The sequence below is a fragment of the Cellulomonas sp. EB106-03-03-XG116 genome, assembly GCF_058792015.1.
This window is the reverse complement of the sequence record NZ_JBYTEP010000003.1, coordinates 1-57,113: the sequence shown is the minus strand read 5'-3', so window position 1 is coordinate 57,113 and position 57,113 is coordinate 1. Positions and strand designations below refer to the sequence as shown.

The window sequence follows — 57,113 nt, the reverse complement described above, 5'->3', positions numbered from 1 at the left end:
CCGCCCCACGCGACGGCGAACATGAGCGCCGCGACGCGGAGCCACGCGCGCGGGTCCGGCTCGGCCGCGGCGACCGGGTCGCGGCGTGCGGCGGTGGCGGTCGTGCCGGTGGCGGTCGTGCCGGTCGCGGGCGTGCCGGTGGTGGTCATCGCGCGCCGCCGTCCCGCTCCGGGCCCGCCGGGTCGCCTGCGCCCGGCGCGCCGGGGTCCCGGCCGACCGCGCCGCCGGTGCGCGGGTGCGCGGAGGCCAGGTGCGCGCCGTGCAGGTGCGCGCGCAGCCGCTCGCGGAACGCCGGCGCGTCGCCCGCCTCGATCGCCGCGACCAGCGCCTCGTGCCCCTCGACGAACCCCGGTGCGCGCTCCCCCGCGGCGCCGACCGACAGCGCGACCATCCGCCGCTGCCGCTCGCCCAGCGTCACCGAGAACCCGGTGAGCAGGTCGTTCCCGCCGGCCGCCACGACCGCGAGGTGGAATGCGGCGTCGTGCTCGGCGTAGGCCTCCAGGTCGCCCGCGGTGACGGCGTCCCGCTGCCGGGCGACCAGACCACGCAGCTCGGCGGCGAGCGCGTCGCGGGACGCGGCGGACCGGACCACGACGGCCACGGCGTGCGTCTCCAGCAGCAGCCGCGCCTCGACGACCGCCTCGGCCTCGCCGGGCGCGACCGGCACCACCAGCGCGCCGCGCTTCGGGAACAGCCGGAGCCAGCCCTCGGTCGAGAGCCGGAGGAACGCCTCGCGGACGGGCGTGCGGCTCATCGCGAGGTCGGCGGCGACGTCCCCCTCGCTGACCATCTCCCCCGCGGGCAGCCGCCCGGAGATCAGCGCGTCCTTGACGTGCCGGTAGGCGACCTCGGCCGCGGGCGGTGCTGGAGCGGGGACCCGAGGGTTCATGGCTACTACATGTATCCCAGCTGCATCCCAGGACCAAATCGAGCCTGCCCGCGGTCGCGCCTCGCCTCGCCTACGGCTTGCGGCGCGACCCACCACGATCGCCGCGGGGCCGGCCGGAAGCCGTAGGCCGCGGGGCCGGGTCGGCAGCGGGTCCGGCCGGAAGCCGTCGGTGGCGAGGCTGGGTCGGCCGCGAGGACCCGGCGGGGCGGCCGCCGGGCGTCAGCGCGCCGTGGCCGTGTCCGCCGCGGCGTCCGCCGCGACGTCGGGCTCGCCCGACCGGCCGCGCAGCACGTCGAGCTCCGCCGCGACGACGCCGAGCAGCAGCAGGTCCACCACCAGCCCGGTGACGGCGCTCCACTGGTCGATGCGGAACAGGAAGATCTGGCTCAGCAGCAGGTTGACGAGCACTGCGCGCCGGAACCACTCGTACCCGCGCGCCCGGTCGTCGCCGACCAGCCGCAGACCCACCGCGGAGCACACGAGGGAGGCCGCCCCGCTCGCGAGCAGCCCGACCATCGCCCACCAGGGCAGGTCCGCCCCGGTCGCGACCAGCACGGTCCCCCGCACCACGGTGTACAGCGTGACGAGCGCGAGCACGCCGACGGTCACCCGTGGCAGCCAGCGGACGCGCACTACGCGCCGGGACGCCGTGACGACGGCGCGGGCCACGGCGCTGATCGGGTCGGGGAGCTCCCGCGCGTCGTCCTCGACGACGTCGAGCAGCGCCCGGACCTCGGCGGCCCCGCGGACGTCGCCGGCGCCGGCCACGAGCTCCCGCGCCTGCCGCCGCGCGCGCGGCGAGAACCCGCCGGCCAGCCCCGCGACCGCGAGGTCCGCCGCGGCCGCGAGGGTCTCGTGCGGGTCGCGCCGCCGGCCGTGGATGACCTCGCCGACCAGGACGAGCACGACCACGACGACGTAGATGAGCGACGCGGTCGGCTCGTAGAAGTAGTCGTTGTCCGACGTGACGAACTTGCCGATCTCGTCGATGAACAGCCCGAACCCGATGCCGCCGACCAGCGCGGCCAGCGGCCGCACCACCGGCCCGGCCCAGGACAGCACGGCCACGACGGCGACCGCCATCAGCAGCCCGCCCCACAGGACGTGCGCGATGTGCAGGCCGTCGCCGCCGAGCTGCGGGAACCCGGTCAGCGCGAGCAGCCCTCGCGTCACCAGCACGGTCAGCACCGTGACGGCGAGGAACCCGGCCACGTGCCGCGGCCCCGCGGGGTCGCGCGGCAGCCCGAGGATCAGCACCGGGGAGCGGCGCCGCACGTGGTGCCGGTCCGCCTCGGCCGTCCGGTCCCCCGTCCGGCCACCGGTCCGCTCGACCTCCGCGCCGCGGGTCACCGCTTGCGCTTCTCCCGGACGCGGACGGAGATCGAGATCGGCGAGCCCTCGAAGCCGAACGTCTCGCGCAGCCGGCGCTCGATGAACCGGCGGTAGCCCGCCTCGAGGAAGCCGGTCGCGAAGACGACGAACCGCGGCGGGCGGGTCGACGCCTGGGTCGCGAACAGGATGCGGGGCTGCTTGCCGCCGCGCAGCGGGTGCGGGTGCGCGGCGACGAGCTCGCCGAGGAACGCGTTGAGCTTGCCCGTCGGGATGCGGGTGTCCCAGGACTCGAGCGACCGTGTGAGCGCGGGCACCAGGCGGTCGGTGTGCCAGCCGGTCCGTGCGGAGATGTTCACCCGCGGGGCCCACTGGATCTGCACGAGCTCCTTCTCGATCTCGCGCTCGAGGTAGGGCCGGCGGTCCTCGTCCATGAGGTCCCACTTGTTGTACGCGATGACCAGCGCGCGCCCGGCGTCGATGACCTGCTGGATGACGCGGGTGTCCTGCTCGGTGAGCGGCTGCGACGCGTCGAGCAGCACGACGGCGACCTCGGCCTTCTCGATCGCGGCCTGCGTGCGCAGGGAGGCGTAGAAGTCGGCACCGGAGGTCTGGTGCACCCGGCGGCGGATGCCGGCGGTGTCGACGAACCACCACGGCACGCCCTTGAGCTCGACGAGCTCGTCGACCGGGTCGCGGGTGGTGCCGGCGGTGTCGTCGACGACCACGCGGTCCGTGCCCAGCACCTTGTTGAGCAGCGACGACTTGCCGACGTTCGGGCGGCCGACCAGCGCGACGCGGCGCGGGCCGCCAGGGCGGGCGGTGGCGTGCTGCGAGACGGTCGGCAGCGCGGCCATCGCCGCGTCGAGCAGGTCGCCGGTGCCGCGGCCGTGCAGGGCCGAGACCGGGTGCGGCTCGCCCAGGCCGAGGCTCCACAGCTCGGCGGCGTCCGCCTCGACGCGGGGGCCGTCGACCTTGTTGGCGCACAGCACGACCGGCTTGCCGGACTTGCGGAGCAGGCGCACGACGCGCTCGTCGGTGGCCGTCGGGCCGACCGTGGCGTCGACGACGAACAGCACCGCGTCGGCCAGCGAGATCGCGACCTCGGCCTGCTCGGCGACGCGCGCCTCGATGCCGGCGACGTCGACCTCCCAGCCGCCGGTGTCCACCAGCGTGAACCGGCGCCCGGCCCACTCGGCGGGGTAGGACACGCGGTCGCGGGTGACGCCCGGCTTGTCCTCGACGACGGCCTCGCGGCGGCCGAGGATGCGGTTGACCAGCGTCGACTTGCCGACGTTGGGGCGGCCGACGACCGCGAGCACGGGGAGCGCGAGGTGCGAGCCGTCCTCGTCGTCCTCGCCCTCGTCGCCGGAGAGCAGCGCGACGTCCTCGTCCTCGAGCTCGTAGTCGTCCAGCCCGGCCCGCAGGGCGCGCTCGCGCGCCTCGTCGTCCTCCGCCTCCGCGGTCACGTCGGTGCCGTCGAAGGGCTCGGCCTCGGCGGGGCCGTTCTCGAGGTCGTCGAACTCCACGCCGTCGGGCCCCTCGAGGGCCTCGGAGGTGGTCGGCTGGGCCGGCTCGCTGTCATGCATGGGCACCATTCTCCCTGACCGAGCGCCCCCGGACGAACCGCGCCCTGAGCGGGCCCGGCGTCAGTCCGTCGGGAGCGCCGCGCCGGTGCGCGCCGCGGCGTCCGCCACGAGCGCCGACAGGGCCGCGCGCACCCGCTCCGTACCCGCGCCGACGGCCTCGCGCCGGGACTGACCCGCGGCCGGCGTCAGGTCGAGCGGCGCGCCGAGCTCCACGTGCAGCCGGCGTCGCGGGAAGGGGATGTGCCCGACCGACTCCCCCGTGCGCCGGGTGCCGAGGATGGCCACCGGGACCACCGGGGCGCCGCCGTGCACGGCCAGCCACGCCACCCCGGCGCGCGCCGAGGACGCGTCGCCGCGCCCGCGGTTGCCCTCGGGGAACACGCCGACGGCGTCGCCGCGCTGCAGCACGGCCAGGGCCGCGACGAGCGCCGCGCGCCCGCCGGACCGGTCGACAGGGATCTGCTGCGCGCCGAGCAGGACCGCCCCGAGCGGGCCGCGGAACATCTCGTGCTTGACCAGGATGTGCACCGGCCGCGGCGTGATGCCCTGGAGCAGCGGACCGTCCACCACGCTGGTGTGGTTCGCGGCGAACACCACCGGACCGGTGGCGGGCACGTGCTCGGCGCCGAGCACCCGGGCGTCCCAGACGCCGTGCGCCAGGAACCGGCCGATGGCGCGCGCCCAGCCCGGCACCGGCTTCGAGCCGGGCGGCATGTCCCCGGCACGCACCTCCGGCGCCGACGGGTCAACGGCGCGGGTCACGCGTGCAGGTCCGCGGTGCGCGCCACCACGTCGAGCACCGCCTGCACGGTCTGGTCGAGGTCGAGCTCCGAGGAGTCCACCGTCACCACGCCGTCGGCCGCGACCAGGAACTGCGACACCGTCGAGTCGTCCGCGTCCCGGCGGACCACCTGGTCCCGGGTCGCCGCGACCGCGTCGGCGTCGTCGGAGCCGTGCACCTCGCGGGCGCGCCGGGCGAGGCGGGCCTCCTCGCTGGCGGTGAGCAGCAGCCGCACGTCCGCGTCGGGCGCGATGACCGTGGTGATGTCCCGGCCCTCCGCGACGATGCCGCGGCCCCCCGAGAACGCCGAGGACGCCGCCTGCGCCGCGATCTCCGCGCGCTGCCGGCGGCCGAGCTCGGCGCGCACCTCCAGGTTGGTCGCCACGGCGCTCACCGCGGCGGAGATGGCCGTCTCGCGGATCGCCTCGCCGACGTCGTGCCCGTCCACGTGCACGCCCGGGTGGCGGGGGTCGACGCCCATCACCAGCGGCATCTCGCGCACCAGCTGCGCGACGGCGTCCGCGTCGGTCAGGGACACCCCGCGGTGCAGCGCCCACCAGGTCGCGGCGCGGTACATCGCGCCGGTGTCCAGGTACGCCAGGCCGAGCCGCTCGGCGACCCGCCGGGACACCGTCGACTTCCCCGAGCCGGACGGCCCGTCGATCGCCACCACCACCGGCCGTCGCACGTCGTGCGCAGTCACCGAACCAACCTCCAACCGCGGGCCGTCAGCTCCGCCTCCAGGTGCGCCGAGCGCGCGGGGTCGACCGACACCGACGCCATGCCGACGGGTCGTCCCGCCGCGTGCTCGAGCTGCAGGTCCTCCAGGTTCACGCCGGCCTCGCCGACGTCCGTCAGCAGTCGCGCGAGCTCGCCGGGCCGGTCGGGCACCAGGGCCGTCACCACCGCGTACGAGCGCGGCGCGCCGCCGTGCTTGCCGGGCACGAGCGCCACGCCGGCGTTGCCGTCGGCGATCAGCCGCGCCACGCGGGCCAGCGCGCCGAGCTCGACGTCCTCCAGCCCGCTCGCCCGGGCGGCGCTGTCCAGCGCGCCCAGGACCTCGTCGAGGTCGTCCCGCAGCCCGGTGAGGACCGCGCGCACCGCCGCGGCGTTGGCCGCCAGGATCGACGTCCACAGCGCGGGGTCCGACGACGCGATCCGGGTCACGTCGCGCAGCCCCTGCCCGGCGAGCCCGAGCGCGTCCGGCTCGGCCCCCCGCAGCCGCGCGGCGACCAGGCTGGCCGCCACCTGCGGCACGTGCGAGACGACGGCCACCGCGGCGTCGTGCTCCGCGGCGTCCATCGTCACCGGCAGGCTGCCCAGGTCGGTCGCCAGCGCCCGCACCGCGAGCAGCGCGTCCGGCCGGGACTCCCCCGAGTCGACGACGACCCACGGCCGCCCGACGAACAGGTCCGGCACCGCCGCGGCCGGCCCCGAGCGCTCCCGCCCGGCCATCGGGTGCGACCCGACGTACCGGGACAGGTCCGCGCCCGCGGCCCGGAGCTCGTTGAGCACGTAGCCCTTGACGCTCGCCACGTCGGTGACGACCGCGTCCGGGTGCGCGGCGAGCTCCGCCCGCACCACGTCCGCCGTCACGTCCGGCGGCGCGGCGACGACGACGAGCGCCGGCTCCGGGTCGCCGTCCGCCGCCGGCCGCCCCGCGCCCACGTCGCGGGCCAGGGCGAGCGCGGTGCGGGACGGGTCGTGCAGCGTCACGTCGACGCCGCGCGCGGTCAGCGCGAGGCCGACCGACGCGCCCAGCAGCCCCGTGCCGACCACGCGGACCGGGCCGCGGGTCACGACCGCGGGCGTGCCGTTCGTGCTCACATGCCCACCGACGTCATCAGCGAGCCGACCTCCGCCTTCCCGAGCACGCGGGTGCGCCCCGGGCGCAGGTCGCCGAGCTTGATCGGGCCGATCTGCGTGCGCAGCAGGCGGGTCACCGGGTGGCCCACCTCCTCCAGCAGCCGGCGGACGACGCGGTTGCGGCCCTCGTGGATCACGATCTCGACCATGCTCGCCTGCGGCGTGGCGTCCACGACGCGGAACGCATCCACCGCCACGATGCCGTCCTCGAGCTCGACGCCCTTCTTCAGCCGCGCGCCGACGCCGGCCGGGACCCGGCCCTCGACGGTCGCCAGGTACGTCTTGGAGACGCCGTGCGACGGGTGCGACAGCCGGTTGGCGAGCTCCCCGTCGTTCGTCAGCAGGATCAGGCCCTCCGAGTCGGCGTCCAGCCGGCCGACGTGGAACAGCCGCTCTTCGCGGTTCTGCACGAACTGCTCGAGCGACGGGCGGCCCTCGGGGTCGTGCATGGTCGACACCACGCCCAGCGGCTTGTTCAGCGCCAGGGTGATGACGTCCTTGTCGAGCTGCAGCCGCAGGCCGTCGACGTGGATCACCGCGGTGCGCGGGTCGACGCGCACGCCGAGCTCCAGCACCACCTGCTCGTCGACCGTCACCCGGCCCGCAGCGATCAGCTCCTCGCACGCGCGGCGCGAGCCGAGGCCGGCCTGCGCCAGCACCTTCTGCAGCCGCACGCCCTCGGGGTCGTGCACGTCGATGTCCGTCGGGCGCGGGCCGCGCGGGGGCGTCCGGCGCTGCTGCGGCGGCCGGGAGGGCCAGGCCGAGCCCGGGCGCCCGGTGTCCGCGCCGCGAGGGGCGCCGGAGCGCGTGCCGCCGCCGGGACGGCCCGCGCCCGCGACCCGGCCGGACGAGGAGCCGCCGGGGCGACCCGCGGACGACGCGCCGGGGCGACCCGCACCGGGACGCCCGGAGCCGCCGCCCGAGGACGGACGGCCCGCGCCGCCGCCGCCGTAGCCGCCGCCCGAGGACGGCCGACCCGAGCCTGCGCCGTACCCGCCGCCGGAGGACGGCCGGCCGGAGCCGCCGCCCTGGCCGCCGGACCGCCCGCCGCCCTGGCCGCCGCCGTAGCCGCCGCCCTGGCCGCCCGAGCCGGACCGCCCGCCGCCGTACCCGGCGCCGCCGCCGGAGCGACCGCCGCCCTGGCCCGCGCCGCCGCCTGAGCGGCCCGCGCCGCCGGCGCCACCGCGCCCGGCTCCCCCGGACCGACCGCCGGACCCACCGGCCCCGCGGGCACCGCCGCCCGTGCTGCCGCGGCCGCGACCGCCCTGTCCTGCTGCACTCATCACACGTCTCCTGTCGTCACTGCGGCCCCGTCCAGCCCGTCGAACGCGTCGATCTCGGGTAGGTACGGGGCGAGCGGGGGCAGCTCGTCGAGGCTCGTGAGGCCCATCCGCTCGAGGAAGTATCCCGTGGTCCGGTACAGCAGCGCACCCGAGCCCGGGTCGGTGCCGGCCTCGGTGACCAGCCCGCGGGCCGTCAGCGTGCGCACCACGCCGTCCACGTTGACCCCGCGCACCCCCGAGACCTGCCCGCGCGTCACCGGCTGCCGGTACGCGATCACGGCCAGGGTCTCGAGCGCGGCCTGGGTCAGCCGGGCCGTCTGCCCGTCCAGCACGAACTGGCCGACGACCTGGTGGAACGCCGGCGCCGAGTAGATCCGCCAGCCCTCGCCGGCCTGCCGCAGCTCGAACCCGCGCGGGCGCTCGCCGTGCTCGCCGCGGTACTCCTCGGCGAGGGTGCGCAGCAGGTCGACGACCTCACCGGTCGGCAGTCCGAGCACCGTGGCGAGACGCACAGCCGGGATCGGCTCGTCGGCGACCATCAGCACGGCCTCGAGGGCCGCCAGGGCGCCGCCGGGCAGGTCGTGCACGTCGGGCGCGGGCGCCGCGGGCTCCGGGGGCAGCTCGCCCTCGCCGAGCCCGTCCGCGGGCACGCCTCCGGGCGCCGCGGCCGTCAGGTCCTCGGTCATGCGTCCTCCCCCTGCGCCTCGGGCGCGGCCACGTCCGTCGGCACCACGTCGTCCCCCTCGTCGAAGTCCGACGCCACCGCGACGTCGCCGTCCTCGGCCCCGGTCCACCGCACGGTCAGCTCCCCCAGCGGGGTCACCTGGTCGAACGCCACGGCGCCCTCCCGGAACAGCTCCAGCAGCGCGAGGAACCGCGCCACCACCAGCAGCGTCGAGTCGGCGTCGGCGGTCAGCGTGCGGAACGAGGCGGCCCCGCCGTGCCGCAGCCGGTCCGCGAGCACGGCCGCCTGCTCCCGGACGCTCACGGCCGGCGCGTGCAGGTGGCTGAGGTCCACGCCGGGCGGCGGGGCGGGCGGCGCGAGCGCCTTCGCGGCCAGCGCGGCGAGCTCCTCCGGCCCGATCTGCCAGATCAGCTCCGGCAGCATCGCCGCGAGGTGCGGCTCCAGCTGCACCGTGCGCGGCAGCCGCCGGCCCTGCTCCGTGAGCCGGGTGCCGATGTCGGCGGCCACCACCTTGTAGGCCCGGTACTGCAGCAGCCGGGCGAACAGCAGGTCCCGCGCCTCCAGCAGCTCCAGGTCCTCGGCGTCCTCGACCTCGCCCGCGGGCAGCAGCCGCGCGGCCTTGAGGTCGAGCAGCGTGGCCGCGACCAGCAGGAACTCGGACGCCTGCCCGAGGTCCCAGGGGCGACCGCCCTCGGCCTCGGCCCGCTCGGCCGCGCGGATGTACGCGATGAACTCGTCCGTGACCGCGGCGAGCGCGACCTCGGTGATGTCGAGCTTGTGCTTGGAGATCAGCCCCAGCAGCAGGTCGAACGGCCCGGAGAAGTTCTCCAGGTGCACCTCGAAGGCGCCGGACCCGGGCCGCGGCGCGTCGTCGGGCGCGCCGGTCCCGCCGGGGGCGGCGGCAACGGCCTCGGCGGTCGGCGCCGTCTCAGGCGGCGTCGCCACGGGCGACGAGCTCCCGCGCGAGCTGCCGGTACGCGTGCGCCCCGGCGTGCGTCGGCGCGTACGTCGTGATCGGCTCCGCCGCCACCGACGCGTCCGGGAACTTCACCGTCCGGCCGATGACCGTGTGGAGCAGCGTGTCGCCGAACGCCTCGTACACCCGGGCCACGACCTCGCGGGCGTGCAGGGTGCGCGGGTCGTACATGGTGGCGAGGATGCCGTCGACCTCGAGGCGCGGGTTCAGCCGGTCGCGCACCTTCTCGATGGTCTCGACCAGCAGCGCCACGCCGCGCAGCGCGAAGAACTCGCACTCCAGCGGGATCAGCACGCCGTGCGCGGCGGTGAGCGCGTTGACGGTGAGCAGGCCGAGCGACGGCTGGCAGTCGACCAGCACCACGTCGTAGTCGTCGAGCACGGGCCGCAGCACCCGGGACAGGATCGACTCGCGGGCCACCTCGCTGACCAGCTGCACCTCGGCGGCGGACAGGTCGATGTTGGCCGGCAGCAGGTCCAGGTTGGGGATCTCGGTGGGGCGGATCAGCTCCTCGACCCGGGCGTGCCGGTCGACCAGCAGGTCGTAGACCGTGCGGTCGAGCTCGTGGGGGTTGGCGCCCAGGCCGACCGACGCCGCGCCCTGCGGGTCGAAGTCGACGATGAGCACGCGGCGGCCGTACTCGGCCAGCGCCGCGGCGAGGTTGATCGTGGTGGTCGTCTTGCCGACGCCGCCCTTCTGGTTGCACATCGCGATGACGCGGGCGGGACCGTGGGCGGCGAGCGGCGCGGGGACGGGGAAGTCGGGCAGGGGCCTGCCCACCGGGTCGGTTGCGATCTCGGTCGTCTCCTCGCGTGCCACCCGCACAACCTACCGGAGCACCCGGCCGGTCAGCCGTCTCCCGCGCCGGTGCGCGCGGCGCCCGCGGCGGCCCGGACGGCGCTGTCCCGCCTGGCGCGCGGGTGGCTGGTCGCGTACACCTCGCGCAGCGTGTCCGGCGTCACCTTCGTGTAGATCTGCGTGGTGGTCACCGAGGCGTGGCCGAGCAGCTCCTGCACCACGCGGACGTCGGCGCCGCCGGCCAGGAGGTGGGTCGCGAACGAGTGCCGCAGCGTGTGCGGGGACACGTGGTCGGCGCCCGGCAGCCCGGCGCGCTCGGCGGCCGTGCGCAGCACCGCCCACGCGCTCTGCCGGGACAGCCGGGCCCCGCGGGTGTTGAGGAACACCGCCGCTCCCCCGCGCCCCGCCGCGGCCAGCGCCGGGCGGGCGCGCACCAGGTACGCCTCCAGCGCCTCGACGGCGTACGCCCCCACCGGGACGACGCGCTCCTTGCTGCCCTTGCCGAACAGCCGGACCGCCGCGCGGCCCTCGGTGAGGTCCAGGTCGTCGACGTCGAGCCCCACGGCCTCGGAGATGCGCGCACCGGTCGAGTACACGAGCTCCAGCAGCGCCCGGTCCCGCAGCGGCACCGGCCCGTCGCCCAGGGACGCCGCCTCCAGCAGCCGCAGGACCTCGTCGGTGCCGATCGCCTTGGGCAGCACCTGCGCCTGCTTGGGCGGTCGCACGGCCCGCGCGGGGTCGGCGGCGGTCAGCCCCTCCAGGACCGAGAACCGGTGCCAGCCCCGCACGGCCACCACGGCGCGCTTCGCGGACGACGCCGACAGCACGGCCCGGCCGTCGGAGCCGGTCCGCACGGCGGTGAGGAAGTCCTCGACGTCGGACTCCGCCACCTCCGCGACGGACGCGCGGCCGGCGGCGGCGAGGTGGTCGACGTACCGGGTGAGGTCCCGCCGGTAGGCGGCCAGCGTGTTGGCCGACAGCCCGCGCTCGACGGTGAGGTGCGCGAGGTACCCGTCGAGCGCGGCGCGCAGCGCGGGGGCTGACGGCTGGTCGTCCGTCATGCCGGTGCCTCCCCGCGGTCCCTCCGGTGGGTCAGAGCGGGAGGAACACGTCGACCGCCACCGCGACCGACAGCAGCGACAGGTACGTGATCGACCCGTGGAACACCGACATCGCGCGGAGCTTCCCGCGGCTCGGGTCCTGGGCGCGACGGTACAGCGCGATGTTCGACCAGAGGAACCACACGCCGAGGACGGTCGCGACGACCGCGTACACCCAGGTCATCCCGGCGACCGGGACCAGCAGCAGCGAGCAGGCGATCATCGCGACGGTGTACGCGATCATCTCCTTCGCGACCTTCGACTCCGCCGCGACCACCGGCAGCATCGGGACGCCCGCGGCCGCGTAGTCCTTGCGGAACTTCATCGACAGCGGCCAGTAGTGCGGCGGGGTCCAGAAGAAGATCACCCCGAACAGCAGCACCGCGGCCCAGGACAGCCCGCCGGTCACCGACGACCAGCCGATCAGCACCGGCATGCAGCCGGCGGCGCCGCCCCACACGATGTTCTGCGGCGTCCGCCGCTTGAGGATCATCGTGTAGCCGACGACGTAGATGAGGATCGCGCCGCCGGTGAGCAGCGCGGACGGCACGTTGACCAGCAGCGCCAGCCACAGCAGCGAGCCGACGCCCAGCGCCAGGCCGAACAGCAGCGCGGCACGCGGGGTGATCTCCCCCGTGACCAGCGGCCGCCGCTTGGTGCGGTTCATCACCTGGTCGATGTCGCGGTCGATGTAGCAGTTGAGCACGTTCGCCGCGCCGGCCGCGGCCGCGCCGCCGACCAGCGTCGCCAGCACCAGGCCGATCGGCGGGAACCCGCCCTGCGCCAGGATCATCGTCGGCAGCGTGGTGACGAGCAGCAGCTCGATGACCCGCGGCTTGGTGAGCGCCACGTAGGCGGCCAGCCGGCGGCGCAGCGCGCTCCGGCCGTCCTGGGCCGGGACGCCCGGGGCCCGCGACGAGGCCCCGGCGGGAGCGGCTGGGCTCATCGTGCGCACGCTCCGGTCCTCCGCCCGTCGCCCGACCGCGCCGGCCGGACGGCCCCGCGGATGATCCCGACCATCGTACGGCCCCCCGGGCAGCAGATGCGGCCGTGAACCGCCTGGGACCAGGGTCCCGGTCGTGTGACGTCCGTCGCCCCGGGCCCCCGCGGTGGCGGACCGGACGGCGGACCCCCGCCCGGCGGGTCTAGGCTCGAAACGCACGCCCGGCCCCGGGGGAATCAGGACCGGGCGTGAGCGGCGCCCGGCCTGGTCAGGACGGGCCCGACCGTCGACGCCCCGGCCCGGAGTCCGGGGCGAGAAGTGAGGTGGCACGACGATGACAGAGGGCATCACGCCGCTCGACCAGGTGGCCGACGCAGGCGTCGCGGTATGGCTGGACGACCTGTCCCGGGAGCGGCTGCGCACCGGGAACCTGAAGGACCTCGTGGCCGAGCGCCGCGTCGTCGGGGTCACGACCAACCCGACGATCTTCGCGAGCGCGCTGGCCAAGGGCGAGTCCTACGACGAGCAGCTCGAGCAGCTGCGGGCGCAGGGCACCGACGTGGACGGCGCGGTCTTCGCGATCACGACCGACGACGTGCGCGAGGCCGCCGACGTGCTGCGCCCCGTCTACGACGCCACCGACGGCGTGGACGGCCGCGTGTCGATCGAGGTCGACCCGCGCCTCGCGCACGACGCCCAGGCGACCGTCGACTCGGCCCGCGCGCTGTGGTCGACCGTCGACCGGCCGAACCTGTTCATCAAGATCCCCGCCACGCTCGACGGGCTGACGGCGATCACCGAGGTGCTCGCCGACGGCATCAGCGTCAACGTCACGCTGATCTTCTCCCTCGAGCGGTACCGCGCCGTGCTGGACGCGTTCCTCGAGGGCCTGGAGCGGGCGAAGGCCAACGGCCACGACCTGGCTCCCATCGCCTCCGTCGCGTCGTTCTTCGTGTCCCGCGTGGACGCGGCGATCGACCCGCGCCTGGACGAGATCGGCTCCCCCGAGGCCGCCGACCTGCGCGGCAAGGCCGCCATCGCCAACGCCCGCCTGGCGTACGGCGTCTACGAGGAGGTCGTCGCCGGCGAGCGCTGGCAGGCCCTCGCCGCGGCCGGCGCGAAGCCGCAGCGTCCGCTGTGGGCGTCCACGGGCGTCAAGGACAAGGCGTACCCCGACACCCGGTACGTCGACGAGCTCGTCGTCGCCGGCGTCGTCAACACCATGCCCGAGGCCACGCTCCAGGCGGTGTACGACCACGGCGACTTCCGGGGCGACACCGTCACCGGCACCCAGGCCGAGGCGCAGGCCGTCATCGACCGGCTCGCCGGCCTCGGCATCGCGATCGACGAGGTCACCGACCAGCTCGAGCGCGAGGGCGTCGACAAGTTCGAGAAGTCCTGGGCCGAGCTGCTCGACACGGTCCGCGGCGGCCTGGAGCAGGTGGCCGAGTGAGGCCCGCGAAGGTCACCGCGGAGCACAACCCGCTCCGCGACCCGCGCGACCGCCGGCTCCCGCGGATCGCCGGGCCCTCGGGCCTGGTGATCTTCGGGGTCACCGGCGACCTCGCCCGCAAGAAGCTCATGCCCGCGGTGTACGACCTCACCAACCGCGGCCTGCTCCCGCCCGGCTTCGCGCTCACCGGGTTCGCCCGGCGCGACTGGGAGGACCAGGACTTCGCGCAGATCGTGCACGACTCCGTGAAGGAGCACGCGCGCACCCCGTTCCGCGAGTCCACCTGGCGCCAGCTGTCCGAGGGCATCCGGTTCGTCCAGGGCACCTTCGACGACGACGACGCGTTCGACCGGCTGCGGCAGACCGTCGAGGACCTCGACGTCACCCGCGGCACCGGCGGCAACCACGCGTTCTACCTCTCGGTGCCGCCGAGCGCGTTCCCCGTCGTCTGCAAGCAGCTCGCCCGCTCCGGCCTGTCGGAGTCGGTCGAGAACGCCTGGCGCCGCGTCGTCATCGAGAAGCCGTTCGGCCACGACCTGCAGTCGGCCCGCGAGCTCAACGACGTCGTGTCCTCGGTGTTCCACCCCGACGACGTGTTCCGGATCGACCACTACCTCGGCAAGGAGACGGTGCAGAACCTGCTGGCGCTGCGCTTCGCCAACCAGCTGTTCGAGCCGATCTGGAACGCCAACTACGTCGACCACGTGCAGATCACGATGGCCGAGGACATCGGCGTCGGCGGCCGCGCCGGGTACTACGACGGCATCGGTGCCGCGCGCGACGTCATCCAGAACCACCTGCTGCAGCTCCTGGCCCTCACGGCCATGGAGGAGCCGGTCACGTTCGACGCGCACGACCTCACCGCCGAGAAGATCAAGGTCCTCTCCGCGGTGCGCGTGCCCAAGGACATCGGCAAGCACACCGCCCGCGGGCAGTACGCCGCGGGCTGGCAGGGCGGCGAGAAGGTCGTCGGCTACCTCGACGAGGGCGGCTTCGACCCGAACTCGACCACCGAGACCTTCGCCGCCATCCGCGTCGACGTGGACACCCGCCGCTGGGCCGGCGTCCCGTTCTACCTGCGCACCGGCAAGCGCCTCGGGCGCCGCGTCACCGAGATCGCCGTCGTGTTCAAGAAGGCGCCGCACCTGCCCTTCGAGTCCACCGCGACCGAGGAGCTCGGCAAGAACGCGCTCGTCATCCGCGTCCAGCCCGACGAGGGCGTCACCCTGCGGTTCGGCGCCAAGGTGCCGGGCACCGCGATGGAGGTCCGCGACGTCACGATGGACTTCGGCTACGGCCACGCGTTCACCGAGTCGTCCCCCGAGGCCTACGAGCGCCTCATCCTCGACGTCCTGCTGGGCGACCCGCCGCTGTTCCCGCGGCACGAGGAGGTCGAGCTCTCCTGGAAGATCCTCGACCCCATCACGTCCTACTGGGCGTCGAAGGGCAAGCCGGAGCAGTACCGCGCCGGCACCTGGGGGCCGGAGTCGGCCGACCGCATGATGGAGCGCGACGGACGGACCTGGAGGCGACCGTGATCATCGACCTGCCCAAGACCACCACCCGCGACATCAACAAGCGGCTGGTGCAGGAGCGCGAGGAGGGCGGCGCCGTCGCCCTCGGGCGCGTGCTGACGCTGCTCATCGACGTCGGCGCCAACGACCCCGAGGCCGCCATCGAGGCCGCCAACGACGCCAGCCGCGAGCACCCCTGCCGCGTCATCGTGCTCACCGAGTCCGGCCCCGAGGCCGCCGACTCCGAGCTCGACGCGCAGATCCGGCTCGGCGGCGACGCCGGCGCCTCCGAGGTCGTCCTGCTGCACCCGTCCGCCGCGCAGGCCCGGCACCTGGACACCCTCGTGCTCCCCCTGCTGCTGCCGGACGCGCCGATCGTCGCCTGGTGGCCCTACCAGGTGCCCGACGACCCGGCCCAGCACCCGCTCGGCCAGCTCGCGCGACGCCGGATCACCGACACCACCGAGTGCACCAGCCCGTCCGACGCGCTGCACCGGCTGGCCGGCGGCTACACCGAGGGCGACACCGACCTCGCGTGGACCCGCACCACCCTGTGGCGCGGCCTCATCGCGGCGACGCTGGACCAGCCGCCGTTCGAGCCCGTCACCCGCGCGGTCGTGGCCGGCGAGAGCACCCACCCCTCCGTCGACCTCATGGCGGCGTGGCTGGGCTGGGCGCTGAACTGCCCGGTCGACATCGAGCGCCAGGCGGACGCCCCGGCCATCACGCAGGTGCGGCTCGAGCGGAAGTCCGGGCCGATCGTGCTCGACCGGCCCGACGGCAAGACCGCCGCGCTGCGCCAGCCCGAGCAGCCCGAGCATCGGATCGCCCTGCCGATCCGGCAGCTGCGGGAGTGCCTGGCCGAGGAGCTCCGCCGGCTCGACGCCGACGAGGTCTACGGCGAGGTGCTGCGCAAGGGCCTGACGAAGGTGGGCGCGTGACGGGCGCGCCGCGCACCGTCCTGGTGCACCCGGACGCCGACACGCTCGCCGAGGCCACGGCCGCGCGGCTCGTCACGCGGCTCGTGGACCTGCAGTCCGCCGCCGCACCGGTGCACGTCGTGCTCACCGGCGGGACCGTCGGGATCAAGACGCTCGCCGCCGTGGCGTCGTCCCCGGCGGCCCGCGCCGTCGACTGGTCCGGCGTGCACCTGTGGTGGGGCGACGAGCGGTTCCTGCCCGACGGCGACGGCGACCGCAACGAGACCCAGGCGCGGTCCGCGCTCATCGACGGGCTCGGCGACGCCCTCCCGGCGGCGAACGTGCACCCGATGCGACCGCTCGACGCGGGCGCCGGCATCGCGACCCCCGAGGACTCGGCCGCGGCCTACGCCGCCGAGCTCGCGGCGTTCGCCCCCGAGGGGGCCGACGTGCCGACGTTCGACGTGCTCATGCTCGGCATGGGGCCGGACGGCCACGTGGCGTCGCTGTTCCCCGGCCACGAGGGCGTCGACGTCACCGGCGTGCCGACCGTCGGGGTGCACGGCTCCCCCAAGCCGCCGCCCGAGCGGGTGTCGCTGACGTTCGAGTCCATCCGCGCCGCGCGCGAGGTGTGGGTGGTGGCGGCGGGCGCCGAGAAGGCGGCGGCCGTCGCGTCGGCGCTGTCCGACGCCCCGGTGGCGACGACCCCGGCCGCGGGCGCCCGCGGCACGGAGGCGACGCTCTGGCTGGTCGACGCGGCCGCGGTGGCCGAGGTCGGCGCGACGCAGGGCGCGGCGTAGCCGCCGGCACTCCCCCGCACGGTACGAGGGCCCCGCAGCCGGGTGGCTGCGGGGCCCTCGCCCGTCGGCGAACCCAGCGAGGTCGAGGGTTTGCCGGTTCACGGCGGCCCGAAACGCTCGACCTCGGCGGAAACGCTCGACCTCGGCGGGGATCCCCGCTCCCGCCGGACGCGGGGGGGGGGGGGGGGGGGGGGGGGGGGGGGGGGGGGGGGGGGGGGGGGGGGGGGGGGGGGGGGGGGGGGGGGGGGGGGGGGGGGGGGGGGGGGGGGGGGGGGGGGGGGGGGGGGGGGGGGGGGGGGGGGGGGGTAGGTANNTCCCCCCCCCCCCCCCCCCCCCCTTTTGAAGGATACGGCGACCACCGAGATCGACACTCCACGGCCTTCGTCGGCAGCGTCAGATGGGGAGAAGAGACAGGTGCTGCGGGGCCCTCGCCGCGGGACGTGCGGGTGGCGGGTGCTGCCTCAGCGCACCCCGCCGCGCCGGCGGGCGCGGAGCGCGGCCAGCGCCTCGTCCAGGATCGCCTCGCCGTCCTCGGCGGAGCGGCGCTCCTTCACGTAGGCCAGGTGGGTCTTGTACGGCTCGTTGCGCACGGGCGACGGCGGGTTGGCCTCGTCCTGGCCGGCCGGGAAGCCGCAGCGCGGGCAGTCCCAGGTCTCGGGCGCCTCGGCGGCGGCCTCCTCGGCGAACGACGGCCGCGTCTCGTGGCCGTTCGCGCACCAGTAGGAGATCCACACGCGGGGCGCGGCGTCGCCGCGTTCGGCCTCGCCCATGGGGCCCGCGCCGACGCGGGACCCCCGGATCGCACTTCCGCTCGCCATGAGGTCTCTCCCTCAGCTCACGCGCTCGATGAGACCGAGCAGCACGATCACGACCGCCCACACGAGGCTGACGCCCACGGTGATGCGGTTGAGGTTGCGCTCGGCCACGCCGGAGGACCCGGCGCTGCTGGTGATGCCGCCGCCGAACATGTCGGACAGACCGCCGCCCTTGCCCTTGTGCAGCAGGACGAGCGGGACGAGCAGCAGGCTCGTGACCACCAGGAGGACCTGGAGGGCGATGGTGAGGGCTGTCACGGCGGGTCTGGCTCTTCTCGCTGTCGGGGGACCCCGGGCGGGGTCGGTCGGGTGGACCGCGGTCCAGGGTAGGCGACGCGTGGCGCAGGAATCCAGCACGACAGGCCGGATCGGGCCGCAGGTCGCCCGGTCGGCCGGGGCGCGCGCCGGCGTGCTGCCGCCGCGCGCCCCAGCCCGGGGTGGCTCAGGCGCCGACGTGCTCCTGGAACCGCGCGATCTTGGCGAACTCCTCGGCGTCGAGCGACGCGCCGCCGACGAGCGCGCCGTCGACGTCGGGCTTGCCGATGATCTGGGCGGCGTTGCCGGACTTCACCGAGCCGCCGTAGAGCACGCGGACGGCGTCGGCGACCTCGGCCGAGTACAGCTCGGCGAGCTTGCCGCGGATGGCCTCGCAGACCTCCTGCGCGTCCTCGGGGGTGGCGACCTCGCCGGTGCCGATGGCCCAGACGGGCTCGTAGGCGATGACGACCGTCTTCGCCTGCTCCTCGGTCACGCCCGCGAGCGAGCCCGCGAGCTGCGTCAGGGTGTACTCGACGTGGGTGCCCGCCTTGCGGATCTCCAGGCCCTCGCCGACGCAGACGATCGGGGTGATGCCGGCGCCGAGCGCGGCGACCGTCTTGGCCGCGACGACCGCGTCGGACTCGCCGTGGTACTCGCGGCGCTCCGAGTGGCCGGTCGCGACGTAGGTGACGCCGAGCTTGGCGAGCTGCGCCGCCGAGACCTCGCCGGTGTAGGCGCCGGACGCGTGCTGCGACACGTCCTGCGCGCCGTAGCCGATCTCCAGCTTGTCCGCGTCGACCAGGGTCTGCACGGAGCGGATGTTGGTGAACGACGGCAGGACGACGACCTCGGCGGTGCCGAAGTCGTGCTTGGCGTCCTTGAGCGTCCAGGCGAGCTTCTGCACCAGGTGCACGGCCTCGTGGTGGTCGAGGTTGAGCTTCCAGTTGCCCGCGATGAGGGGGGTACGTGCCATGTGGATCAGTCCTCCAGGACCGCGATGCCGGGGAGGGTCTTGCCCTCGAGGAGCTCCAGCGACGCGCCGCCGCCGGTCGAGATGTGGCCGAAGCCGGCCTCGTCGAAGCCGAGACGACGCACGGCCGCGGCCGAGTCGCCGCCGCCGACGATGGAGAAGCCGTCGGTGTCGACGAGCGCCTGCGCGACGGCCTTGGTGCCCTCGGCGAAGGCGGGGAACTCGAACACGCCCATCGGGCCGTTCCAGGCGATGGTCTTCGCGTCGAGGATCGCGGCGCGGAACAGCTCGCCCGACCTCGGGCCGATGTCCAGGCCCATCTTGCCGGCGGGGATCTTGTCCGCGTCGACGGTCTCGTGCGGGGCGTCGGCGGCGAAGCCGTCGGCCGCGACGATGTCGACGGGCAGCACGATCTCGACGCCGGACTCCTGCGCCTCCGCCAGGTAGCCCTTGACGGTCTCGACCTGGTCCTCCTCGAGCAGCGAGGAGCCGACCTCGTGGCCCTGGGCCTTGAGGAAGGTGAACACCATGCCGCCGCCGATGAGCAGCTTGTCGGCCTTGGTCAGCAGGTTCGCGATGACGCCGAGCTTGTCGGAGACCTTCGAGCCGCCGAGCACGACCACGTAGGGGCGCTCGGGGTCCTCGACGGCCTTGCGCAGCGCCTCGACCTCGGTGAGGACGAGCTGGCCGGCCGCGTGCGGGAGGCGCAGCGCGACGTCGTAGACCGACGCCTGCTTGCGGTGCACGACGCCGAAGCCGTCGGAGACGAACGCGTCGGCGAGGGCCGCGAGCTCGTCGGCCAGCGCGCCGCGCTCGGCCTCGTCCTTGGAGGTCTCGCGCGCGTCGAACCGGATGTTCTCGAGCAGCGCGATCTGGCCGTCCTCGAGCGCCGCGACCGTGGCCTTGGCCGACTCGCCGACGACGTCCTCCGCGAGGGCGACCGGCTGGCCGAGCAGCTCGCCCAGGCGGGCGGCGACGGGGCCCAGCGAGTACTTCGCGTCGGGCTCGCCCTTCGGGCGGCCGAGGTGCGCGGTGACGACCACGCGGGCGCCGGCGTCGAGCAGGCCCTTCAGCGTGGGCAGCGCGGCGCGGATGCGGCCGTCGTCGGTGATGGTCGTGCCGTCGAGCGGCACGTTGAAGTCGGAACGGACGAGCACGCGCTTGCCGCGCAGGTCGCCGAGGTCCTCGATGGTCTTCATGCTTGCCTACCTTGCTCCGCGGGGCCGTCGGGGCCGACGACCGGGGCTGTCCATGACGGCGCCCGCGACACGCCGGGGTCGGAGGCCGACCCCGGCGTGCGCGGGCGCATGTGCGTCGCTACGGACGGCTGAGGGTCAGAGACGCTCGCCGACGTAGGAGGTGAGGGTGACGAGGGAGTTGGAGTAGCCCCACTCGTTGTCGTACCAGGACACGACCTTCACCAGGTCGCCCGACACCTTGGTCAGCTTCGAGTCGAAGATGCTCTGGTGCGGGTCGGTGACGATGTCGGAGGACACGATCTCGTCCTCGACGTACGCCAGGACGCCCTTGAGCGGGCCCTCGGCGGCAGCCTTGACCGCGGCGTTGACCTCCTCGACCGTGACCTCCTTCGAGGCGGTGAAGGTGAGGTCGGTCGCCGAGCCGGTGATGGTCGGGACGCGCAGGGCGTAGCCGTCCAGCTTGCCCTTGAGCTCCGGCAGCACGAGCGCGACGGCCTTGGCGGCGCCGGTCGAGGTCGGGACGATGTTCTGCGCGGCGGCGCGGGCGCGGCGGAGGTCCTTGTGCGGGCCGTCCTGCAGGTTCTGGTCACCCGTGTAGGCGTGGATCGTGGTCATGAGGCCACGCTCGATGCCGATCGAGTCGTTGAGCGCCTTCGCCAGCGGGGCGAGGCAGTTCGTGGTGCACGACGCGTTCGAGATGATGTGCTGCGTGGCCGGGTCGTACGACTCGTGGTTCACGCCGACGACGAAGGTGCCGTCCTCGTTCTTCGCCGGGGCGGAGATGATGACCTTCTTGGCACCGGCGGCGATGTGCGCCTTGGCCTTCTCGGCGTCGGTGAAGAAGCCGGTCGACTCGATGACGATGTCGGCGCCCAGCTCGGCCCAGGGGAGGTTGGCCGGGTCGCGCTCGGCGAGGGCGCGGATGTTCTTGCCGTCGACGATGATGTTGTCGTCGTCGAAGTCGACGCTCAGCGGGAAGCGGCCCAGCACGGTGTCGTACTTGAGCAGGTGAGCCAGCGTCTTGTTGTCCGTCAGGTCGTTGACGCCGACGATCTCGATGTCGGCGCCCGACGCCACGATGGCCCGGTAGAAGTTGCGCCCGATGCGGCCGAAGCCGTTGATGCCGACCTTGATGGTCACTTGCCCTCCTCGGCACGCGCCGGCACAGGCCAGCGCACACTGTTGCGGTGATGGACTGCGCACGCCGGTGTGCGCTCCGGAAACGCCGCGGTCACAGGAACTTGACCCTCAGAACATCTCCGGATGGCCTAGAGCCTATACCCGAGCGCAGGGTGCCGCAGGGACCTAGGTCTGGCCGGCGGGACGGCCGTCCGTGGTGCGGACGGCCTTCCACCCGCTGCCCCGCGTCCTGCTAGAGGTCCAGCAGGTCGGGGCTGAGCCCGGACTCGGTGTCCGGGATGCCGAGGTCGGCGGCGCGCTTGTCGGCCGTCGCGAGCAGGCGGCGGATCCGGCCCGCCACCGCGTCCTTGGTGAGCACGGGGTCGGCGAGCTTGCCGAGCTCCTCCAGCGAGGCCTCCTTGTGGGCGAGCCGCAGCTCCCCCGCCTCGCGCAGGTGCTCGGGCACGTCGGCGCCCAGGATCTCGAACGCCCGCTCGACGCGCGCGCCGGCGGCGACCGCCGCCCGCGCCGACCGGCGCAGGTTCGCGTCGTCGAAGTTGGCCAGGCGGTTCGCGGTGCCGCGCACCTCGCGGCGGACCCGGCGCTCCTCCCAGACCAGCAGCGTCTCGTGCGCGCCGAGCCGGGCCAGCATCGCGGCGATGGCGTCGCCGTCGCGGATGACCACGCGGTCGACGTTGCGCACCTCGCGCGCCTTGGCCGGGATCTGCATGCGGCGCGCGGCGCCGACGAGCGCCAGCGCGGCCTCCGGGCCCGGGCAGGTCACCTCGAGCGCCGACGACCGGCCGGGCTCGGTCAGCGACCCGTGCGCCAGGAACGCGCCGCGCCACGCCGCCTCGGCCTCCTGCACGCCGGCGGAGACGATCTGCGGGGGCAGCCCGCGCACCGGCCGCCCGCGGTTGTCGAGCAGGCCCGTCTGCCGCGCGAGCGACTCGCCGTCCTTCACGACCCGCACGACGTACCGGTTCCCGCGGCGCAGCCCGCCGCCCGACACCACGATGACCTCGGACTGGTGGCCGTACACCTCGGCGATCGCGGCCCGGAGCCGACGGGCGGCCATCCCGGTGTCGAGCTCGGCCTCGATGACGATCCGCCCCGAGATGATGTGCAGCCCGCCCGCGAACCGGAGCGTCGCCGACACCTCCGCCTTCCGGCACGACGTCTTGTCGACCTGGAGCCGCGCAAGCTCGTCCTTCACCTGTGCCGTCAGAGCCATGCGGTCATCCTGCCATCCCCCGGGGTGCGCCGACGTCGCCGAGGTAGCCCTCGACCACGTCGCTGATCGCCGCGGCGAGCCGCAGCGCGTCGTGCCGGGGCGTGCCGTCCCCGCGCCGCACCTGGCGCAGCAGCAGCCGCCCGCCCTGGGCGCGCGTGCGCTCCTCGAGCTCGTCCACGTCCTCCACGGCGCCGGGGTCGGCGATGACCGCGTCCAGCCGGAGGTCCGGGGCGTGCTGGCGCAGCGCGTCCAGGTGCTCGCACGGGCCCATGCCGGCGGTCTCGGCGTCGGGGCTGAGGTTGAGCAGCACGATCTTGCGCGCGGGGGTCCGGTGCAGCGCCTCGGCGAGGTCCGGCACGAGCAGGTGCGGGATCACGGACGTGTACCAGGAGCCGGGTCCCAGGACGACCCAGTCCGCCTCCTCGACCGCCGCGACCGCCTCGGGCAGCGCCGGCGGGCGGTCGGGCACCAGCCGCACACCCTCGATGGGGTCGCGGGCCACCGCGACGTGGCTCTGCCCGCGTACCACCTCGACCCGCCCGTCGGGCCGCCGGACGTCGGCCTCGATCGCCAGCGGCACCGCCGCCATGGGCAGCACGCGGCCGCGGGCGCCGAGCAGCCGGCCCACCCAGTCCAGGCCGTCGACCGTGTCGCCCAGCAGCTCCCACAGCGCCACGATCAGCAGGTTGCCGACCGCGTGCTTGTCCAGGTCGCCCGTCGAGGTGAACCGGTGCTGCAGCACGTCGCGCCACGTGCGGCCCCAGTCGGAGTCGTCGCAGAGCGCGGACAGCGCCATGCGCAGGTCCCCGGGCGGGAGCACGTCGAGCTCGTCGCGCAGCCGGCCGGACGACCCGCCGTCGTCCGCGACCGTCACGACCGCCGTCAGCCGGTCCGTCACGCGGCGCAGCGCCGACAGGGACGCGGACAGCCCGTGCCCGCCGCCCAGGGCGACGAACGCGGGGTGCCCGTCGCGGGACGGGTTCATTCCTTGCCGAGGTCGCGCGCCGCCACGGTGACGCGCTGGCCGCGGGACCGCAGCCGCTCGGCGATGGCCTCGCTGATCGCGACCGAGCGGTGCTTGCCGCCGGTGCAGCCGACCGCGATCGTCACGTAGCGCTTCTCCTCCGCCAGGTACCCGGCGAGGACGGGCTCGAGCGCGTCGACGTACCGGTCCACGAAGTCGACGGCACCGGGCAGGCCCAGGACGTAGTCGCGCACGGGCGCGTCCCGGCCCGACATGTGCCGGAGCTCGGTGATCCAGTACGGGTTGGCCAGGAACCGGACGTCGACCACGTGGTCCGCATCGAGCGGGATGCCGTACTTGAAGCCGAACGACAGCACGTTGACCCGCAGCGCGTCCTCCTCCTGCTCCGAGGACACCGCCGCGCGCACGATCCGGCCGAGCTCGTGCACGTTCGTCTCCGAGGAGTCGATCAGCACGTCCGCGCGCTCCCGGATGTCCGAGAGCAGGCTGCGCTCCGTCGTGATGCCGTCGAGGATCCGGCCCTCGCCCTGCAGCGGGTGCGGGCGGCGCACCTGCTCGTACCGGCGCACCAGCACCTCGTCCGAGGCGTCGAGGAACAGGATCCGGTAGTCGATGCCGGACTCGCGGAGCTGCGCGAGCACCGCGAGGAGGTCGGCGAAGAACTCGCGCCCGCGGACGTCGACGACGGCCGCGATCCGCAGGTCCGCGCTCGGCGGCCCGCCGTGGGTCAGCATGCCGACGAGGTGCGTCAGCATCTGCGCGGGCAGGTTGTCGACGACGTACCAGCCCATGTCCTCGAGCACCGCGCCGGCGCGGGTGCGACCCGCCCCGGACATGCCGGTGATGATCAGGACGTGGGGCTGCCGGACCCGGGGCGCCTCGGTGGCGGCCTCGATCGCGGGGATGCCGTGGGGGACGGTGATCGGCGAGGTCTCGTCGCTCATGACCCCAGCATGCCAGGCGCGTCGGCGGTCGGCGCCGCCGGGTCGGTGGCCCGGGCCGGCACGTCCGTGGCCGGGGCGGTCCCGCCGGCGTCCGGCGCGTCCGCGCCCGTGGCCGGCGCCGGGACGCCGGCGGGCTCGGTGCCCCCGGCCAGCGCCGCCACCACCGCCGCCGCGGTCCGCGCGCCCATGCCGGGCACCGTCGCGATCTCCTCCGCCGTGGCGGCCTTCAGCCGCTTCAGCGAGCCGAAGTGCTTGAGCAGCGCGGCCGACCGGGCGGGGCCGAGCCCCGGGACGGTGTCGAGCGCCGAGACCGTCATGCCCTTGCTGCGCTTCTTGCGGTGCGCGGTGATCGCGAACCGGTGCGCCTCGTCGCGGACGCGCTGCAGCAGGTACAGCCCCTCGGAGGAGCGCTGCAGGATCACCGGGTAGTCCTCCCCCGGCAGCCACACCTCCTCCAGCCGCTTGGCCAGGCCGCACAGCGCCACGTCGTCGATCCCGAGCTCCGCCAGCGCCGCCGCCGCGGCCGCGACCTGCGGCGGGCCGCCGTCGACCACGACGAGGTTCGGCGGGTAGGCGAACCGCTGGGGGCGGCCGGTCGTCTCGTCGATCGGGCCCGATCGCACCGGGCCGGCGTCGGCGTCGGCCAGCGCCTCGGCCAGCTGGTCCTCCCCCAGCCCCAGCTCCAGGTCGCCCGCCTGCTCGCGCTCGGCGAGGTACCGGCGGAACCGGCGGGTGATGACCTCGTGCATGGCCGCGGTGTCGTCGCGCGCGCCCGTGCCCTCCGGGCCGCGGATGCCGAACGTCCGGTACTCGCTCTTGCGGGCCAGGCCGTCCTCGAACACCACCATCGACGCCACCTGGTACGTCCCCTGGTTGTGCGAGACGTCGTAGCACTCGATGCGCAGCGGCGCGGAGTCCAGCCCCAGCGCCTCCTGGATCTCCTGCAGCGCCTGGCTGCGGGTCGTCAGGTCGCCGGCCCGGCGGGTGCGGTGCAGCGCCAGGGCGTGCTCGGCGTTCTTCCGGACCGTCTCGGCCAGCTCGTGCTTGTCGCCGCGCTGCGGGACGCGGACGTGCACCCGGCTGCCGCGCAGCCCGGACAGCCAGGCCTGCACCTGGTCGAGGTCGTCGGGGAGGACCGGGACCAGGACCTCGCGCGGCACCGAGCCCGCGGCCGCTCCCGACGCGGCGGCGGGGTCGCCGCCGGGCACGTCCCCGTAGACCTGCTGGAGCAGGTGCTCGACGAGCTGCGCGTCCGTCAGGTCCTCGACCTTCTCGACCACCCAGCCGCGCTGGCCGCGGATCCGGCCGCCGCGCACGTGGAACACCTGGACCGCGGCCTCGAGCTCGTCGCCGGCGAGGGCGAAGATGTCCGCGTCCGTGCCGTCCGACAGCACGACCGCGTTCTTCTCGGTCGCGCGCTTGAGGGCGCCGATGTCGTCCCGGAGCCGGGCCGCGCGCTCGAAGTCGAGCTCCGCCGACGCCTCCTGCATGCGCTGGGTCAGGCGCCTGGTGAACCGGGCGGTGTCCCCCGCCATGAAGTCGGCGAACTCCTCGGCCAGGACGTGGTGGTCCTCCTGGGAGATCTTCCCGACGCACGGCGCGGAGCACTTGTCGATGTACCCGAGCAGGCAGGGCCGGCCCTGCTGCTTCGCGCGCTTGAACACGCCCGCGGAGCAGGTGCGCACCGGGAACACCCGGAGCAGCAGGTCGACCGTCTCCCGGATCGCCCAGGCGTGCGCGTACGGGCCGAAGTACCGGGTGCCGGGCCGCTTCGCACCGCGCATCACCTGCACGCGCGGGAACTGGTCGGCGAGCGTGACGGCCAGGTACGGGTAGGACTTGTCGTCGCGGTACTTCACGTTGAACCGCGGGTCGAACTCCTTGATCCAGGAGTACTCCAGCGCCAGCGCCTCGACCTCGGTGCCGACGACGGTCCACTGCACCGAGGCGGCCGTCGTGACCATCTGCTGCGTGCGGGGGTGCAGGCCGGCGACGTCCTGGAAGTACGAGTTCAGCCGGGACCGCAGGCTCTTGGCCTTGCCGACGTAGATGACCCGGCCGTCCTTGTCGCGGAACCGGTAGACGCCGGGCTGGTCGGGGATCTCCCCCGGGGCGGGGCGGTAGGTGGCGGGGTCAGCCATGCGTGCCACCGTAGTTCGCCGGACCGACAGCCGCGCCGAGGGCCCGGCGCGCCGGTACCGTCGCCCGCATGGGACTGCTGCACGAGTACGCCGCCGACGTCGTCTGGACGGGCGCGGGCGCCACGGGCACCACCGGGTACGCGGCGTACAGCCGCGACCACGAGGTGCGGGTCGCGGGGAAGCCGCCCGTGCTCGCGTCGGCCGACCCGGCGTTCCGGGGCGACCCGGCGCGGCACAACCCCGAGGAGCTGCTCGTCGCCGCGCTGGCCGAGTGCCACATGCTCTGGTTCCTCCACTTCGCCGCCACGTCGGGCGTGGCGGTCGTCGGCTACACGGACCGGGCCGGCGGGACGATGCGGGTCGAGGCGGCCGGCCACGGCCAGTTCACCCAGGTCGTGCTGCGGCCGCAGGTCACCGTCCGGCCCGGCGGCTCCGCCGCGACCGACGGGGCGGCGCTCGACGCCCAGCTGGCCGACCTGCACCGCCGGGCGCACGAGCACTGCTTCATCGCCCGGTCGGTCACGTTCCCGGTGCTGACCGAGCCGGCGCCGGCGGTCCTGGAGACCGCGGGCGCCGGCTCGGCGGGCTGAGACCCGCGCGGCTCAGGCGCTCGCGCGCTCCGCCGCCGGCTCGTCCAGCACCTCCGCCAGGAACGTCCCCGTGTGGCTCGCCGCGACCCGCGCGACCTGCTCCGGCGTGCCCTGCGCGACGACCGTGCCGCCGCCCGAGCCGCCCTCGGGACCCATGTCGATGATCCAGTCGGCGTTCTTGATCACGTCGAGGTTGTGCTCGATGACGATCACGCTGTTGCCCTTGTCGACCAGGCCCTGCAGCACGCCGAGGAGCTTGCGGATGTCCTCGAAGTGCAGGCCGGTCGTCGGCTCGTCCAGCACGTAGACCGTGCGGCCGGTGGACCGGCGCTGGAGCTCGGTCGCGAGCTTGACGCGCTGCGCCTCGCCGCCGGACAGCGTCGGGGCCGGCTGGCCGAGCCGGACGTAGCCGAGGCCGACGTCGACGAGGGTCGTGAGGTGCCGGGCGATCGCGGGCACCGCGGCGAAGAACTCCGCGGCCTCCTCGATCGGCATGTCCAGCACGTCCGCGACCGTCTTGCCCTTGAAGTGCACCTCGAGCGTCTCGCGGTTGTACCGCGCCCCGTGGCACACCTCGCAGGGCACGTACACGTCGGGCAGGAAGTTCATCTCGATCTTGAGCGTGCCGTCGCCGGAGCACGCCTCGCAGCGGCCGCCCTTGACGTTGAACGAGAACCGCCCCGCGGTGTAGCCGCGGACCTTCGCCTCGGTGGTCTCGGCGAACAGCTTGCGGATCCGGTCCCAGACGCCCGTGTAGGTCGCCGGGTTCGACCGCGGGGTGCGGCCGATCGGGCCCTGGTCGACGTGCACGACCTTGTCGAGCTGGTCCAGGCCGCTCACGCGCTTGTGCCGCCCGGCCACCCGGCGGGCGCCGTTCAGCTCGTTCGCCATGACCGTGTAGAGGATCGAGTTCACCAGCGTCGACTTGCCGGAGCCGGACACGCCGGTCACGGCCGTGAACGTCCCGAGCGGGAACGACACGTCGACGTTCTTGAGGTTGTGCTCGCGGGCGCCGTGAACGGTGACCTGGCGCTTCTTGTCCACCTTGCGCCGCTGCGCCGGCATCGGGATCGAGCGGCGGCCGGACAGGTAGGCGCCGGTCATCGACTCGCGCGACGCCAGCAGGCCCGCCAGGTCGCCGGAGTGCACGACGTTGCCGCCGTGCTCGCCCGCGCCGGGGCCGACGTCGACGATCCAGTCCGCGGTGCGGATGGTGTCCTCGTCGTGCTCGACGACGATCAGCGTGTTGCCGAGGTCGCGCAGCCGGGTCAGCGTGTCGATGAGGCGGCGGTTGTCCCGCTGGTGCAGGCCGATCGACGGCTCGTCCAGCACGTACAGCACGCCCACCAGGCCGGACCCGATCTGGGTCGCCAGCCGGATGCGCTGGGCCTCGCCGCCGGACAGCGTCGCCGCGGCGCGCATGAGCGACAGGTAGTCCAGGCCGACGTCGAGCAGGAAGCCGAGCCGGGCCTGGATCTCCTTGAGCACCTGCTCGGCGATCTGCCGCTCGCGCACGCCGAGCTCGAGGGCGTCGAGGAACTCCTTGGCCTCGCGGATCGGCAGCGCGCAGACCTCGGCGATCGACTTGCCGCCGACCCGCACGGCCAGCACCTCGGGCTTGAGCCGCGTCCCCTCGCACACGGGGCACGGCACCTCCCGCATGTACGCCTCGTACTTCTCCTTGCTCCACTCCGACTCGGTCTCGGAGTGGCGGCGCTCCAGGAACGTCACGACGCCCTCGAAGCCCGTGGAGTACTGGCGCTCACGGCCCCAGCGGTTCTTGTACTTGACGTGCACCTTGTGGTTCTCGCCGTACAGCACGGCCTTGCGGGCGCGCTCGGGCAGCGCCCGCCACGGCTGGTCCATCGAGAACCCGAGGTCGTCCGCCAGCGCGGTCAGCACGCGCTCGAAGTACTCGGAGGAGATCTGCGCCCACGGGGCCACCGCGCCGTCGCGCAGCGACAGGTCGTCGTCGGGGACGACGAGGTCGGGGTCCACCTCGAGGCGCGAGCCGATGCCGGTGCACTCCGGGCACGCGCCGTACGGGGCGTTGAAGGAGAAGGTCCGCGGCTCGATCTCGTCCAGCGTGAGCTGGTGGTCGTTCGGGCACGCGCGGTTCTCGGAGAACCGGCGCTCCCGGTCCGGGTCGTCCGCGTCGAGGTCGACCATGTCGACGACCAGCAGGCCGCCGGCGAGGCCGAGCGCCGTCTCCACCGAGTCGGTCAGGCGGCGCTGCACGCCCTCGCGGGACACCAGGCGGTCGACGACGACCTCGATGTCGTGCTTGAGCTTCTTCTCGAGCGTCGGCGGCTCGGAGAGCTGCACCACCTCGCCGTCCACGCGGGCGCGGGCGAAGCCCTTGGCCTGCAGCTCCTTGAACAGGTCCGCGTACTCGCCCTTGCGGCCGCGCACCACCGGCGCGAGCACCTGGTAGCGGGTGCCCTCGGGCAGCTCGAGCAGTCGGTCGACGATCTGCTGCGGCGTCTGCGCGGTCACGCGCTCCCCGCACACCGGGCAGTGCTGGGTGCCGGCGCGGGCGAACAGCAGGCGGAGGTAGTCGTAGACCTCGGTGATCGTGCCGACGGTCGACCGCGGGTTGCGGTTGGTCGACTTCTGGTCGATCGACACCGCGGGCGACAGGCCCTCGATGAAGTCGACGTCGGGCTTGTCCATCTGGCCGAGGAACTGGCGCGCGTACGCGGATAGCGACTCGACGTAGCGGCGCTGGCCCTCGGCGAAGATGGTGTCGAAGGCCAGCGACGACTTCCCGGACCCGGACAGGCCCGTGAAGACGATGAGCCTGTCGCGCGGGAGGTCCAGGTCGACGTTGCGCAGGTTGTGCTCGCGGGCCCCCTGGACCACCAGACGATCATTCACGCCCAGCATGCTACGGCGAGCCACCGACATCCGCACATGTGTTCGAACCGTAAAGGTCGCCCGACCTGCGTCGTCGCCCCTGGTCGGCGCATGATGTGGACCGTGACCGACCGCGCCGCCGTGACGGAACCCACGCCCGGGCCGGAGCCCGCTCCCGCGGCCCCCGCGCCCGCGGCCCCCGGCCCGACGCCCATCGGCGAGTACGCCGTGCTCGGCGACGGCCGGACCGCCGCGCTCGTGTCCCGCGCCGGCTCCGTCGACTGGCTGTGCCCCCCGCGGTTCGACTCCCCCGCCTGCTTCGCGGCGCTCCTCGGCGGCCCCGAGCACGGGCGGTGGCTGCTCACCGCGCCCGACGCCACCCGCGTGACCCGGCGGTACCTCGACGACTCGTTCGTGCTCGAGACGACGTTCGAGACGCCCACCGGGACGGCCGTGCTGCTCGACGCCATGCCGCTCGGGGACGGCCGGTGCGACCTCGTCCGGCGGGTGTCCGTCGTGCGCGGGTCCGTGCGGCTCCGGCACGAGTGGGTCGTGCGGTTCGGGTACGGCGCCGTCGTGCCCTGGGTGCACCGCGTCACCGACCCGGACGGGGACGAGGTCATCCGCGCGGTCGCCGGGCCGGACAGCCTCGTGCTGCGCGGCGACCGGCTCCCCCGCCCCGGCGGCGGTCCGCACCGCGGGCACGCCGACGAGTTCACGCTCGCCGAGGGCGGGGGCGTCGGCCTCTCGCTCACCTGGGTGCCCTCCTGGAAGCCCGTGCCCCGGGCGCCCCGGCTCGCGCACCGCGTCGAGGCGACCGAGCACCAGTGGGCGCGCTGGGCCCGGTCCGCCCGGTACCGCGGGACCTACCGGGACGCCGTCGTGCGGTCCCTGCTCGTGCTCCGGCTGCTCACCGACTCCGAGACCGGCGGCATCGTCGCGGCCGCGACCACCTCGCTCCCCGAGGACCCGGGCGGCGAGCGGAACTGGGACTACCGGTACTGCTGGCTCCGGGACGCCGCCATGACCCTCGAGGCCCTCCTGGAGCACGGCTACCGCCACGAGGCCCAGGCCTGGCGCCAGTGGCTGCTCCGCGCCGTCGCCGGCGACCCCGCGCAGGTGCAGATCATGTACGGCGTCGACGGCTCCCGGGAGCTGGCCGAGCGCACGCTCGACCACCTGCCCGGCTACGCCGGCTCCCGGCCCGTGCGGGTGGGCAACGCCGCGGTCGGGCAGGTGCAGAACGACGTCCTCGGCGAGGTCATGGCGGCGCTGCACCTCGCCCGGACCTCCGGCGTGGCCGAGGGCGACGACTCCTGGTCCCTGCAGACGCACCTCGTCGAGCACCTGTGCCGCACGTGGCGCCGGTCCGACAGCGGGATCTGGGAGGTGCGCGGCGCCCCCCGGCACTTCACGCACTCCAAGGTGATGGCCTGGGTCGCCCTCGACCGCGCCGTCCGCGCCGTCGAGGAGCACGGCCTGCCCGGGCCCGTCGAGCGGTGGCGCCGCGAGCGGGACGCCGTGCACGCCGACGTCCTGGCGCACGCCTGGGACGCCGACCGGAACACGTTCGTGCAGCACTACGGCGCCGTCCACACCGACGCGGCCCTGCTCCAGCTCGTCCTCGTCGGGTTCCTGCCGCCCGGCGACCCGCGGCTGGTCGGCACGGTGGCCGCCGTGCGCGCCGAGCTCGAGGTCGCCCCCGGCCTGCTGCTCCGCTACCGCACCGACCGCACCGACGACGGCCTGCGGGGCTCCGAGCACCCGTTCCTCGCCTGCTCCGGCTGGCTCGCCGACGCGCTCGCGCGGCAGGGCGACGTCGACGGGGCCACCGCCGTGCTCGACGTCCTCGACGGGCTGCGCACCGACGTCGGGCTGCTCGCCGAGGAGTACGACCCCGCGACCGGCCGGATGATCGGCAACGTGCCGCAGGCGCTGTCCCACCTCGCGCTCGTGCGGGCCGTGCACAGCCACGACGAGGCGCTCGCGCGCGGCGGGGCGCCGGAGTCGCGCGGCGAGGCGGTGGGGCGGCCGTGAGCGGGGGCGGCGAGGACGCCGTGGCCGGGTACACCGGGGACGTCGTGCCCGGAGGGCCGGCGGCGGTCCGGGTGCTCGACGAGGTCGTGCTCCGCAAGCTGTCCGTCGGGCCGATGGACAACGAGGCGTACGTGCTCGCCTGCCGGCGCACCGGGGCGCGGCTGCTCGTCGACGCGGCGGCCGAGCCCGACCGGCTGCTCGACCTGGCGCGGGCCGGGTCCCCGGGCGAGGCGCCCGCGGGTCCGCTCGCGCTCGTCGTGACCACCCACCGGCACCGGGACCACCTCGGCGCCCTCGCCGGGGTCCTCGCCGCGACGGGCGCCGCGCACGCCGCCGGGGCCGCCGACGCGGACGCCGTGGCCGAGGCCGCCAGCACCACCGTGCCGCGCGCGCTCGCGCACGGCGACGTCCTCGAGGTCGGGGCGCTCCGGCTCGAGGTCCTCGCGCTGCGCGGGCACACGCCCGGCGCCGTCGCCCTCGCGTACCGGGAGCCCGACGACGCCCGCGCACCCGGCGCCGTCCCGGGCCGCGTCCACCTGCTCACCGGCGACTCCCTGTTCCCCGGCGGGCCCGGCCGCACCGCCGACCCGGCGGCGTTCGACGCCCTGATGTCCGACCTCGAGGAGCGGGTCTTCGGGCGGTTCCGCGACGACACCTGGGTCTACCCCGGGCACGGGCGGGACACCACGCTCGGGGCCGAGCGGCCGCACCTGGCGGAGTGGCGCGCCCGGGGCTGGTGACGCGGCGCCCGGGCGACCCCGGCGGCGCCCGGGCGCGGCCCCCGGGTGAACGGGACACGTCGGCCGTGGACGTCGCGGTCCTGGTGGGAAGGCCGTCTGCCATAGTGACGCACAGGTCCGTCACAAGGAGCGAGAGGACGTCCATGTCGAACGACGGCAGCGCCACGCCGGAACCCGGGCAGCAGCCCGAGCAGCAGCCCGGCAGCAGCGCCTGGCCCACGCCGGGCAGCGGCACCGAGCGGCCCGCCGCCCCCGCGCCCTCGGGCTACGAGGCCACCCCGGCCTCCGGCCCCGCGCCCTCCGGCTACGAGGCCACCCCGTCGTGGCCCACCCCGCCGACCTCCGGCTCCGACGCCCCCACCGCGGCGTACCCCGCGGCCTCCCCGTACGGCGCCCCGGGCCAGGGCACGCCGGGCCAGGACGCGCCGACCGCCGCCTACCCGACCTCGGGCGCGCCCGGCTCCGAGGCGCCGACCGCCGCGTACCCGGCGTCGTCGCCGTACGCCGCCCCCGGCGCGCCGCAGGAGCCGGCCGCGCAGGGCGGCGGGTACGGCGCGCCCGGCTACCCCGCGCAGGGCGGCGCGTCCGCCCAGCCGGGCGGCGACCAGGCGCAGCAGCCGGGTGCCGGGTACCCGGCGCCGGGCGAGGGCTACCCGGCCCCGGGTGGCGGCTACCCGGCTCCCGGTGGCGACTACCCCGCGCCGGGCGGTGGCTACCCCGCGCCGGGCGGTGGCTACCCCGCGTCCGGTGGGGGCTACCCCGCGCCGGGTGGCGGCTACCCCGGCGGCGGCTACCCGCAGGCCCCGTACTCGCCGAACCAGTACCAGCAGGCGCCGCGGACCGACGGCGTGTCCATCGCCGCCCTCGTCACCGGCATCCTCGGGACCGGCGTCGTCGCGATCGTGCTCGGCATCCTCGGCCTGCGCCGCACGAAGAAGAACGGCACGCAGGGCCGCGGCCTCGCCATCGCCGGCCTGGTGCTCGGCGGCCTCGGCGTGCTCAGCTGGGTCGTCCTCGGCGTCACCATCGGCACCGCGATCGCCTCGCACAACAGCCACATGGCCGACATGCGGTCGTCCTGCGCGTCCGGCGACATGGAGGCGTGCGACGACCTGTACTTCGAGTCGTCGTCCGGCTCCGACGACGAGGAGTTCGGGAACACCTGCGGCGGGCGCACCGACGGCAGCACCCTGTGCACCTCCGTCGACCCGACCCGGTGGGCCTACGGGGACGACGCCGAGCTCGACGGGTTCTGGGACGCCTGCGCGTCCGGCGACCTCGCCGCGTGCGACTCCCTGTGGTCCGAGGCGCCCTCCGGCTCCGAGTACGAGGAGTTCGGCCGGACCTGCGGCGGGACCACCGACGGCAGCAGCTTCTGCGACTCGGGTGCGACCGAGGGCACCGACGGCACCGACGAGGGCACCGACCTCGGCAGCAGCACCGGCGCGCAGACCTACGGCGACGACCCCGAGCTCGACGCGCTGTGGGACGCCTGCCAGGGCGGCAGCGGCACCGCGTGCGACGACCTGTACTGGGCGTCCGACCTCGACACCGAGTACGAGTCGTTCGGCTCGACCTGCGGCAACCGCGTCGAGTACGCGATCAGCTGCGAGAGCGAGATCGGCGGCTGACCGGTCCCTCCGCCGCACGACGGCCCCGGGGCGGTGCGCCCCGGGGCCGTCCTGCGTCCGGTGGCGGTCGCGCGTCCGGGGGTGGTCGTGCGTCCCGGGGACGCGCGGGACGTCCCCGTGCCGACGCGCCTCGCGGTCAGCGGTCGACCGGCCCCAGCCACGCGTTCGCGACCGTGCTGTGCGCCGACTCGTCGTCGGACGGGTGGAACAGCCCCGCGAGGACGTCCCGGTACAGGCGGCCCAGCTCGCTCCGGGAGAAGTACGACCCGCCCCCCGACACCCGGATCGCCCGGTCCACGACCTCCCGGGCCGTCTCCGTGGCGCGCACCTTGAGGCCGACGACCTTCGCGAACCACAGGGCCCCGTGGTCCACCGCCTCGTCGACGTCCCGGGCCAGCGCCCACACCTGCGGCTCGATCCCGTCCTGGGCGATCGCGGCGTCCGCGACGCGCCACCGGATGTCCGGGTCCTGCGCGTAGCTCCGGCCGTCGTTCTTCATCGACGTCCGCCGGTGCGCGGCCGCCACCGCGAGCTCCAGCGCCCGCCGGCCGATGCCGGTGTACACCGCGGCCAGCAGGATCTCGAACACCTGGAACAGCGCCAGCACGTACGGGTCGGCGCTCGGGCCGGGCGGCAGCGCGCGGAACACCCGGCCCGGCGCCGCGCACGCCCCGTCGAGCACCGTCGTGCAGGACTGGGTCGCCCGCATGCCGAGCGTGTCCCAGTCGTCCTTCGTCTCGATCCCGCCGTCCGTCCGGGACACCACCCCGTGCACCAGGCGGGGCCCGTCCGGGTGGTCCTCGTCCAGGCCGAACGTCGCGAGCCGCGTCCACACCGGGGACAGCGACGTGAAGATCTTCGTCCCGTGGAACCGGTAGCCGCCGTCGGGCTGCCGCTCCGCTCTGGTGCGCGAGGCGAACATGACGAGGTCGTTCCCCGCCTCGGAGTTCCCGAACGCGAACACCTCCCCCGCCGCCGCGTCCCGCAGCACGAACTCCAGCGAGTCGTCGCCGCGCGCCGCCAGCACCGCGGCCATCCCGGTCACCACCAGGTGCATGTTCACCGACAGCGCCGTCGCGGGTGCCGCGCCCGCCAGCCGGACCTGCTCCCGCGCGACGTCCTCGAGCGTCAGCCCGGCGCCGCCCAGCGCCTCCGGCACGAACGCCCGCAGGTACCCGGCCTCGCGCAGGTCGTCCAGGTCCGCGTGCGGGAACGTGTTCTCCCGGTCGTGCACCGGCGCGCGCTCCGCCGCGCGGGCCAGCAGGTCGTCGGTGAGCAGGGCGCGCGGTGCCGCGGTGCGGGTCATGCCGTCCACTCTGCCACCGCCGCCCGGGCCCGCGGGGCCGGGCCGGCGGGGCCGTGCGCCGCCGGTGCGGCGCCCGGTGCGGCGCCCGGTGCGGCAGGATGGCGGCATGGCCACCTTCGCCGTCCGGTACACCTACGACCAGCGCGCCGACCTGCAGGACGAGGTCCGCCCCGAGCACCGCGCCTACCTGCGCGGCCTCGCCGACCGCGGCCTGCTGCGCGGGTCCGGCCCGTTCACCGACGGCGCGCCCGGCGCACTGCTCGTCTTCGAGACCACCGACCGCGCCGCCCTCGAGGTGCTGCTCGCCGACGACCCGTTCGCGCGGGCCGGCGTCATCGCCGACGTCGAGATCCGGGCGTGGAACCTGATCCTCGGCCCCTGGGCCCCGTCCGGCGTCTGACGGACCGGCCCGGTCAGGCGCGGCGGTCGGCGTCCTCGGTGTCCGCCGTGCGCCCGGCGGGTGCCGCCGCGGCGGCCCGGCGCTCGTCCCGGCGCGACGCCGCGATGCTCGTGACCGCTGTGAGCCCCAGGGTCACCACGATCACCGCCAGCGACACCCACGACGGCAGCTCCGGCGCCCAGCCCACCGGCTCGCCGCCGTTCACGAACGGCAGCGTGTTCTCGTGCAGCGCCTGGAGCACGAGCTTCACGCCGATGAACCCGAGCAGCACGCCAAGGCCGATGTTCAGGTAGCGCAGCCGCGTCAGCAGCCCGCCGAGCAGGAAGTACAGCTGGCGCAGGCCCATCAGCGCGAACACGTTCGCCATCAGGACGAGGTACGGCTCCTGGGTCAGGCCGAACACCGCGGGGATCGAGTCGAAGGCGAACAGCAGATCCGTCGCCCCAATCGCGACCAGCACGAGCAGCATCGGCGTCACGTGCCGACGGCCGTCGACCTTCGCGGTCAGCCGGACGCCGTCGTACCCGTCGGTCGTCGGCAGGAACCGCTGCACCACGCGCACCAGCGCCGGCGCCTTGTAGTCCTCCGCCGCCTCGTCCGCGTCCTCCCCCACGCCCTCGCGGGCCACCTTCACGGCCGTCCACACCAGGAACGCGCCGAACAGGTAGAACACCCAGGAGAACGACGCGATCGCCGCGGCGCCGATCCCGATGAACACCCCGCGGAACACGAGCGCCAGGATGATGCCGATCAGCAGCGCCGTCTGCTGGTACTGCCGCGGCACCGCGAACCGGCTCATGATCAGCAGGAACACGAACAGGTTGTCGACCGAGAGCGAGTACTCCGTCAGCCAGCCGGCGACGAACTCGCCCGCCGGGCCGCCGCCCCACACGAGGGCGACGACCACGGCGAACACCAGCGCGAGCCCGATGTACATCCCCAGGTACCGCAGGCACTCCGCCGTCGTCGGGATGTGCGGCCGCCGGCCCACCACCGCCACGTCCACGATCAGGACGGCGGCGGCGAGGCCGAGGGACACGACCCAGACGAGCGGGGAGACGTCCATGCGCGGGTCAGTGCTCCTTGGTGGCGGCGGGCTCCTGCTCGTCGGTCAGGGCGGGAGCGGCGTCCCGGTCGCGCCGGGTCTTGGCCAGGCTCGCGACGGTCGCGACCGTGAGCGTACCGAGGATCACGAGCAGGGACAGCCACGTGGGGATCTCGGGGGCCCACTCGATGTGCTCGCCGCCGTTGATGAACGGCAGCTCGTTCACGTGCATCGCGTGGAAGACCAGCTTCAGGCCGATGAACGCCAGGATGAACGCCAGACCCTTGTTCAGGTACACCAGGCGCTCCAGCAGCCCGCCGATGAGGAAGTACAGCTGGCGCAGGCCGAGCAGGGCGAACGCGTTCGCCGTGAACACGATGTACGGCTCCTGCGTCAGGCCGTAGATCGCCGGGATCGAGTCGAGCGCGAACAGCACGTCGGTGGCGCCGATGGCCACCATCACGACCAGCATCGGGGTGATGAACCGCTTGCCGTCGATCTTCGTGGTCAGGCGGTCGCCGTGGTACTCGTCCGTCGAGGGCACGACCCGCTTGAGCAGCCGGACCGCGAGCCCGTCCTTCTGCTCGTCCGCGTGCGAGAGCTCGTCGTCGTCGTGCTTCTCCTTCGCCAGCTTCGCGCCGGTGTACACGAGGAACGCGCCGAAGATGTAGAACACCCAGGACCACTGCTCGATCGCCGCGGCGCCGAGCAGGATGAACACCGTGCGCAGCACCAGCGCGATCACCACGCCGACCAGGAGCACCTTCTGCTGGAACTCCCGGGGCACCGCGAACTTCGTCATGATGATGAGGAAGACGAAGAGGTTGTCGACCGAGAGGCTCTTCTCGGTCACGTACCCCGCGAAGTACTCGGTCCCGTGGTCCCAGCCCCACACGAAGCCGAGCCCCACGCCGAACACGATCGCCAGACCGACGTAGACCGCCGACCAGATGGCCGCCTCGCGGAACGACGGCGCGTGCGGCGTGCGCACGTGCGCGAAGAAGTCGAACAGGATCATCCCGACGATCGCGACGCCGGTCGCGATCCAGACCCACAGGTCGACGGACATAGAGCTTTCCTCCGGTACAGACGGCTGAAGATACGGCTGAGTACCGGAGGTCTCTCCCACCCGTAGAACGGGCCGACGTCCCGGGTCGGCGTCGTCGACGACCGTGATGACGGGGGCGTCGTGTCGGGATACTCCCCTCCACTGCGTGCGCAAGCATAGGTCATGGGTCCTACGCGCACCTCGCGGCGCCACCGGTTGGGTGTGTGACGCGGGTCATGCCTGGTCGACGCGATCGCAGAGGGAGGTACCGGGCGCTCGACCACCGGCGGGCGCTGTCGGTGACGATCGACGGCGTCACGACCGTCGTCGCGTCGTCCAGGTCACCGGTCGGGCGAACGCCGTCCGCCGGCCGTGGCACCCGGGTGAACTGTCGCCGGTCCGGTGCCCGCACCCGGCGCACGGCCGCTAGCGTCCGGCTGTCAAGACACGGGCAGCAGCGACGTCGGACCAGCGGGAGGGACCCTCGTGGGAGGTCGGAACAGGCGTCGGCGGCCCGCGTTCCCCATCGAGCCGCGGGCCGGCGGGGAGCACGCGGTTCACGGCCGCGACGCCGTGACGACCGCCGATCTCGTCCGTCTCCTCGACGCCCTGACCCGCCACCGGACCGACCTCCGCCGCACCGTCCTGACCCGGGGGGACGTGGCGGCGCTCCGGCTCGAGAAGAACGGCCGCACCGCCGTCGTCGAGTCGCCCGGTGACTGGTACTTCTCGGTGTGGGTCGACGCCGGGTTCTTCCTGTGGGAACCCGACAAGGAGCCGACCGACACCGAGGTCGTCGCGGCACTCCGGGCGTCCACGGCCGCCGCGATGGCGTACCTGGACCACGGCGGCGTCGTCGAGAGACCCCGCCGGTTCCGACGTCCCGTTCTGCACGTCACCGTGGATGGCGAGCGCGTGACCTTCGACCACGCGCGACGCGAGTCCCACGTGCTCCGCTCCGACACGGGCTGGCAGGTGCGGCTGAAGCACGAACCCCGGGGGCCGGGGCGGGGCGTGTCGGCGACGGCGGAGACGCGCTGTCGCGTGTGCGGCCTCGACGAGGACGACGAGCGCTTCCGCGGCGCGGGATCCGGCCAGTACGTGATCTGCTCGTGCTGCGGGGCCGAGTCGGGCGTCGACGACGTCAGCACCACGGCCGTCCGCCGCTACCGGGACCGATGGATCGCGAGAGGCGCTCCGTGGTTCACCGGGACGGACCGCCCCGAGGGCTGGAGCCTCGACCGCCAGCTCAGCCAGATCGACCCGGCCTGGCGATGACCGACGACGGGCAGGAACGCACGTGAGCAGCATCGAGTTCGCGGCTCGGGACGCAGCCGCGTTCACCACGGACGGGCGTGTCGTCGACCTGGGCGCCCGGTACGCCCTGCTGAACCTCCAGCTCGACCTGCGGGCGCGCCGGCTCCTTCTTGGCGTCTTCGGGGAGACCTCGGTGGCGACGATCGTCTGCACCGGGGTGCACCGGTACTTCTCCCCCGCCAGCACCGAGCCCCACCTGTTCGCGGACGACTCGCAGACCGGCGACACGAGGTTCGACGGGTTCGAGGTGTCCGACGGCACGCACCGCGAAGACCGGGGCAGCCGCGTCCTCCGGCTCGCGACCGACGGCGGCCTGGCCCTCGACACCGTCTGCACCGGTCTCGAGCTCGCCCGCGGCCGGATGCTCAGCGCGACCGGGGCCGACACCTCGACCGTGAGCAGCGCACGTCGCACGCGCCGCACCCCGTGGCTGCACACCGAGGCGGACAGCCTCGACCCGAGCACCGGCCTCGCTCTCGACGTCGTCGAGATCGACCTCGCGAACCGGGTCGTGCGGCTCGTCACGGACTCCGCCGGGAACCGCCGACTGCTGGAGCTGCAGGGCGTCCGGGCCCTGCGCCTCGGCCCACCGGGCGAGGACATGGTCGCGCGCACGGCCTCGGCGACGCCCGCCCGCGGAGAGCCGGTCCTGGAGCTCACCGTCGACCGCGACCGGCTCGCGCCCGACTCGACCCTGCGGCTCCGGACGAGCGGCGGCCTCGACCTCACGATGCAGGCCGCGCTCATGTCGCTCGGGCGTCTGCCGTGACGCGCCCTGTCGCTCGCTCGTCGGATCCCGTCGACCGCCGAGTGCCGCGATGCCGCTGAAGCCCCCACCCGCCGACCCGCACGACCCCCGGCTCGACCCCTTCCGCGGTCGGGCCGGAGTCCTGACCGTGGACGGTGTTCGTGTCGGCGAGGTCCTGCTCCAGCGCACGGTCTACACGCCCAGGGTCGGCGGGCTCCTGTGGTGGAGCCGCTGGGGCGAGCCGGTCGAGACGATCGAGGAGTGGGTGGCGCTCGACGACGGTCGCGATGAGGACGCCTTCGTCCTCGGGCAGAACCTCGACGCGGTGATCGGTCAGTGGGCGTCGGGGACCGTCGAGGCGCTGGGGCAGAAGTTCCGGGTCGAGTGGAGCGTGCGATGATGCTCGACCGCGCCGCGTCGGGGTCGCACCCAAGGGACGATGCGAACCGCCTCGGCATCCGGACGAGAACTCGGCGTCCGGTCCTCCGCGGCTGCGGCGCTCCGATCCGGGCCCTGGTGCCGTGACCGAGCGCGACGCTCCCCGGCTCAGGAAGACGCTCCTCGGCACGATCAGGTCGGAGGAGGGGTGGTCGGTCAGGATCGCAGGCCCGCTCGCCGTCGTGTACACGGACGGACTCGGCGACGTCCGCGTGAGCGCGGAAGCGCGCGGAGGGCGACGGACGGGTTTCGAGCTGTACACCGACTCCCTCGCTCCGCTCCCCCGTGAGCGCGCTGACCTCGTGGTCCGGCGCATCGGCGACGCGTTCGCCTACGCGGGCTGGCACCTGCGCGTCACGTGAGCGCCCCCGCGACGACGGTCGCGAGCTCGTTCCGGCTGTTCCTCAGGTCACGCAGAACTCGTTGCCCTCCGGGTCGGCCATGACCACCCAGGCGCCCTCGCGCGGGTCGTCGACCTCGCGCAGCACCGTCGCGCCGGCCTGGACGAGGGCTGCCGCGTGCTCCTTCGCCGCGGCGAGCTTGGCCGCGCGGTCCTCCCGGTCGACGCCCTGGGCAGCCGAGTAGCGCACGTCGAGGTGCACCCGGTTCTTCACCGTCTTGTCCTCGGGCACGCGCTGGAAGAACACCCGCGGGCCCGCGCCGGCGGGGTCCACGACCGCGTACGCCAGGTCCCGGTCCTCGGGCGGGAAGCCCCAGGCGTCGAGTGCCGCGTCCCACGAGTCGAAGCCCGCCGGCGGCGGCTCCTCGACGTAACCGAGCGCGAACGCCCAGAACGTGCCGAGCGCGCGGGGCGAGCGCGCGTCGATCACCACCTGCACCTCGAGCGCCATGCGTGCCTCCGATCGTCGGTGGGCGCTCCGCTGCGCCCGGTCGGGCACGGGAGTCCTGCGCCGGGGGCCGGGTCAGGCCGTCGCGGCGTGCATCTGCCGCAGCTCCTTCTTCAGCCCGGAGATCTCGTCGCGCAGCCGGGCCGCGAGCTCGAACTGCAGCTCCCCCGCCGCCACGTGCATCTGGTCGGTCAGCTCCTGGATCAGGCCGGCGAGCTCGCCCGCCGCCGCGCCCGCGAGCTTCGTGCGCTCCGTCGGCGGCCCGGCCTTCGAGCCGAGCCCCGGGACCGGCGCCTTGCCGCGGCTGGCCTGCCGGCCCGCGCCGCCGAGCAGCTCCGCCGTGTCCGCGTCCTCGCGCGCGAGGAGGTCGGTGATGTCGCCGATCTTCTTGCGGAGCGGCTGCGGGTCGATGCCGCGCTCGGTGTTGTACGCGATCTGCTTCTCGCGGCGGCGGTCCGTCTCGTCGAGCGCGAGCTGCATCGCGGGCGTGATCTTGTCCGCGTACATGTGGACCTGACCGGACACGTTGCGGGCCGCGCGGCCGATCGTCTGGATCAGCGACTTGCCGGACCGCAGGAAGCCCTCCTTGTCCGCGTCGAGGATCGCGACCAGCGACACCTCGGGCAGGTCCAGGCCCTCGCGGAGCAGGTTGATGCCCACCAGCACGTCGTACTCGCCCATGCGGAGCTCGCGGAGCAGCTCCACGCGGCGGAGCGTGTCCACCTCCGAGTGCAGGTACCGGACCCGGACGCCCTTCTCGAGGAAGTAGTCCGTGAGGTCCTCGGCCATCTTCTTGGTGAGCGTCGTGACGAGCACGCGCTCGTCCTTCTCGACCCGGAGCCGGATCTCCTCCAGCAGGTCGTCGATCTGGCCCTTCGTGGGCTTCACGACCACCTGCGGGTCGACCAGGCCGGTGGGGCGGATGATCTGCTCGACCACGCCGTCGGACATCGCGAGCTCGTAGTCACCGGGCGTCGCCGACAGGTAGACCGTCTGCCCGATCCGCTCGACGAACTCCTCCCAGCGCAGCGGCCGGTTGTCCATCGCGCTCGGCAGCCGGAAACCGAAGTCGACGAGGTTCCGCTTGCGGGACATGTCGCCCTCGAACATCGCGCCGATCTGCGGGACCGTCACGTGCGACTCGTCGATGACGAGCAGGAAGTCCTCGGGGAAGTAGTCGAGCAGCGTGTTCGGCGCCGTCCCCGGCGCGCGGCCGTCGATGTGCCGCGAGTAGTTCTCGATGCCGGAGCACGAGCCGATCTGCCGCATCATCTCGATGTCGTAGGTCGTGCGCATGCGCAGCCGCTGGGCCTCGAGCAGCTTGTTCGCGCGCTCGAGGTCCTTGAGGCGCTCCTCGAGCTCGTGCTCGATGCCGTTGATCGCGCGCTCCATGCGCTCGGGGCCGGCGACGTAGTGGGTCGCCGGGAAGACGTGCACCTGCTTCTCGTTCCGGACGACCTCACCCGTCAGCGGGTGCAGCGTCTGGATCGCCTCGATCTCGTCGCCGAAGAACTCGATGCGGATCGCCAGCTCCTCGTACACCGGGATGATCTCCACGGTGTCGCCGCGCACCCGGAACGTGCCGCGGGTGAACGCCATGTCGTTGCGGGAGTACTGCATCGACACGAACTGGCGCAGCAGCGCGTCCCGGTCCACCTGGTCGCCCACGTCGAGCGTCACCATGCGGTCCACGTACTCCTGCGGCGTGCCCAGGCCGTAGATGCAAGACACCGACGCGACCACGACCACGTCGCGGCGGGTCAGCAGCGAGGACGTCGCCGAGTGCCGCAGCCGCTCCACCTCGTCGTTGATCGACGAGTCCTTCTCGATGTACGTGTCCGTCTGCGCGATGTACGCCTCGGGCTGGTAGTAGTCGTAGTACGAGACGAAGTACTCGACCGCGTTGTTGGGCAGCAGCTCGCGGAACTCGTTGGCGAGCTGCGCGGCGAGGGTCTTGTTAGGCGCCATGACCAGCGTCGGCCGCTGCAGCTTCTCGATGAGCCAGGCCGTCGTCGCCGACTTGCCGGTACCCGTGGCGCCGAGGAGCGTGACGTCCTTCTCCCCCGCCTGGATGCGCTGGGCGAGCTCCGCGATGGCCTGCGGCTGGTCGCCGGAGGGCTGGTACTCGGACACCACCTCGAACGGGGCGACGGTGCGCTGCAGGTCGGTCACGGGACGCATGCGTCAACCGTACGACGCAGGTCTGACACACGCGCTGGGCAGGGGGGTCGGGTTCGCCGAGGGCGTGGCGGCTCGAGGCGGCGGCGCGGCCGGGGCGCGGCGGGGTGAGCGGGGCGCCCGGTGGCGGAGCACCGCGGTCCCGGTGCGCGTGGCGCGGGGCCGGTGGCGCTCGGTGAGCGGGCGCCGAGTCCTCCACAGGCTCGGTGTCGTGCGTCGTCCCCAGGCGGCGGCGTGCGCTGCGGGAGAGCGTCGGCGGCGAGTCGTAGCGTGGCTCACATGCCCGATGACGTGCAGGAACGCAACGCACCCGACCTCGACGGCGGCGACGCTGACGCGGTCGCCGGTGGCGCGGTCCCGGGCGACGGCCTCGGGGAGCGGCTGGACGCGATGCCCGCCGGGGCGGCCCTGCTGGCCGAGCTGGAGGGCCTCGACCTGGGCGCGCTGCCGTCGTACGAGCTGCCCGAGGTCGTCGTCCAGGCCCGGCGGATCGCCGCGCACGCGCACGCCCTCGAGACCGCCGCGGCCGCCACGCTGGCGCGGCACCCCGACCTACGGCACCCCGACCTGGCAGCGGTGTGCCGGTCGCTGCCCGAGGGCACCGCGTTCGTGCACGCCGACATCGCCGCCGCCGACCTGTCCGCGCGGCTCCTGGTCCCGCCGGGCGAGGCCAAGATGCTCATCCGTGAGGGCCGCGCCTACGCCGACGCCCTGGCCGACACCGGTGCCGCCCTGGCCGACGGGCGGATCGAGCCGGCCCAGGCCCGCGCGATCGTGCAGGGCGCCGGCGACGAGCCCGCGCACGTCGCAGCCGCCGTCGAGGCCGAGGTGCTGCCGCGCGTGGCGGGTCGCTCGGTGAAGCAGGTCCGCGCCGACGTCGCCCGGGCGCTGAACCGGGTCGACCCGGAGGGAGTCGCCGACCGGCACCGGGCCGCTCGCGACTGCCGGGTGGTCTCCCGGCCGCGGATCCTGCAGGACGGGATGGCAGGTCTGTGGGCCGTGCTCCCGGCAGCCGAGGCCGTGCGCGTCGACGGCATGCTCGACGCCCTCGCCCGACGGTCCCGCGAGGCAGGGGACGCGCGGACGCTGGACCAGCTCCGGGCGGACGAGCTCGTCGACCGGCTGCTGGGCCGGTCCCAGCACGTCGTGGCACCTGACGGCACCGTGCTGCCGTCCCAGCGCGGCTGGGCCTACGACGACCTGGACGCCTGCGGGGCGCCGGCCCGCGCTGCGGGGGTGGCCGCGCTGACAGGGGTCGCACCGCAGGACGGTGAGGAGCGGGAGGGCGACGCGAGGGAGGGCGAACCGACGGAGACCACCCCGGTGGAGGCCGCCCCGGCCCACCCTGGGCACGCGTGCCCGAGCGGCCCGCGGACCGTCGTTCACGTCACCCTCGCGCTGTCGACGCTCATGGGCGCCGACGACGAGCCCGGCGAGCTCGCCGGGTACGGCCCGATCGACGCCCAGCAGGCCCGGGCGATGGCCCTGGACCTCGGGTCCACCTGGCAACGGATCGTCACCGACCCGCTGTCCGGGACCGTCCTGGACGTCGGACGCACCACCTACCGGCCACCCGCCGCGCTGGCCGACCACGTCCGGCACCGCGACAAGTACTGCACCGCACCCGGCTGCCCCGTGCCCGCCGCACGGTGCGACCTCGACCACACAGTGGAGTACCACCCGCCGGTCGACGGCTCACCGCCCCGACCGCTCGGGTCGACGTGCGCCCACAACCTCGGGCCGCTGTGCCGCACCCACCACCGGCTCAAGACCGCCGGCATCCTGCGCGTGCGCCAACCCACCGCCGGGGAGTTCGTCTGGCGCACCCCCACCGGGCACGCGTTCCGCGTCAGGCCCGGCACCGAGGAGCCGACCATCCACCTGACCGGACGCCCGCATCTGCCAGCACCGCCGCCGTACTAGGAACGACCCGAGCAGCAGCCGCGCCGAGCAGCATGATCGGCGCTGGGCGGCCCCGACGCGCCCGGCGGGCGCCTCCGTAGCCGCCGAGCAGGATCAGGCCTGCGTGCCCGCAGCCAGCCGGACGTCCTCGGTCGTCCGCAGCGCAGCGCGCAGCACGGCCCGCAACCCCTCCGCTGCCGCCTCGACGCCCAGCGACGCCGCGCCCACGGGTACCTGCTCGGGCAGCCTCGGCACGTGCACGAAGCCGCCGCGCGCCCCCGGGGCGTGTCCTGCGGCGAGCTGGTCGGCCAGGGCGTAGGCGATCGTGTTGCAGACGAACGTACCGGCGCTGTTCGAGACCTCGCCCGGGACGCCCGCCTCGCGCAGCGCCGCCAGGCAGGCCTTGACCGGCAGGGTCGAGAAGTACGCCGCGTCGCCACCGGGGACCACGGGCACGTCGACGGGCTCAGCTCCGTCCTCGTCGGCGATGCGGGCGTCCTGGACGTTCACGGCCACGCGCTCCACCGACACGGCCGACCGTCCACCCGCCTCGCCGACGGCGACGACGAGGTCCGGCCGGACGTCGAGCAGGAGCTCCGCCAGGCGCCGCGGGGCGCGCGCGAAGGAGACGGGCAGGAGGGCCGTGACGAGGGCAGCACCCTCGGCGGTCTGGTCCCACGACTCCGCGACCTCGCGCACAGCGGCCCAGGAGGCGTTGACCTCCTGCTCCTCGAACGGCTCGAAGCCGGTGAGCAGCACGGTCGGCACCGCCCCGCCGCCCGCGCCCCGGTTCGCTCCCGCCAGGCAATCCGGCATCGTCCCGTCGTCGGTCTGCTCGGCGCCTCGGGTCACGGGGCGTCCACCTCCTGCTCGTCGTGCCGCTCGGCGGCGAGTCGGTCCCACAGCTCGTCGACCTGCTGCTGCAGGTCCGCGGGAGCGCCGGAGCCGTCGAGGACGACGTCGGCGACGGCGAGGCGCTCGTCGTCCGTGGCCTGGGCGGCGATGCGCCGCTCGGCCTCGTCCCGCTCGAGACCGCGGGTCCGGACGAGTCGCTCGACGCGCAGGACGGCCGGGGTGTGCACGAGGACGACCAGGTGGAACGCGTCGGCGCGCCCGGTCTCGACGAGCAGCGGCACGTCGTGCACGACGACGGCGCCGGGATCGGCGGTCGCCGCGGCGGCCTCCCGCTCGGCGGCGAGCCGGCGCACGACGGGGTGCACGATGCCGTTGAGGCGTTCGCGCGCGTCGGCGTCGGCGAAGACCACCGCGCCGAGCGCGGGCCGGTCGAGGGTGCCGTCGGACAGGAGGACCCCGTCGCCGAAGGCCTCGACGACCGCAGCCAACCCGGCGGATCCCGGCGCGACGGCGTCCCGCGACAGCTGGTCGTAGTCGATGAGGACGGCGCCCCGCGCGGCGAGGCGCTCGGCCGCGACCGACTTGCCGGCCGCGATCCCCCCGGTCAGTCCGATGCGCTGCATCGCCCCATCGTGCCGTGCCGGGGCGCAGGACCGCACCTCACCGCCCGCGCGCGGCCCCTCGCCGGCGGAGCTCCCGGGTGTGGTCCACGAGGATCCAGCCCGCCGCGACGACCTGGAGGCACGCGATGAACAGGGCCAGGGTCCTCCCGTCCTGCGCGGCGAGGACGGCCAGCACCACCCCGCAGGCGGCGAGGGTCGCCGCGGCCGCGAGGGAGGTCCGGAGTCGGCTGGTCGAGGCGTCGGCGCTCCGCATGCCCCGACCCTGCCAGACCCGCCCGCCCCGCCGCAGGCCTTCGGCGGACGGGGTCAGCCGCGGGTCATCGAACGGTGTGCCCCGTGGCGCGCAGGTGGTCCTTGACCTGCCCGACGGTGAGCTGCCCGAAGTGGAACACGCTGGCCGCGAGGACGGCGTCGGCGCCCGCGTCGGCGGCGGCGGCGAAGTGCTCGACCGTGCCGGCGCCGCCGGAGGCGATGAGCGGGATGCGCACCTCGCGCCGGACGTCGCGCAGCATCTCGAGGTCGAAGCCGGCCTCGGTGCCGTCGGCGTCCATGGAGTTGAGCAGGATCTCCCCCGCGCCGAGGTCGGCGGCCCGCACGGCCCACGCGACGGCGTCGATGCCGGTGCCCTGCCGCCCGCCGTGGGTGGTGACCTCGTAGCCGGAGTCGGTGCGGGTGTCCCCGGTGACGCGCCGGGCGTCGACGGAGAGGGTGAGGACCTGGCTGCCGAACCGGTGGGCGATCTCGGCGATGAGCTCGGGCCGGGCGATGGCGGCGGTGTTGACACCGACCTTGTCGGCGCCGGCGCGCAGGAGCCGGTCGACGTCGTCGGCGGACCGGACGCCGCCGCCGACGGTGAGGGGGACGAAGACCTCCTCGGCGGTGCGGCGGACGACGTCGTAGGTGGTCTCGCGGTCGCCGGAGGAGGCGGAGACGTCGAGGAAGGTGACCTCGTCGGCGCCCTCGGCGTCGTAGCGGCGCGCGAGCTCGACGGGGTCGCCGGCGTCACGCAGGTTGGCGAAGTTGACGCCCTTGACCACGCGGCCGGCGTCGACGTCGAGGCACGGGATCACCCGCAGGGCGACGGACACGGTCACTCCCCTTCCGGCGCGTCGGTCGCGCCCGGGTCGCCGCCGTCGGCCGCGGGGGTGCGGGTGGCGAGCAGGTCGATGACGAAGACGATGGTCTGCCCCTGGAGCTCTTCGCTCTGGGTGGCGCCGAGGGCGTAGGACGGCGGGACGACGACCATGACCTGGCTGCCGACGGTCTGCTCGACGAGGGCCTCGGACCAGGCGGGGACGTCGTCGAGCGGGAAGGTGTTGGGGCTGCCGTTGGTCCAGGTGGAGTCGAAGGCCTCGCCGGTGGACCAGACGAAGCCGGTGTACTGGACGGTGATGACGTCGCCCTCGGCGACCTGGGCGCCGGTGCCCCTCAGGAGCGGCTGGACGACGAGGTCGGCGGGCGGCTCGGTGCCGGTGGGCGCGAGGGACGGGGCGCCGTCGTCGTCGAGGGTGACGGCGGGCATGCCCTCGCGCGGGGCGACGGGCTCGCCGGCGGCGCGGATGGGCAGGACGTCGAGCACGGTGACGGTCGGGTAGGACGACGCGCTGGCGTCGGAGGCGGGGCTCAGCTGGAGCAGGCGCGCGCCGACCTTCTGGCCGGAGAGGGTGGCGTACAGGTCCTTGCCGAGGTCCTCCTCGGTGAGGAGCCGCGGGGTGGGGCTGGAGCTGTAGGACTCCTTGACGAGGGAGGCGTCGGCGGCGTCCTCGAGCCAGAAGTCGAGCAGGACGGGTCGTCCCTCGACGAGGTCGGGCCCGGTGCCGGGCCAGACGACCTCGTGGCTGGGCTCGGTGATGCTGAGCGGGGTGCGGTAGGTGACGGTGGGTGCGGTGCCGGCGTCGCCGGTGACGACGACCTCCGGCGGTTCCGGTTCCTGCGCGGAGCAGGCCGCGAGCAGCAGCATCGCCGCGGCGGCGCAGGCGGCCACGAGTCGTCGCACGTCGTTCCTTCCGAGGGTCCTGCAAGGTGCGCGCCCACTGTACGGGTCCCGGCACCCCCCTCCGGACGCCCCCTCGGTCGGGTCCGGTGAAGACCCGGCGGGGCCGCGGTCACATGGACTCGATGAGCCGCTCCACCCGGTCGTCGACGTTGCGGAAGGGGTCCTTGCACAGGACGGTGCGCTGGGCCTGGTCGTTGAGCTTGAGGTGCACCCAGTCGACGGTGTAGTCGCGCCGGGCCTCCTGGGCGGCCTGGACGAACTCGCCGCGGAGCTTGGCGCGGGTGGTCTGCGGGGGCACGGAGGTGGCCTCGAAGACCTCGACGTCGGTGGTGACGCGCTCGACGAGCCCGCGCTGGGCGAGCAGGTTGTACAGGCCCTCGGTGCGGGAGATGTCGTGGTACGCGAGGTCCATGCGGGCGACCCGGACGTCGGACAGGTCGAGGCCGTGCTTGGCGCGGTACCGCTCGATGAGCCGGTACTTGATGACCCAGTCGAGCTCGCGCTCGACGAGGGACAGGTCCCCGGTGCGCAGGGCGCGCAGGCCGCGCTCCCAGAGCTCGAGCACCTGCTTGACCTCGGGGGTGGGGTCGGTCTCGGCGGCGACCCAGTCCTGGACGCGGCCGAGGTACTCCTCCTGGAGGTCGACGGCGGTGACGGTACGCCCGCTCACGAGGGTGACGGGGTGCGTGCCGGTGACGTCGTGGCTGATCTCGCGGATGGCCCGGATGGGGTTCTCGAGGGTGAGGTCCCGCATGGGCAGGCCGGCCTCGACGAGCCGCAGGACGAGGTCGGTGGAGCCGACCTTGAGCATGGTCGTCGTCTCGGACATGGACGAGTCGCCGACGATGACGTGCAGCCGGCGGTAGTGCTCGGCGTCGGCGTGCGGCTCGTCGCGGGTGTTGATGATGGGCCGGGACCGGGTGGTGGCCGAGGAGACGGACTCCCAGATGTGGTCGGCGCGCTGGGACAGGCAGAAGACGGCGCCGCGCGGGGTGGCGAGGACCTTGCCGGCGCCGGTGAGGATCTGCCGGGTGATGAGGAAGGGCACCAGCACGTCGGACAGCCGGGAGAAGTCGCCCTGCCGGCGGACGAGGTAGTTCTCGTGGCAGCCGTAGGAGTTGCCGGCGGAGTCGGTGTTGTTCTTGAACAGGTGGATCCGCCCGGAGAGGCCCTCGTGCTCGAGCCGCTGCTGGGCGTCGGCGACGAGCCCCTCGAGGATCCGCTCCCCCGCCCGGTCGTGGGTGACGAGCTGCCGCCAGTCGTCGCACTCGGCGGTGGCGTACTCGGGGTGCGAGCCGACGTCGAGGTAGAGCCGCGAGCCGTTGCGCAGGAAGACGTTGGACGAGCGCCCCCACGCGACGACCTTGCGGAACAGGTACCGGGCGACCTCGTCGGCGGACAGCCCGCGCCCGTCCTCCGCGGCGCAGGTGACGCCGTACTCGGTCTCCAGGCCGAAGATGCGTCGGTCCATGGGCTGGCTCCTCAGGGCAGGTCGGGTGCTGCGGCCGAGTCCAGCAGGTCCTCGAGGACCACGCCGGACAGGCGCCGGAACGCGCGGCGCGGGCGCGTGCGGTCGAGGACCGCGACCTCGAGCTGGGCGGCGGGGATGACGCGGCGGTCGTCCTCGTCGGCCCCGGCGGCGGGCGCGCCGAGCACCCGGACGGCGAGCTGGAGCACGGCGGCGAGGGGCATGCCGGGCGTCCAGGCCCCGGCGACCTCCTCGCGCAGCCGCTCGGCCTGGCCGCCCATGACGACGAAGCCGCGCTCGTCGGCGACGGAGCCATCGTAGGACAGCCGGTAGATCTGGTCGCTGGCGGCGTCGGGGCCGACCTCGGCGACGACGATCTCGACCTCGAGGGGCTTGGACTCGGTGGTGAAGACGGTGCCGAGGGTCTGCGCGTAGGCGTTGGCGAGGCCGCGGGCGTTGACGTCGCGCCGGTCGTAGGAGTAGCCGCGCAGGTCGGCGTACCGGACGCCGGCGACGCGCAGGTTCTCGAACTCGTTGTACTTGCCGACGGCGGCGAACGCGATGCGGTCGTAGATCTCGGAGATCTTGTGCAGCGCGCGGGACGGGTTCTCGGTCGCGAAGGCGATGCCGTCCTCGTAGGCCAGGACGACGACGGAGCGGCCGCGCGCGATGCCTTTGCGCGCGTAGTCGGCCCGGTCCTTCATCAGCTGCTCGGGCGAGACGTAGAACGGCATGCTCATCGGTCGGCCTCCTCCTGCGCGCGGGCGCGGGCGTGCTGCTCGGCGCGGTCGGCCAGGACGCGGGCCACCACCTCGCCGAGGTCGTCCTGCGGCACCCGGAGGTAGCCGGCGGCGGTGACGGTGGCGACGACGGGCCAGATCCGCCGGGACGTGTCGGGACCGCCGGTGGCGGAGTCGTCGTCGGCGGCGTCGACGAGGGCCTCGACGGCGACGCGCACGGCCTCGTCGGCGTCGAGCCCGGGCCGCCAGAGCTTCTTGAGGGAGCCGCGGGCGAACACGGAGCCGGAGCCGACGCTGTGGTGCTGGTGCTCCTCGTACCGGCCGCCGGTGACGTCGTAGGAGAAGATCCGGCCGGAGCCCCGGTCGAGGTCGAAGCCGGCGAACAGCGGGACGACGGCGAGGCCCTGCAGGGCGAGGCCGAGGTTGCCGCGGATCATGGTGGCGAGCCGGTTGGCCCTGCCGTCGAGGGAGAGCAGGGTGCCCTCGATCTTCTCGTAGTGCTCGAGCTCGAGCTGGAACAGCCGGACGAGCTCGACGGCGAGCCCCGCGGTGCCGGCGATGCCGACGGCGGAGTAGTCGTCGGCCGGGAACACCTTCTCGATGTCCCGGGAGGCGATCTGGGAGCCCATGGTGGCGCGCCGGTCGCCGGCCATGACGACGCCGCCCGCGAAGGACAGCGCGACGATGGTGGTCGCGTGCGGGGCGCTCGTGCCGGGGCTCACGTCACCGACGGGCAGGGGGGTGCGCCGCCCGGGCAGCAGGTCCGGGGCGTGCTGGGCGAGGAAGTCGACGAAGGACGACGACCCGGGGGTGGTGAACGCCCCGGGCAGCCGCCCCGCCGGGATCAGCGGGTCCGTCGGCACGCGTCACTGCCCGCCCTTCTGCACGAACCCGCGCACGAACTGCTCGGCGTTGGTCTCGAGGACGTCGTCGATCTCCTCGAGGAGGGCGTCGACCTCGGCGTCGCGCTGCTGCGCGGCGGCGGTCACCTGCTCGACGTCCGGCCCGTCGACCGGCTCGTCGTCCTCGCGACGGTCCCGAGCGCGCTCCTGACCAGCCATGTGCACCTCCGGCGGTAGTCGGGCACGGGCCGCGCGCGCTGGGCGTGCGACCCGCAGTGCCACCACCCTAGGCCCTGGTCGGCGCGCATTCCCCTGGGGGCCGGGCGCGGCGCGGCGCGGGGCCCCGTGGCAGGTCAGGACCCGAGGGCCGCCAGGAGGCTCGCGACGTCCGGGGAGGTCTCGAGCAGGGTCTCGACGTGGGCCCGCGTGCCGCGCAGCGGGTCGCGCATGGGCACGCGCTGGAGGGTGGGCGCGCCGGGGACGTCGAAGACGACGGAGTCCCAGCTGGCCGCGGAGACGTGGGCGCCGAACCGGGCGATGGTCCGGCCGCGGAAGTACGCGCGGGTGTCCTCGGGCGGGGCGGTGACGGCGGCGCGCACGTCCTCGTCGGGGACGAGCCGCTCGACGGCGCCCGCCTGGACGAGCCGGTGGTAGAGGCCGCGCTCGGGGCGGACGTCGGACCACTGGAGGTCGACGGCGGCCAGCCGCGGGTGGTCCCAGTCGAGGTGGTCGCGGCGGCGCAGGCCCTCGAGGAGCCGCATCTTGGCGAGCCACTCGACCTCGCGGGCGCAGGAGGCCGGGTCGGTGGCGAGCCGGTCGAGCAGGGATCCCCACCGGGCGAGGACGTCGGCGGTCTGCGCATCGGGGCCGTCGCCGCCGACGGAGGTGCGACCGAGGGCGGTCCGCACGGCGGCCAGGTACTCCTGCTGGACCTCGATCGCCGTGAGCAGCCGGCCGTCGGCGAGGTGCAGCCTCCGGGTGAGGGTGAGGTCGTGGCTGACGGCGTGGACGGAGCCCACCGGGTCGGCCAGGGCGAGGCGGTCGAGCGTGCGGCCGAGGTCGGCGGCGGAGCCGTCGGCGATGCGCTCGATGAGCCACAGGACGAGGGAGGTGGTGCCGAGCTTGAGGTAGGTCGGGACCTCGAGCTGGTTGGCGTCGCCGATGATGACGTGCAGCCGCCGCCACTTGTCGGGGTCGGCGTGCGGCTCGTCGCGGGTGTTGACGATGGGGCGGCGGAGGGTCGTCTCGAGGCCGACCTCCGCCTCCATGTAGTCGGCGCGCTGGGAGAGCTGGAAGCCGGCCTCCTCGCCGCGCTGGCCGATCCCGACGCGCCCGGCGCCGGTGAACACCTGGCGGGTGACGAGGAACGGCGTGAGCCGCGCGGCCAGGTCGACGAAGGGCACGGACCGCTCGACGAGGAAGTTCTCGTGGGTGCCGTAGGTGGCGCCCTTGCCGTCGACGTTGTTCTTGTACAGCGCGACGTCCGGCAGGGCCGGGGTGGACGCGAGGGCGCGGACGGAGGCCAGCATGACGAGCTCCCCCGCGCGGTCCCACCGGACGGCGTCCAGGGGGTTGGTGACCTCGGGCGAGGAGTACTCGGGGTGCGCGTGGTCGACGTACAGCCGGGCGCCGTTGGTGAGGATGACGTTGGCCGCGCCGGGGTCCTCGTACTCCTCGACGAGGGACCGGGCGACCGCCTGCGGGCCGTCGGCCGGGCCGTCCGGTGCGGGGCCGTCGCCGGACGGGGCCGGGCGGTCCGGGTCGTCGGTGAGCAGGGACGGGTGCGCCGCGGCGCGCTGCAGGTGGAAGCCGCGGGCGTCCTGCAGGGGGTCCTCGTCGTCGTAGTCCCAGCGGGCCTTGGCGCGGCCTCCCTGGCGGGCCGCGGCGTGCACGGCGACGACGTGGCTGGACAGGAGCATCGGGTTGGCGGTCGGGCGGCCGGGCTGCAGCACGCCGTACTCGGTCTCGATCCCCATCACGCGGCGCACGGTCACGCGGCCCACCCTATGTCGGGGCGTGTGGTCGGCGACCCCGCGCGCGAGTGGATCCCTTCGCACCGCCACGCCCGGGCGTGTGCGTGCGAAGGGATCCACTCGCGGCTGGGTCGGGTCAGCCGTTGCCACCCGGCCGGCCACCGCCCTGGCCGCCGGCGCCCTGGCCGCCGCCCGGCATGCCGCCGCCCATCCCGGCCGTGTGCTCGCCCGCGGTGACGGTGAGCACCTCGGTCGCGCCCGAGGCGTCGCCCGACGCGGTGTAGCCCTCGACCGCGTCCCCGGACGCGGTGGCCCCCGAGACGACGGTGTACTGCTCCCCCGCCGTGAGGCCCGCGGCCGAGATCACGAGCGAGGCGATGTCCTTCGTCGGGGTGAAGGTCGCGACGACGGTGCCGTCGGCGTCGACCACGGCGAGGGTGGTGCCCGCGGCCTGCGCGCTGTCGAAGGTCGCGGACACCCAGCCCTGCCCGTCGGTGCCGGGGGCCATGGCCATGCCGGAGGAGCCCGCGGCGACGAGGGTGCCGCCGGTGACGGACGGGGTGCTGTCGGCGTCGATCGCGCCGTTGCCGTCGTTCGTCGGCCCGTGCACGACGACGGTGCCGCCGGACACGGTGAGCGTGCCGTTGGCGTCGAGGCCGTCGCCGCCCGCGTCGACGGCGACCGTGCCACCGGTGATGGTGAGGCTGGCGGTGCCGGACGACTCGCCCCCGGGTCCGGCCCAGTCGCCCTGGGCGTCCTCGGTGCTGCCCGAGGCGCTGCTGGCGGCGTTGACGCCGTCGTCCGAGGCCACGACGGTGATGTCCCCACCGGCGAGGGTGATCGCCTCGGCCTCGAGGCCCTCGGAGGAGGTCAGCACGTCGAGCGCGCCGCCGGTGACGTCGAGGGCCGCGTCGGCGTGCACGCCGTCGTCCCCGCTGGACAGGGTCAGGTCGCCGTCGGTGATCGACACGATGCCGTTCGAGTGCACGGCGTCGTCCGACGAGTCGACGGTGAGCGTGCCCCCGCCGACGACGACGCTCGCGGAGCCCTTGACGCCCTTGGTCGAGGTCGCGTCGGTCGGCTCGGTGCCGCTGCCGCCGCCCGCGGTCACGTCGAGGGTGCCACCGGTGACGACGACGTCGGTCTGCGCGTCCACGCCGTCGCCGTCGGCCGCGACGGTCAGGTCGCCGCCGGAGACGACGACGAAGCCCTCGGTCGCGTCGCTGTCGTCGTCCGCCTTCAGGCCGTCGCCCCCCGCGGCGACGTCGAGGGTGCCGCCGGAGACGACGAGGTAGTCCTTGCCGCGGATGCCGTCGTCCACGGCGTCGACGGTGATCTGCCCGGACTCGATCACCAGGCCGTCCTTCGACGTGATCCCGTCGTTCGCGTTGCCGGTGACGGTGAGCGCGCCGTCGCCGGTGATCGTGAGGTCGGCGGTGCTGAACAGGGCGGCGTTCGGCGCGTCCTCGGCGTCCGCGTCGGCGTACGCGGCGGCGTCGGTGAGGGCGTTGACCGAGCCGTCGGCGAGCTCGACCACCGCCGACCCCGCGCTGCTGACCACGAGGGCGGCGCCGGTCGACGAGGTGATGTCGGCGCCGTCGAGCACCAGGTGCACGACCGCGTCGCCGGCGTCGACGACGACCTGGCCGTCGTCCAGGGTGCCGGTGATCGTGTAGGTCCCACCGGCGGTGATCGTGACGACGGAGCCGTCGACGGTGACGCCGTCGGAGTCCGACGTGGCGGTGTCGCCGTCGAGGGTGATCGTGCCGGTCGCGGCGCCCGCGTCGGCGACGTCGTGCACGTCGGCGTTCGCGGCGAGCACCTCCTCGGCGGTGGCGCCGGCGGCGACGTCGGTGACGGTGGTGCTCGTCGAGCCGTCGGCGGAGGTGCCGGACGACCCGGAGCTGGTGTCGGCGAGGGCGTCGGTGGTGCAGCCGGCGAGGAGGAGGGACAGCAGGACGGCGGGGACGGCGATGACGCGGCGGGGTCGGCGCACGGTGGGCTCCTTCGTGGGGGTCGGGGTGGCGCGGCGGGGGTCGTGGGTCGCGCGGGGTGGGTGCCGGGGGTCGGCGCGGGGGTCAGGCGGCGAGCGAGCGGCGCAGGGTGCGCCGCCACGGCCGGCCGCCGAGGGCGGGGTCGAGGACGACCAGCCCGGTGGCGTACTTGGAGATGCGGCTCGGCCGGTGGCCGAGGGACCACAGGGCGCGGTCCGCGGCGGACGCGCCGCCGACGCTCTTGGTCTCGACGACGGCGTGCCCGGGGACGGCCGCGGCGGAGCGCGCGCCGAGCCACTCGAGCCCGGTGTCGACGGTGAGCCGCGCGCCGTCCGGGAGGTGCAGGGTGCGGCGGCGGTACTGGGTGGTGAGCGTCGGCGCGAGCAGGGGCTCGTCCCCGGACCGCGGGTCCGGGAGGGCGACGCCGTGGGCCGCCAGGGTGTCGACGACGAACCCGAGCGCGTCGCCCACCTCGTCCCGGGCGCGGACGTCGTGCTCCCGCCGGTCCTTGACGGTGGTGCCGCGCGGGCCGCGGGTCTTCACCTCCAGCCAGCAGCCGCCGGTGTCGGTGTAGGTGCGGGTCCGGACCTTGTACCGGCGACGTCGGCGGCCCGCGGCGAGGTGGAACGCGTCGAGGTCCGGGGTGTCGAAGTACACGGACTCGTACCCGAAGGCGTCCCGGCCGTCGATGACCAGGCGGCGGGTGCCGTCCGGGAGGGCCGCGACCAGGTCGGGCAGGGCCTCGAGCGGGAGGACGTACTTGCGGTCGACCCGGGTCTGCAGCGCGGCCGTGGCCTGGAGCTCGTCGAGGCCGACGGCGGGCAGGTGCGCGAGGCCGGCGAGGTGCGGCGCGGCGGGGCCGGCGGCGGTCACCGGGCGATCCCGGACACGGTCGGGGCGGACTCCGCCGCCGGCGCGGGCGCGGCGGCGCGGCCCGCCCCGGCCTG

Annotated in this window: 54 protein-coding genes (1 of these 54 running past the window's edge); 14 read left to right on the top strand and 40 right to left on the bottom strand. The window is 74.7% G+C overall.

From position 1 onward, the window contains the following. From AC3WUG_RS02150 to AC3WUG_RS02090, 13 genes are all read right to left on the bottom strand, one after another. Positions 1–149, bottom strand: partial view of an MFS transporter gene (locus AC3WUG_RS02150; RefSeq protein WP_492326131.1) — the 5' end (the start) only. The gene continues 1,153 nt to the left of window position 1, outside the view; 149 of the gene's 1,302 nt are visible here — the first part of the coding sequence; the start codon lies at positions 147–149; the stop codon falls past the left edge of the window. Then, the gene (locus tag AC3WUG_RS02145) at positions 146–889 is read right to left on the bottom strand and encodes a GntR family transcriptional regulator (RefSeq protein WP_492326130.1); all 744 of its coding nucleotides are present in this window, start codon (positions 887–889) and stop codon (positions 146–148) included. The genes AC3WUG_RS02150 and AC3WUG_RS02145 overlap by 4 nt, the downstream gene beginning before the upstream one ends. A gap of 219 nt (positions 890–1,108) precedes the next feature. Further along, positions 1,109–2,239 carry a hypothetical protein gene (locus tag AC3WUG_RS02140; protein ID WP_492326129.1) on the bottom strand — a complete coding sequence of 377 codons (1,131 nt, stop codon included), beginning with the start codon at positions 2,237–2,239 and terminating at the stop codon, positions 1,109–1,111. Next, positions 2,236–3,807, bottom strand: a complete 1,572-nt coding sequence (der, locus tag AC3WUG_RS02135) for a ribosome biogenesis GTPase Der (RefSeq protein ID WP_492326128.1) — start codon at positions 3,805–3,807, stop codon at positions 2,236–2,238. The genes AC3WUG_RS02140 and der overlap by 4 nt, the downstream gene beginning before the upstream one ends. A 60-nt stretch (positions 3,808–3,867) precedes the next feature. Beyond that, entirely contained in the window at positions 3,868–4,569 is a 702-nt protein-coding gene (locus AC3WUG_RS02130; protein WP_492326127.1) for a lysophospholipid acyltransferase family protein, read from the bottom strand. Then, complete coding sequence (gene cmk / locus AC3WUG_RS02125) at positions 4,566–5,291, bottom strand: (d)CMP kinase (protein WP_492326126.1); 726 nt, start codon at positions 5,289–5,291, stop codon at positions 4,566–4,568. The genes AC3WUG_RS02130 and cmk overlap by 4 nt, the downstream gene beginning before the upstream one ends. Continuing rightward, positions 5,288–6,415 carry a prephenate dehydrogenase gene (locus AC3WUG_RS02120; protein WP_492326125.1) on the bottom strand — a complete coding sequence of 376 codons (1,128 nt, stop codon included), beginning with the start codon at positions 6,413–6,415 and terminating at the stop codon, positions 5,288–5,290. The genes cmk and AC3WUG_RS02120 overlap by 4 nt, the downstream gene beginning before the upstream one ends. Further along, on the bottom strand, positions 6,412–7,737 hold the full coding sequence (locus AC3WUG_RS02115; RefSeq protein ID WP_492326124.1) for a pseudouridine synthase: 1,326 nt from the start codon (positions 7,735–7,737) through the stop codon (positions 6,412–6,414). The genes AC3WUG_RS02120 and AC3WUG_RS02115 overlap by 4 nt, the downstream gene beginning before the upstream one ends. Next, on the bottom strand, positions 7,737–8,423 hold the full coding sequence (gene scpB / locus AC3WUG_RS02110) for an SMC-Scp complex subunit ScpB (RefSeq protein WP_492326123.1): 687 nt from the start codon (positions 8,421–8,423) through the stop codon (positions 7,737–7,739). Before scpB ends, AC3WUG_RS02115 begins: the two co-directional genes overlap by 1 nt. Beyond that, entirely contained in the window at positions 8,420–9,367 is a 948-nt protein-coding gene (locus AC3WUG_RS02105) for a segregation and condensation protein A (RefSeq protein ID WP_492326122.1), read from the bottom strand. Before AC3WUG_RS02105 ends, scpB begins: the two co-directional genes overlap by 4 nt. Continuing rightward, positions 9,351–10,217: a ParA family protein gene (locus AC3WUG_RS02100; RefSeq protein WP_147796645.1), complete on the bottom strand. Its 867-nt coding sequence runs from the start codon at positions 10,215–10,217 to the stop codon at positions 9,351–9,353. Before AC3WUG_RS02100 ends, AC3WUG_RS02105 begins: the two co-directional genes overlap by 17 nt. Positions 10,218–10,246: 29 nt before the next feature. Further along, positions 10,247–11,257, bottom strand: coding sequence for a site-specific tyrosine recombinase XerD (locus AC3WUG_RS02095; RefSeq protein ID WP_492326121.1), 1,011 nt, complete (start codon positions 11,255–11,257; stop codon positions 10,247–10,249). 31 nt (positions 11,258–11,288) lie between these two features. Beyond that, the gene (locus AC3WUG_RS02090) at positions 11,289–12,242 is read right to left on the bottom strand and encodes a heme o synthase (protein WP_492326120.1); all 954 of its coding nucleotides are present in this window, start codon (positions 12,240–12,242) and stop codon (positions 11,289–11,291) included. Between the two features lie 331 nt (positions 12,243–12,573). On the opposite strand from AC3WUG_RS02090, the gene tal reads away from it, so the two are divergent. The 4 genes from tal to pgl are packed head-to-tail and all read left to right on the top strand — an operon-like array spanning position 12,574 to position 16,926. Then, positions 12,574–13,692, top strand: coding sequence for a transaldolase (gene tal, locus AC3WUG_RS02085; protein WP_492326119.1), 1,119 nt, complete (start codon positions 12,574–12,576; stop codon positions 13,690–13,692). Continuing rightward, complete coding sequence (gene zwf, locus AC3WUG_RS02080; RefSeq protein ID WP_492326118.1) at positions 13,689–15,230, top strand: glucose-6-phosphate dehydrogenase; 1,542 nt, start codon at positions 13,689–13,691, stop codon at positions 15,228–15,230. The genes tal and zwf overlap by 4 nt, the downstream gene beginning before the upstream one ends. After that, positions 15,227–16,147: a glucose-6-phosphate dehydrogenase assembly protein OpcA gene (locus tag AC3WUG_RS02075; protein WP_492326117.1), complete on the top strand. Its 921-nt coding sequence runs from the start codon at positions 15,227–15,229 to the stop codon at positions 16,145–16,147. Before zwf ends, AC3WUG_RS02075 begins: the two co-directional genes overlap by 4 nt. Next, entirely contained in the window at positions 16,144–16,926 is a 783-nt protein-coding gene (pgl, locus tag AC3WUG_RS02070; protein WP_492326116.1) for a 6-phosphogluconolactonase, read from the top strand. Before AC3WUG_RS02075 ends, pgl begins: the two co-directional genes overlap by 4 nt. A 461-nt stretch (positions 16,927–17,387) precedes the next feature. On the opposite strand, the gene AC3WUG_RS02065 is transcribed toward pgl, so the two are convergent. From AC3WUG_RS02065 to uvrC, 9 genes are all read right to left on the bottom strand, one after another. Beyond that, complete coding sequence (locus tag AC3WUG_RS02065; protein WP_147796638.1) at positions 17,388–17,744, bottom strand: RNA polymerase-binding protein RbpA; 357 nt, start codon at positions 17,742–17,744, stop codon at positions 17,388–17,390. A 12-nt stretch (positions 17,745–17,756) separates the two neighbouring features. Further along, positions 17,757–17,999 (bottom strand): preprotein translocase subunit SecG, encoded by a 243-nt coding sequence (gene secG, locus AC3WUG_RS02060; protein ID WP_146837079.1) that lies wholly within the window; start codon positions 17,997–17,999, stop codon positions 17,757–17,759. Positions 18,000–18,183: 184 nt separating this feature from the next. Beyond that, positions 18,184–18,972 (bottom strand): triose-phosphate isomerase, encoded by a 789-nt coding sequence (gene tpiA / locus AC3WUG_RS02055; RefSeq protein WP_492326115.1) that lies wholly within the window; start codon positions 18,970–18,972, stop codon positions 18,184–18,186. A gap of 5 nt (positions 18,973–18,977) precedes the next feature. Then, positions 18,978–20,168 (bottom strand): phosphoglycerate kinase, encoded by a 1,191-nt coding sequence (locus AC3WUG_RS02050; protein WP_492326114.1) that lies wholly within the window; start codon positions 20,166–20,168, stop codon positions 18,978–18,980. Between the two features lie 135 nt (positions 20,169–20,303). Then, positions 20,304–21,308: a type I glyceraldehyde-3-phosphate dehydrogenase gene (gene gap, locus AC3WUG_RS02045; RefSeq protein ID WP_217614119.1), complete on the bottom strand. Its 1,005-nt coding sequence runs from the start codon at positions 21,306–21,308 to the stop codon at positions 20,304–20,306. Between the two features lie 232 nt (positions 21,309–21,540). Further along, a complete protein-coding gene (gene whiA, locus AC3WUG_RS02040) occupies positions 21,541–22,521 on the bottom strand; it encodes a DNA-binding protein WhiA (RefSeq protein WP_217614120.1) in 981 nt (326 codons plus the stop codon). Positions 22,522–22,525: 4 nt separating this feature from the next. Then, positions 22,526–23,506 (bottom strand): gluconeogenesis factor YvcK family protein, encoded by a 981-nt coding sequence (locus AC3WUG_RS02035; protein ID WP_492326113.1) that lies wholly within the window; start codon positions 23,504–23,506, stop codon positions 22,526–22,528. Further along, positions 23,503–24,450: an RNase adapter RapZ gene (gene rapZ, locus AC3WUG_RS02030; protein WP_492326112.1), complete on the bottom strand. Its 948-nt coding sequence runs from the start codon at positions 24,448–24,450 to the stop codon at positions 23,503–23,505. Before rapZ ends, AC3WUG_RS02035 begins: the two co-directional genes overlap by 4 nt. Continuing rightward, the gene (gene uvrC / locus AC3WUG_RS02025) at positions 24,447–26,591 is read right to left on the bottom strand and encodes an excinuclease ABC subunit UvrC (protein WP_492326111.1); all 2,145 of its coding nucleotides are present in this window, start codon (positions 26,589–26,591) and stop codon (positions 24,447–24,449) included. Before uvrC ends, rapZ begins: the two co-directional genes overlap by 4 nt. Positions 26,592–26,659: 68 nt before the next feature. On the opposite strand from uvrC, the gene AC3WUG_RS02020 reads away from it, so the two are divergent. Next, entirely contained in the window at positions 26,660–27,181 is a 522-nt protein-coding gene (locus tag AC3WUG_RS02020) for an OsmC family protein (protein ID WP_492326110.1), read from the top strand. A gap of 12 nt (positions 27,182–27,193) precedes the next feature. Here AC3WUG_RS02020 and uvrA read toward each other — a convergent pair whose 3' ends face one another. Continuing rightward, positions 27,194–30,067, bottom strand: coding sequence for an excinuclease ABC subunit UvrA (gene uvrA / locus AC3WUG_RS02015; protein WP_492326249.1), 2,874 nt, complete (start codon positions 30,065–30,067; stop codon positions 27,194–27,196). A gap of 111 nt (positions 30,068–30,178) precedes the next feature. Here uvrA and AC3WUG_RS02010 point away from each other — a divergent pair, with 111 nt between their 5' ends. From AC3WUG_RS02010 to AC3WUG_RS02000, 3 genes are all read left to right on the top strand, one after another. After that, the gene (locus tag AC3WUG_RS02010; RefSeq protein WP_492326248.1) at positions 30,179–32,074 is read left to right on the top strand and encodes a glycoside hydrolase family 15 protein; all 1,896 of its coding nucleotides are present in this window, start codon (positions 30,179–30,181) and stop codon (positions 32,072–32,074) included. Then, entirely contained in the window at positions 32,071–32,814 is a 744-nt protein-coding gene (locus AC3WUG_RS02005; RefSeq protein WP_492326109.1) for an MBL fold metallo-hydrolase, read from the top strand. The genes AC3WUG_RS02010 and AC3WUG_RS02005 overlap by 4 nt, the downstream gene beginning before the upstream one ends. A 143-nt stretch (positions 32,815–32,957) precedes the next feature. Next, on the top strand, positions 32,958–34,445 hold the full coding sequence (locus tag AC3WUG_RS02000) for a DUF4190 domain-containing protein (protein WP_492326108.1): 1,488 nt from the start codon (positions 32,958–32,960) through the stop codon (positions 34,443–34,445). 136 nt (positions 34,446–34,581) lie between these two features. On the opposite strand, the gene AC3WUG_RS01995 is transcribed toward AC3WUG_RS02000, so the two are convergent. Then, complete coding sequence (locus AC3WUG_RS01995; protein WP_492326107.1) at positions 34,582–35,751, bottom strand: acyl-CoA dehydrogenase family protein; 1,170 nt, start codon at positions 35,749–35,751, stop codon at positions 34,582–34,584. Positions 35,752–35,857: 106 nt separating this feature from the next. On the opposite strand from AC3WUG_RS01995, the gene AC3WUG_RS01990 reads away from it, so the two are divergent. Beyond that, complete coding sequence (locus AC3WUG_RS01990) at positions 35,858–36,151, top strand: YciI family protein (protein WP_492326106.1); 294 nt, start codon at positions 35,858–35,860, stop codon at positions 36,149–36,151. A gap of 13 nt (positions 36,152–36,164) precedes the next feature. On the opposite strand, the gene AC3WUG_RS01985 is transcribed toward AC3WUG_RS01990, so the two are convergent. Further along, on the bottom strand, positions 36,165–37,217 hold the full coding sequence (locus tag AC3WUG_RS01985; RefSeq protein WP_492326105.1) for a TerC/Alx family metal homeostasis membrane protein: 1,053 nt from the start codon (positions 37,215–37,217) through the stop codon (positions 36,165–36,167). Between the two features lie 7 nt (positions 37,218–37,224). Then, positions 37,225–38,265: a TerC family protein gene (locus AC3WUG_RS01980; protein ID WP_492326104.1), complete on the bottom strand. Its 1,041-nt coding sequence runs from the start codon at positions 38,263–38,265 to the stop codon at positions 37,225–37,227. 552 nt (positions 38,266–38,817) lie between these two features. Between AC3WUG_RS01980 and AC3WUG_RS01975 the strand changes: the two genes are divergently transcribed. The 4 genes from AC3WUG_RS01975 (at position 38,818) to AC3WUG_RS01960 (ending at position 41,109) form a co-directional block, all read left to right on the top strand. Further along, positions 38,818–39,522 (top strand): hypothetical protein, encoded by a 705-nt coding sequence (locus AC3WUG_RS01975; protein WP_492326103.1) that lies wholly within the window; start codon positions 38,818–38,820, stop codon positions 39,520–39,522. Between the two features lie 22 nt (positions 39,523–39,544). Next, the gene (locus AC3WUG_RS01970; protein WP_492326102.1) at positions 39,545–40,330 is read left to right on the top strand and encodes a hypothetical protein; all 786 of its coding nucleotides are present in this window, start codon (positions 39,545–39,547) and stop codon (positions 40,328–40,330) included. A 49-nt stretch (positions 40,331–40,379) separates the two neighbouring features. Further along, positions 40,380–40,709 carry a hypothetical protein gene (locus tag AC3WUG_RS01965; RefSeq protein ID WP_492326101.1) on the top strand — a complete coding sequence of 110 codons (330 nt, stop codon included), beginning with the start codon at positions 40,380–40,382 and terminating at the stop codon, positions 40,707–40,709. Positions 40,710–40,830: 121 nt separating this feature from the next. After that, on the top strand, positions 40,831–41,109 hold the full coding sequence (locus AC3WUG_RS01960) for a hypothetical protein (protein WP_492326100.1): 279 nt from the start codon (positions 40,831–40,833) through the stop codon (positions 41,107–41,109). 42 nt (positions 41,110–41,151) lie between these two features. On the opposite strand, the gene AC3WUG_RS01955 is transcribed toward AC3WUG_RS01960, so the two are convergent. Together AC3WUG_RS01955 and uvrB are read right to left on the bottom strand one after the other, a co-directional pair. Then, positions 41,152–41,598 carry a VOC family protein gene (locus AC3WUG_RS01955; protein ID WP_492326099.1) on the bottom strand — a complete coding sequence of 149 codons (447 nt, stop codon included), beginning with the start codon at positions 41,596–41,598 and terminating at the stop codon, positions 41,152–41,154. A gap of 72 nt (positions 41,599–41,670) precedes the next feature. After that, positions 41,671–43,776, bottom strand: coding sequence for an excinuclease ABC subunit UvrB (gene uvrB / locus AC3WUG_RS01950; protein ID WP_147796623.1), 2,106 nt, complete (start codon positions 43,774–43,776; stop codon positions 41,671–41,673). Between the two features lie 276 nt (positions 43,777–44,052). Between uvrB and AC3WUG_RS01945 the strand changes: the two genes are divergently transcribed. Then, positions 44,053–45,696, top strand: coding sequence for an HNH endonuclease signature motif containing protein (locus AC3WUG_RS01945; protein WP_492326098.1), 1,644 nt, complete (start codon positions 44,053–44,055; stop codon positions 45,694–45,696). 93 nt (positions 45,697–45,789) lie between these two features. On the opposite strand, the gene pcp is transcribed toward AC3WUG_RS01945, so the two are convergent. The 12 genes from pcp to AC3WUG_RS01885 all read right to left on the bottom strand — a co-directional run bounded on the left by pcp (position 45,790) and on the right by AC3WUG_RS01885 (position 57,039). Further along, the gene (pcp, locus tag AC3WUG_RS01940) at positions 45,790–46,527 is read right to left on the bottom strand and encodes a pyroglutamyl-peptidase I (RefSeq protein ID WP_492326097.1); all 738 of its coding nucleotides are present in this window, start codon (positions 46,525–46,527) and stop codon (positions 45,790–45,792) included. After that, positions 46,524–47,153, bottom strand: a complete 630-nt coding sequence (gene coaE, locus AC3WUG_RS01935) for a dephospho-CoA kinase (RefSeq protein ID WP_492326096.1) — start codon at positions 47,151–47,153, stop codon at positions 46,524–46,526. Before coaE ends, pcp begins: the two co-directional genes overlap by 4 nt. Before the next feature lie 37 nt (positions 47,154–47,190). Beyond that, positions 47,191–47,406: a hypothetical protein gene (locus AC3WUG_RS01930; protein ID WP_492326095.1), complete on the bottom strand. Its 216-nt coding sequence runs from the start codon at positions 47,404–47,406 to the stop codon at positions 47,191–47,193. Between the two features lie 64 nt (positions 47,407–47,470). After that, positions 47,471–48,241, bottom strand: coding sequence for an imidazole glycerol phosphate synthase subunit HisF (hisF, locus tag AC3WUG_RS01925; protein ID WP_492326094.1), 771 nt, complete (start codon positions 48,239–48,241; stop codon positions 47,471–47,473). A 2-nt stretch (positions 48,242–48,243) separates the two neighbouring features. After that, positions 48,244–49,149 (bottom strand): FKBP-type peptidyl-prolyl cis-trans isomerase, encoded by a 906-nt coding sequence (locus AC3WUG_RS01920; RefSeq protein ID WP_492326093.1) that lies wholly within the window; start codon positions 49,147–49,149, stop codon positions 48,244–48,246. A gap of 109 nt (positions 49,150–49,258) precedes the next feature. Next, on the bottom strand, positions 49,259–50,620 hold the full coding sequence (gene pafA / locus AC3WUG_RS01915) for a Pup--protein ligase (RefSeq protein ID WP_492326092.1): 1,362 nt from the start codon (positions 50,618–50,620) through the stop codon (positions 49,259–49,261). A gap of 11 nt (positions 50,621–50,631) precedes the next feature. Continuing rightward, entirely contained in the window at positions 50,632–51,357 is a 726-nt protein-coding gene (gene prcA, locus AC3WUG_RS01910; RefSeq protein ID WP_492326091.1) for a proteasome subunit alpha, read from the bottom strand. Continuing rightward, positions 51,354–52,220, bottom strand: coding sequence for a proteasome subunit beta (gene prcB, locus AC3WUG_RS01905; protein WP_492326090.1), 867 nt, complete (start codon positions 52,218–52,220; stop codon positions 51,354–51,356). Before prcB ends, prcA begins: the two co-directional genes overlap by 4 nt. Before the next feature lie 3 nt (positions 52,221–52,223). Further along, a complete protein-coding gene (locus AC3WUG_RS01900; protein WP_147796615.1) occupies positions 52,224–52,418 on the bottom strand; it encodes a ubiquitin-like protein Pup in 195 nt (64 codons plus the stop codon). A 134-nt stretch (positions 52,419–52,552) separates the two neighbouring features. After that, positions 52,553–54,193 carry a depupylase/deamidase Dop gene (dop, locus tag AC3WUG_RS01895; protein ID WP_492326089.1) on the bottom strand — a complete coding sequence of 547 codons (1,641 nt, stop codon included), beginning with the start codon at positions 54,191–54,193 and terminating at the stop codon, positions 52,553–52,555. 115 nt (positions 54,194–54,308) lie between these two features. Then, a complete protein-coding gene (locus tag AC3WUG_RS01890; protein WP_492326088.1) occupies positions 54,309–56,168 on the bottom strand; it encodes a carbohydrate-binding domain-containing protein in 1,860 nt (619 codons plus the stop codon). An 82-nt stretch (positions 56,169–56,250) separates the two neighbouring features. Then, positions 56,251–57,039, bottom strand: a complete 789-nt coding sequence (locus AC3WUG_RS01885; protein WP_492326087.1) for a polyphosphate polymerase domain-containing protein — start codon at positions 57,037–57,039, stop codon at positions 56,251–56,253. Positions 57,040–57,113: the final 74 nt, after the last annotated feature.

Coding starts and splice junctions, on each gene's coding strand:
- AC3WUG_RS02145 (WP_492326130.1), bottom strand. CDS start 889: ATGAACCCTCGGGTCCCCGCTCCAGCACCGCCCGCGGCCGAGGTCGCC.
- der (WP_492326128.1), bottom strand. CDS start 3,807: ATGCATGACAGCGAGCCGGCCCAGCCGACCACCTCCGAGGCCCTCGAG.
- AC3WUG_RS02115 (WP_492326124.1), bottom strand. CDS start 7,737: ATGAGTGCAGCAGGACAGGGCGGTCGCGGCCGCGGCAGCACGGGCGGC.
- scpB (WP_492326123.1), bottom strand. CDS start 8,423: ATGACCGAGGACCTGACGGCCGCGGCGCCCGGAGGCGTGCCCGCGGAC.
- AC3WUG_RS02095 (WP_492326121.1), bottom strand. CDS start 11,257: ATGACGGACGACCAGCCGTCAGCCCCCGCGCTGCGCGCCGCGCTCGAC.
- AC3WUG_RS02090 (WP_492326120.1), bottom strand. CDS start 12,242: ATGAGCCCAGCCGCTCCCGCCGGGGCCTCGTCGCGGGCCCCGGGCGTC.
- tal (WP_492326119.1), top strand. CDS start 12,574: ATGACAGAGGGCATCACGCCGCTCGACCAGGTGGCCGACGCAGGCGTC.
- AC3WUG_RS02065 (WP_147796638.1), bottom strand. CDS start 17,744: ATGGCGAGCGGAAGTGCGATCCGGGGGTCCCGCGTCGGCGCGGGCCCC.
- tpiA (WP_492326115.1), bottom strand. CDS start 18,972: ATGGCACGTACCCCCCTCATCGCGGGCAACTGGAAGCTCAACCTCGAC.
- AC3WUG_RS02050 (WP_492326114.1), bottom strand. CDS start 20,168: ATGAAGACCATCGAGGACCTCGGCGACCTGCGCGGCAAGCGCGTGCTC.
- whiA (WP_217614120.1), bottom strand. CDS start 22,521: ATGGCTCTGACGGCACAGGTGAAGGACGAGCTTGCGCGGCTCCAGGTC.
- AC3WUG_RS02035 (WP_492326113.1), bottom strand. CDS start 23,506: ATGAACCCGTCCCGCGACGGGCACCCCGCGTTCGTCGCCCTGGGCGGC.
- rapZ (WP_492326112.1), bottom strand. CDS start 24,450: ATGAGCGACGAGACCTCGCCGATCACCGTCCCCCACGGCATCCCCGCG.
- uvrC (WP_492326111.1), bottom strand. CDS start 26,591: ATGGCTGACCCCGCCACCTACCGCCCCGCCCCGGGGGAGATCCCCGAC.
- AC3WUG_RS02020 (WP_492326110.1), top strand. CDS start 26,660: ATGGGACTGCTGCACGAGTACGCCGCCGACGTCGTCTGGACGGGCGCG.
- uvrA (WP_492326249.1), bottom strand. CDS start 30,067: ATGCTGGGCGTGAATGATCGTCTGGTGGTCCAGGGGGCCCGCGAGCAC.
- AC3WUG_RS02000 (WP_492326108.1), top strand. CDS start 32,958: ATGTCGAACGACGGCAGCGCCACGCCGGAACCCGGGCAGCAGCCCGAG.
- AC3WUG_RS01995 (WP_492326107.1), bottom strand. CDS start 35,751: ATGACCCGCACCGCGGCACCGCGCGCCCTGCTCACCGACGACCTGCTG.
- AC3WUG_RS01990 (WP_492326106.1), top strand. CDS start 35,858: ATGGCCACCTTCGCCGTCCGGTACACCTACGACCAGCGCGCCGACCTG.
- AC3WUG_RS01985 (WP_492326105.1), bottom strand. CDS start 37,217: ATGGACGTCTCCCCGCTCGTCTGGGTCGTGTCCCTCGGCCTCGCCGCC.
- AC3WUG_RS01980 (WP_492326104.1), bottom strand. CDS start 38,265: ATGTCCGTCGACCTGTGGGTCTGGATCGCGACCGGCGTCGCGATCGTC.
- AC3WUG_RS01965 (WP_492326101.1), top strand. CDS start 40,380: ATGCCGCTGAAGCCCCCACCCGCCGACCCGCACGACCCCCGGCTCGAC.
- AC3WUG_RS01955 (WP_492326099.1), bottom strand. CDS start 41,598: ATGGCGCTCGAGGTGCAGGTGGTGATCGACGCGCGCTCGCCCCGCGCG.
- uvrB (WP_147796623.1), bottom strand. CDS start 43,776: ATGCGTCCCGTGACCGACCTGCAGCGCACCGTCGCCCCGTTCGAGGTG.
- AC3WUG_RS01945 (WP_492326098.1), top strand. CDS start 44,053: ATGCCCGATGACGTGCAGGAACGCAACGCACCCGACCTCGACGGCGGC.
- coaE (WP_492326096.1), bottom strand. CDS start 47,153: ATGCAGCGCATCGGACTGACCGGGGGGATCGCGGCCGGCAAGTCGGTC.
- AC3WUG_RS01930 (WP_492326095.1), bottom strand. CDS start 47,406: ATGCGGAGCGCCGACGCCTCGACCAGCCGACTCCGGACCTCCCTCGCG.
- pafA (WP_492326092.1), bottom strand. CDS start 50,620: ATGGACCGACGCATCTTCGGCCTGGAGACCGAGTACGGCGTCACCTGC.
- prcA (WP_492326091.1), bottom strand. CDS start 51,357: ATGAGCATGCCGTTCTACGTCTCGCCCGAGCAGCTGATGAAGGACCGG.
- AC3WUG_RS01900 (WP_147796615.1), bottom strand. CDS start 52,418: ATGGCTGGTCAGGAGCGCGCTCGGGACCGTCGCGAGGACGACGAGCCG.